Source organism: Mesorhizobium sp. USDA 4775 (assembly GCF_054062655.1).
Genome location: NZ_JBSSFM010000001.1, coordinates 3,234,221 through 3,287,052, shown reverse-complemented (window position 1 = coordinate 3,287,052; position 52,832 = coordinate 3,234,221). Strand labels below are relative to the sequence as shown.

Genomic DNA, 52,832 nt, shown 5'->3' with positions numbered 1-52,832 from the left:
TCGACCGGCTTGGTCCTGACGAGCAGCGCGATCGGCGTCCCATCGGCGATATACTGGCGGGAGTCCGCAACCATACGCGGCACATCGCCGCCGGTCGCCAGGAGTATCGCGTCGGCAGCAAGGCTGATGCCGCTTGTCGTAGTGACGCCGGTGGCACGACCGTCGACGACCGTGACCGCGGCGCTTCCGGCATCGGTGACCAGTCGCCCGCCACGCTCCACGAACTCCGCAATCAATATCTCGATCAGCGACGGCAGGTCGACCCAGCCCTCGCCGGGATTGAAGATCGCGCCTTGAGGTGTGACGGCGCTTGCTGCGACACCTGGCGTGACCGAGGCTATGGCGTCCGCGGACAGATGTTGCGCGTCATAGCCGAGGTCTTTTTCGTGGGCGAAGACATCGTCGATCTCGTTCGAGGCGTCATCCGCGTCCCATGTCAGGCCACCGTCGAAACGCAGCCAGGCGGCATCAGGGTATCTCGCCGACAGCGTCCGGTAGCGATCGATACCGATCATGCGCAGGCGATGATATTCAGCCGATCGCTTGCGCGCGGAATTGAGCCAAGCGAGCGAACGGCCGGAGGCTCCCTTGGCGAGCGGTCCATCATTGACCAGGACGGTTTGGATGCCGAGCCTTGCAAGATGAACGGCCGAGGAGACGCCGAAAATGCCGCCCCCGACAACAACGACCTTTGAGACCGAACGTGGTGTAGCCATGGGATATTCTTTCACTGGTGAGGTTGGATTGGAGCCGTCTCGGGGCTCATGCGCGATCAAAGCACTTCGGCAAGGAAGTGCTTCAGACGCGTACTTTTCGGCGTGTCAAAGATCGCGGCAGGCGTGCCGACCTCGATGACGCGGCCTTCATCCATGAAGGCGACCTGATCGGCGACTTTGCGGGCAAAGCCCATTTCATGCGTCACCACGACCATTGTCATGCCGCGCCGGCCGAGGTCCGCCATCAGGTTGAGAACGCCCTTCACCAGTTCGGGATCGAGAGCGCTCGTCACCTCGTCAAACAGGATGACCTCCGGGTCCATTGCCAGCGCACGGGCGATTGCCACACGCTGCTGCTGTCCGCCGGAAAGACCGCCGGGACGATGGTGTTTGCGGGCGGCAAGGCCAACATCAGCCAGGCGCGCCTCGGCGATGCGCTCGGCCTCCTGCACCGGAATGCCCTTGATCTTGGTCAGCGACAGCATGACGTTTTCCAAGGCCGTGTGATCGGGAAACAGATTGAAATGCTGGAAAACCATGCCGACACGCCGGCGCAGTTTTTCAGGCTTCATTGCCAGTATGCTCGCGCCATCGAGCAGCACGTCCCCGCCTTTGGGTTCGACCAGGCGATTGAGGCAGCGCAGCAGGGTCGACTTGCCCGACCCTGAGGGGCCGATGACACAGGTGACCGTCCCCGGTTTGACCTTCAGGCTGACCCCCTTGAGGACATCGAGATTGCCATAGGCCATGTCGAGACCGGTGATGGTGAGACTGCCGCCCTTGAAGCGGGGAAGCGCAGTGTTGCCTTCAGGGCCGGCCTCGGAGCGCGGGCGGCTGATGGCGCTCTCCAGTTCGCTCACTTCGGCGAGGCCGCTGGTGACGAGGCCGGCCTTTTGCTTTCCGACGCGCAGCGAATTGTCGATGTAATTGACCACATGGGTCAGCGGCACGGTGATGACGAGATAGAAAACACCGGCCAGAAGCAATGGAGAGAGGTTTCCGGTGACCACCGCCTGGTCCTGACCGACGCGGAAAATCTCGCGCTCCGACGCGAGCAGACCGAGAAAGTAGACAAGGCTCGAATCCTTGACGTTGCCGATGAACTGGTTGACCAGGGCCGGCAAGACGCGGCGGATGCCTTGCGGTATCACAATCAGGCGCATGCCTTGGCCGTAGCTCATGCTGAGCGCCCGGCAGGCCTCCATCTGCCCGCGCTCGACGCTCTGGATGCCCGAGCGGAAGATTTCGCCGATATAGGCGCCGGCGATCAGGCTGAGGGCGAGAATGCCAAGCGGATAGGGCGAAGGGCCAAAGATTTCACGGCCGATGCGGGCAAAGCCCTGGCCTATCAGCAGAATCGTGACGATCGCCGGAAGGCCACGGAAAATATCCGTGTAGACCCGGGCGGGAATGCGCAGCCAACGCGATTGCGAGATGCCCATGACTGCCAGGATCATGCCAAGAATGACACCCAGCACCGTGGACGCGGCCGCAAGGATCAAGGTGTTCTTCAATCCGATGGTGATCATGCTGGGCAGCACGTCCGCCATGGCCTGCCAGTCGAGGAAACTGCGCCGCAAGTTTTCAAGCCAGTCCATTCGCCCGCCTTTCGGTTGCGCTGTCCGCATCGTCCGCCATCAAGCGCGGAAGCGTAAGGTCCGGCCGCCGACTTTTGTGCCGGCGGCCGGGTGCGGTTACTTCTTGGGGAGATACTGGTCAGGCATCGGCGAACCGGGGAACCACTTCTCGTAGAGCGTCTTCCAGGTTCCGTCCTGCATGGCCGCGTGAAGGGCGGTGTTCAAGGCGCCACGGAACTTGTCATTGCCCTTGCGCACCACGAAGCCGGCCGGGGCATCGAAGGACGGGATGTTGATTGCGATCTTCAGGCCGGGATAGCGCTCGCCATACTGCTTGGCGGCCTCATAATCGAGGAAATGCGCGTCGACGGTTCCATTGTTGAGTGCTGAAACGGCGGAGTTGTTGTCGGGGAATTTGACAAGATCGGTTCCGACAAAGTTCTTCGCCGCGTAGATTTCCTGGAGCGTCCCCTGCACGACGCCGAGGCGCTTGCCCTTGAGCCCGTCGGCCGACGTGATCGCCTTGTCCGAGGTAAGCACAGAAAGATAGCCCGCAAGATACCCGTCTGAAAAATCGACGGTCTTCTTGCGCGCTTCCGTCGTGCCGATCGCCGCGACCGCGACGTCGAAGCGTCCGTTCGCAACCGAAGGCATCAGCGCCGAGAATTCCTGACCGGTGAAGATCACCTGGTCCGGCTTGAATCCAAGGCGGCTGGCGACGTTGCGGAACAATTCGATGTCGAAGCCGGTGAACGTGCCATCCGCCTGGGTGAAAGCGTAGGGTTTGGCATCGCCCATCGTCCCAACGGAAATGACTTTCGCATCAATAAGACCATAGGGATTGTCATCTGCGGCGGCTCCCGAAGCCAATCCGGCGCCGATGCCCATGGCCAAAAGAGCCACCACACCAATCCGGATCGGTGACATCAACGACTTGAGAATTCCTGTCCTGCTCATGTCTTCTCTCCACTCTGAAGGTCTGTTCTTGTTGGTATTTATGTCGAGCCCGCGCTTGACATCGCCCGCCACCGCGACCGCTGCATGTGCAAGACGTCCCGTTACGCGTACCGGCTCGCAATTTTCTTCAAAGAGACCGGTCTCTTATTGATTGAGACCGGTCTCTTTGATAATCGTTATCGCCAGATTGACCTTCCGTCAACAACTCTTGTAGTCGTTCATCCGATGAAAAGAACCGCGCCCAAGACCCCGTCGATAACGGTGAGCGATGTCGCCCGGGCGGCAAACGTATCAAAAGCGACAGCCGCGCGCGTGCTCGGCGGATACGGCGTCGTCAGCGATACGATCCGCGCGGACGTCATGGCCGCGGCCAAGGCGCTGGACTACCGTCCGAACGAGTTGGCTCGCAGCATGACGACCGGCCGGTCCGGCATCATCGGGGTGGTTGTCGGCGACATCGAGAACCCGTTCTTCAGCCTCGCGGTGCGCGGCATCAGCGATGCGGCAAGGGCAGCCGGGTTCAACGTCATTCTGGCCAATTCCGGCGAGAGAATCGACGTTGAGAAGGCAGCCGTGCGGCTGTTGATCGGCAAGCGCGTCGACGGGCTGATCGTCACGCCATCGGAATCGCGTGACATCTCGCACTTGCGCGACATCCATCGTTCAGGCCGGCCGCTTGCCTTGCTTGACAGGGCGCTGCCCGATCTGGACGTCGATACAGTCACGGTCGACGATCGCGGCATCGCCATGCGGGCGACCCGCATTCTTGTGGATGCCGGACACCGCAACATCGCCTATGTGACCGCGGTCGACGCCGAAGGGCATGAGTACCGCGATCTCGGACAGATCTACACCTCGTCGGTTCGCGAGCGCATCGACGGGTTCCTCACAGTGTGCCGGGATGCCGGGATCGATCGGCCAGAACGCTATGTTCGGCTTGGTGCAACAAGCCCCGCCGAAACGCGCAGGGTGGCCGACGCGGTGCTGACCGGGCCAGATCGGCCGACGGCAATCCTTGCATCCGACAGCGTCATAGCGCTGGAGATATTCAAGGTGATCCGCCAACGCGGCTTGCGGGTTCCCGAGGACATTTCGCTGATCACCTTCCATGATGCGGACTGGACGAGCGTGACAACGCCACCCATTACCGTCATCGACCAGCCCGTCTACGCGCTTGGCAAGAGTGTCGCGGAATTGCTCATCCGGCGGTTGAAGGGAGATCCGCGCCCTGCGGAAAGGCTCATTCTGCCAACATCGATCTTCGAGCGCGGGTCGGTTGGCCCGCCCTCGAACGCCATCGTCAAGCGCGCGTAGCTGCGGCTCAGGCTTGGCCGAGTGCCGCCAGACAGTCGCGCAATGGGCCTGCGTCCTGCGCCGTCTTGGCCATTGACATGGCGCCGGAATAGCTGGCGACGGCAAGTGCCGCAAAATGCTGGGGATCGATGCCTTGCTCCCTGCCCTCCTGCTGGTCGGCTTTGATCTTGTCGGCGATCGCCTGGCGCCAGGCCGCGAAGATGCCGGCAAGGGCAGCGCGGAAATCCGGATCGGCGAGCGACAGTTCATGCGCCAGATTGTTGAGCGGGCAGCCGCGCACGAAACCCTGCTGCTCGAGTTCCGCCGCGACAGCCTCGAACACGGCCCGCACCCCTTCGCGCGCCGAAGCCGCCGTCTTTACCGGCGCGATCCATGTCGCCTCGACCGCTGCCGCCACGCGCTCTTCGATCACCGCCATCGCCAGCGCCTTCTTGGTCGGGAAGTGATGATGCAGCGCGCCGCCGCTGACCTTAGCCGCCGCCATCAGGTCGCCGAGGCTGGACGCGTGATAGCCGCGCGCCTGAAACGCGGCCTCGGCCACATCGAGCACTTTCCGGCGCATACCTTCGGGGTCGTTGACGCGGTTTCTTGGCCTTGGGCCTGGTCGATTGGTCATCTCTGCTGACATTGCGCGACAATAGCAAGTTGACAAAACAGGACAACCGGTTTGTTTATAAACAGGATGATCACCCTGTTTTTGGAGACTGCCGATGAACCTGCCCCGGAACGCCGCTCCGCAGGCCGCAATGCTTGCCTCACCCGTCGTCGAGTTGAGGCAGTACACCTTGAACCCAGGGCAGCGCGAAACGCTGATTGCCCTCTTTGACCGGGAATTCATCGAGAGCCAGGAGGCGACTGGAATGACTGTCATCGGCCAGTTCAGCGATCTGGACCGTCCGGACATGTTCGTCTGGCTGCGCGGCTTCGACAGCATGGATGTCCGCAAGGAGGCGCTGGCCGCCTTCTACGACGGCCGGGTCTGGACAGCGCACCGCGACGCGGCCAATGCGACGATGATCGATTCCGACGATGTGCTGTTGCTGAAGCCGGCATGGCCGGGCGCAGGCTTCGACCTGTCAAGGCTTCAGCGGCCGGCTTCTGCCGAGCAGGAAAACTCCAGCAATGAGAACCGTTTGGGCGGTATTGTTGTCATCCGGATTCATCATTTGCGATCGGAAGCAGAGACCGAATTCGCCAGTCGCTTCGCGGTGGAGGCGGCACCCATGATGAAGGCGCACGGCGTACGCCTGCTCGCCGCCTTTGTCACGGAACATGCTCAAAACAGTTTTCCGCGGCTGCCGGTGCGGGCCAGCGAAAACGTCTTCCTTTCCATCGCCCGGTTCGACGGCACCGAGGCGCATGCAAGCCAGGAAGCCGCCCTCGCCGCCGCGCCGGCATGGCAGGCCTTCTGGCAAACCGCTCATCTTGATCTGGCCAAACCAATCGAGACCTTGCGGCTGTCGCCCACGTCGCGATCCCTGGTCGGGCGTTAGAGCAATTCCAGGAAACGTGTGAACGGTTTTCCGTCCGGAATTGCGTCAAAACGAAGATTTAGAGCAGTCCGCCGTTTCCGCGAAACGGTGAACTGCTCTAGGCTTCGAATGCCTCGATGATGGCCCGAGCGACAAAGGCCGGGTTCTCCCAATGCGGGTTGTGGCCACATGCCTCGGCACGCAAGAGGCGTGCCCCCGCCAAGCAACGCCACAGCGCCTGCTGGTGCGCCTCACCGAACAGCGGGTCGCACCCGCCGGCGATTATCAGCGTTGGGGTTCGCACTCCCTGAGCCGCACTGGTCAGGTCGGCGCGGCAAATCTCCTCCAGGATGGCGCGCCAGCGCGCCGCGGGCATGGCCGATGCGTCATTCGCCAGGCCGGCGAGAAACGCCTGGGGCACGCCGGGCCGGCAGGCATGCCACCAGTCATAGAACGGGTCGGTCGGCGATATCGGGTCGCGCAGGGCCTGCACACCCGCGACCAGTGGATGATCCGATGCGAAATCGGGCTTCAACGTGCCGGCCATGACCACCAGTCCGCCGATGAGTTCCTTGTACCGCGCAGCCAAGGCGATGGCCACCATGGCGCCCAACGAATGGCCGACGACAACAGGCTGATCGAGTTGCAAATGCCGGATCAGGGCCGCAATGTCATCGGCGAAGTCGGCGATGCCGAAGCCCTTGCCCGGCGACGACGCGCCATGGCCGCGTAGATCGAGCATGATCAGCCGGCGGCCGGCCAGATGCGGCGCCAGGAGCGAAAAGCTGCGGCTGGTGTCGGTGAAGCCGTGCACCAGAACCAGCGCCGGCTCGGCGCCCGAGATCTCGACATAGGCGATCTCCAGGCCGGCTGGATTGATGAATTGCTTGCGATCGGCCCAGGCGTCCTGCTCCGCCCAGGCATCCGGGGCCGCTTCCAGCGTGACCGATGTCACAGGCCGAGCTTCTCCTTGACCGCGGCAAGGCCGGGCTTGCCGTCGAAGGTGGTGACGCCGGCGAGCCAGGCGTCGAGGCGGCCCTTGTTCGCCGTGATCGCCTTCAGCGCCCCGTCCTCCGGCTTCATGCCGTCATTGATGAGGTAACCCATGCCGACATTCTCGAAATCGATGTCGAAGGCGAGGTTTTTGAGGAACTGCGCGACATTGGGGCACTGCTGCAGATAGCCCTTGCGCACCTGCGTCGTCACCGTCGCGGCGCCGAAATTCGGGCCGAAGAACTTGTCGCCGCCGGTCAGATATTTGAAATCATACATGGTGTTCATCGGATGCGGGGCCCAGCCCTGGAAGACGATGAACTGCTTTTCCTTGATCTCATAGCCGACCTCGGAAAGCATGCCGGCCTCGCTCGACTCGACCACGTGCCAGCCATCGAGACCGAGCGATGGATCGGCGATGGCGTCCATCATCAACTGGTTGGAACCGGGCTCGATGCCGTACATCTTCTTGCCGAACTTGTCGGCGAATTTGTGCAGGTCGGCGAAGTCCTTGACACCGGCATCCCAGACATAGGTCGGAACGGCGAAGGTGTATTTTGCGCCCTCGAGATTGACGCGGACATTCTCGACCGAGCCATCCTTCTTGTAGGGCTCGTAATAGGTGACCATGGCCGGATCCCAGTAGCCGAGGAACAGGTCCAGATCGTTGTTCTTCATGCCTTCGTAGATGACGTTGATGCCGAGCACCGAGCTTTGCGGCTGGTAGCCGAGCGCATCGAGCAGGACGTTGGCGACGCCGGTGGTGAAGGCAAGATCGTTCCAGCCCGGTTCGGCCATGCGGACCGCCCTGCACTGCTCGGCCTCGGCTGCCTGAGCCGCATGAACACCCAGCGTCAGGGCTGCAATACAGACGCCATTTGCAAGCATGCGGACCATTTAGATTCTCCTCGTCATCAGTGATTTTGACCAATTGGTCTTTTTATTGTCCCGCCGGTCAATTCTTGATCTGCACGGACGAAAATGTCAACGTGGATTCGCAATGCCTGGATGGAAGCCGTGAAACTCAAGCGTCTCAGCGACATACGCCGCAAGGAGTTGCGGCAGGCCGCCTTCGCGGTGCTGGAGCGCGAAGGCATTGCGGGTGCTACCCTGGAAAAGGTGGCCGCCCATGCCGGCGCCTCCAAGGGCATCGTGCTGCACTATTTCCGCAACAAGCAGGAATTGTTCGAGCATGCGATGCGGGAGGCCAACGCCGTGCTACGCGACGCCGTGGTCGCCCGGCTTCGCCAGGCGCGCACGCCGATGGAGCGGCTCGATGCGGTGATCGACGGCAATTTCGAGGAACATCTGTTCCTGCCGCCTCTTTGCCATGCCTGGCTTTCGCTGTGCGCCGAGGTGCCGCGCGACGAGAAGCTGGCGCGTATCCAGAAGGTGCTGCACGCGCGTATGCGTTCGAACTTGTTGTCCGGCCTGCACGGCCTTGCCTTGCCCGGCGAAGCCGACGAAATCGCGCTTGGCGTCACCGCGCTGATCGACGGGCTTTGGCTGCGGCTCGGCCTGGAACCAGGCAGCGTCTCGCGCGAACAGGCGATCCGCCAGGTCAAGGATTTCGTCGCCGCGCGCCTGGCCATGCACCAGCCTGCGACCGTCGGCGCGTAGACCTGCCCTGGCTGCCAGCTGGCCGTACTTGTCCCATCCGAGCATCGGCAGCCGGAGAACGCAGCTAATCCGCTGGGCCGCATCGGCCGCCCGGACGACCTCGCCGGCATGGCGGTTTATCTCGCCAGCGACGAGGCGGCCTGGACGAGCGGTGGCATTTTCGCGATCGACGGCGGGTACACGGCGGGGTGAGCTACCCGGCCGCTAGGCGCCGACAATTTCAGTGGCGACGCTTTCCAGAAATCCAAGAGCCTCTATCGCCTCCAGGATCTGGTTGCGAACCCAGCGATGAGGCGGCTCGTCGTCGTGGCGCGCGTGCCAGTACATCCTGACTTCAGGAACAGCAATGGGAAGTGGCGGTTCAAAGATGACGAGGGGCAAAGTCTTCGCGGCCCAAACCGCGAACTGCCTAGGAACCGCGGCGAGGTAGTTTCCGTTTGCCACTGCCAATGCGACAGCCTGAAAGTGCGGCAGCGCCAGGCTTACACGACGCGTTCGCCCGATCTTGCGAAGCGCCTCGTCGGTGGAGCCCGACATCGAGCCATCGATAGAGCGAAGGACGTGCGGCAACTCGCAGAAAAGCTGGATCGGCAGAGGCTCGCCTTCCGCGATCCCCGCCTGCCTGATCGCAGCGTTGTCGTCCGCGGCGATGACAGCGAATGGTGAATGGAACAGGGGCGTGCTTGAGACCCAGTCGGAGACCTCCAGCGGACGCTCGAGCGCTGCGTCGATTTCATCGTCCTGAAGCAGCCGCGAAACGTCGCCACGAGCACTGTCCAGAAAGCGGAACGACACGCGAGGCGCTATCACAGCGATGCGTGCCGCCAGAAACGGCATCAGCAGCATGGAGAAGAAGTCTGCCCCCATGAGCGTGAAGGTTCGGTCGAGTTCCGCCGGTTCGAAGTTTCTTGACGACTGGAAGACACGTTCGATTTCGCGAAGTGCCGCGCGCAACGGCTCCGCAAGGCTCTCGGCGCGCGGCGTCGGCATCATTTCATTGCCGCGTCGCACGAACAACTGGTCGTTGAGGATATACCGCAAGCGATTGAGCGCAGCGCTGACGGCTGGCTGGCTGAGGCCGATCTGCTCGCCGGCACGCGTGACGCTTCTTTCCCGCAGGAGTGCGTCGAATACCTTGATGAGATTGAGGTCGAGCGCGTTCAAATTCATCAGATCAATTCGCCCCATACGATCATTCGATTTCCGTTGCCGGCATGTCTTTGGTTAGGTCGTCGTCGGCACAGCCCAGTCGGCACAGGCAACAGAAGGATCAGACAGCCATGACAATGACCCCCGGGACCATCACAGGCAAGGAACTCCTCTGGTTCAACAACACGCTTGTCGCGATCCACGTCTCATCGACCGCTGGAGAAGACGGCATCTGCGTCGTCGAGCATCGCATGCCTTACGGCGACTCTCCGCCGCTGCATGTGCATCGTCGGGAAGACGAAGTGTTTCACATCCTGAACGGAAGATTGCGCTTTCAGATCGACGGCCGCGAACGCATCGCGGACGCCGGCGAAACCGTCATTGCACCGAAAGGCCTCCCGCACACCTACCGGGTTGAGTCGCGCGAAGGGGCGAACACCCTGACCATCACACGCGGTGCGGATTTCGAAACGCTTCTGCGTCAGGCGGGCCGCCCCGCCAAACAGCCGGAGTTGCCGCCGCAAATGGAACCGACGCCGGAACTCATCGCGGCACTGGTGCAGCTCTGCGCAAAGAATGGCATCGACGTTGTTGGTCCGCCGCTAGAGCAGGATGATTTCAGGTCGAATCGACCTGAAATCTGAATCTGCCTCTAACTCAAAGAGATAGAGGCGGATGTCATCCGAAAACCGCTTCACACTTTTCGGCATCATGCGCTGGCCCGATTGGTCGTTCAGGACATTGACCTCGGCAAGCCGACGCGCGCCTCCGCACTCTTTCCTTACGGGAGAAGGCGGAGGCGTTCCTTCAACCGATTTGCATCCGTCTCGCGCGCAATCTCCGCTTGAAGCCATTTGTGCAACGCGATACGCCGTTGCCGACTTCGACAAGGAGAGACCCGTGACCGCTGCAAAGACCAGAACCGAAACCGATACGTTCGGCCCCATCGAGGTTGCCGCCGACCGTTATTGGGGCGCCCAGGCGCAGCGTTCCCTGGGTAATTTCAAGATCGGCTGGGAAAAGCAGCCGGCTTCGATCGTGCGTGCGCTGGGAGTGGTCAAGCGCGCCGCGGCCGAAGTGAACATGGAGATGAAGCGGCTCGATCCGGTCGTCGGCAAGGCGATCGTCGACGCCGCCCAGGAAGTGATCGACGGCAAGCTCAATGATCATTTCCCGCTGGTGGTCTGGCAGACCGGCTCGGGCACGCAGTCCAACATGAACGCCAATGAGGTGATCTCCAACCGGGCGGTCGAGATGCTGGGCGGGGCGATGGGCTCGAAGAAGCCGGTGCACCCAAACGACCACGTCAATATGAGCCAGTCGTCGAACGACACCTATCCGACGGCCATGCATATCGCCTGCGCAGAGCAGGTCGTCCATCATCTCATCCCGGCGCTGCATCATCTGCACAAGGCGCTGGACGCCAAGGCCCGGGCCTTCAATCACATCATCAAGATCGGCCGCACCCATACGCAGGATGCCACGCCGCTGACGCTGGGCCAGGAATTTTCCGGCTATGCGGCGCAGGTCGCCTCCTCGATCAAGCGCATCGAAATGACGCTGCCCGGCCTGCAGGAACTGGCGCAAGGCGGCACCGCCGTCGGCACCGGCCTTAACGCGCCAGTCGGTTTTGCCGAAAAGGTGGCCGATCGCATCGCCGCCATCACCGGCATCGCTTTCGTCACCGCGCCGAACAAGTTCGAGGCGCTCGCGGCACATGATTCCATGGTGTTCTCGCACGGCGCCATCAACGCGGCGGCGGCAGCACTCTTCAAGATCGCCAACGACATCCGCTTCCTCGGTTCAGGCCCGCGCTCGGGCCTCGGCGAATTGTCGCTGCCGGAAAACGAACCCGGCTCCTCGATCATGCCGGGCAAGGTCAATCCGACCCAGTGCGAGGCGATGACGCAGGTCTGCGTACAGGTGTTCGGCAACAATGCGGCGCTGACCTTCGCCGGCAGCCAGGGCCATTTCGAGCTCAATGTCTACAATCCGCTGATGGCCTACAATTTCCTGCAGTCGGTGCAGTTGCTTGCCGATGCATCGGTCTCCTTCACCGACAATTGCGTCGTCGGCATCGTCGCGCGGGAGGACAATATACGTGAATCACTGAACCGCTCGCTGATGCTGGTGACGGCGCTGGCGCCTACCATCGGCTACGACAACGCCGCCAAGATCGCCAAGACGGCGCATAAGAACGGCACCACGCTGCGCGAGGAAGCGCTGGCCACGGGGCTGGTCAGCGAGGCCGATTATGACCGGCTGGTGCGCCCGGAGGACATGACGCATCCGGGGTAAGGTGCTTTTCGGCGGGAGAATTTACTCCCGCCCCCGCATCACCCGATACGAATTTCGCGCTTTTTCGCCGTTCACGGAAACGGATAACCTGTGAACAATGTGTCGCCGCATCAGCGGCTTTGGTGAACAGTCGGCATCGTCTATCTCAGGGTCATTCAACCCATTCGGAGAGACACCATGTCCATCAACACTTCCGCCGCAGGCGCCGGCACCGCGTCCAACAGCTCTGTCACCATCCTGCTTGGCCGCATCCTGCTCGCGGTCATTTTCCTGCTTTCCGGTTTCGGCAAGCTCACCGCCATTTCCGGCACCGCTGCCTACTTTGGCGGCCTCGGCCTGCCCGCTCCGACCGCAACGGCTGTGGTCGTTGGCCTGATTGAACTGCTCGGCGGCCTCGCCATCCTCGTCGGTTTCCAGACCCGTGTCGCTGCCTGGGTGCTCGCGATCTTCACCGTCGCCACCGGGCTGGTCGCCCATACCGGCTGGGCCGACCAGATGCAGATGATCCAGTTCCTCAAGAACCTCGCCATCACCGGCGGCTTCCTGCTGCTGGCCTCATCGGGCGCGGGCGCCTATTCGATCGACGCCAAGCGCGGCTGAACCTTCCCTCCCAAGCCTCGACAAAGCGGCGCGGAATTTTCCGCGCCGCTTTTTCGTTGTCTGGAATAGCCGGTCCGGTTTCGGCGGAGGCCTCACAGGCGTAGACTTCGGGCAGCCGGCTCGAGCCCAGAGGGCGCCGGCAAGGGAGGTGGCCATGACCCGCGATGCATTGCTTCTGGTTTCGCGACTGCTGTTTGCCGTGCTGTTCGTACCATCCGGCTTCCAGGCGCTCGCCAACATTGCCGGCACATCCGATTATTTTGCCGGCCTCGGCCTGCCGCTGCCGACGCTCGCCGCCTGGGGCACGGGCCTGTTCGAGCTGATCGCCGGCTTGCTGATCCTCATCGGGTTTCAGACCCGGATCGTGGCGCTGCTTTTGGCGGCCTTCTGCGTCGTTGCCGGCTTCATCGGCCATCACGGCCAAGGGGCCGGCGATGCGATGCTCGCCTTCCTGCACCAGCAGATGCTGATGAAGGACATTGCGATATCAGGCGGCTTCCTGGCGCTGGCCATGGCCGGCGCCGGCGCCTGGTCGGCGGACGGGCGCGGTTTCGCTATCGGTGCTGACGTAACCTGAGCCTCAGTCAGCAAGAACGCCCTATTTGACCGACACGCTCGGTCCACCCTCCACCGCCAGCACGAGCCTGCGGTTGGTGATCCGAGCCAACTGCGCCAGGCGGCCGGCCGGCCGCTCGCCATAGAGATCGGAGAGCGATGCCGGCAACACCAGCGCCAGCACGCCGTTGGCGCGCTGCTCCCATTTCAGCCTAGGCATGATGCCGGGCATCGAGGCCGTCAGCAGGTAGACCACCCGCATCATCGCCGCCAGCACGCGAGCCCGCTCGAGATAGCGCGGCGTAGCCAGCGCCTTGATTTCAGGTGCGATGGATTCGTTGAAGATGCCGTCGTGACGATAGGCGTTGGCCAAAGCCAGGAAGGCGCGGCCGGGATGGTCGACGCCGAAGAAAGAGGCGTGCGCTATGATGTTGAGCGATTGCCTGCCGCGATATTCCGGGTGCGCGCGCCAGCCGATGTCGGCCAGCAATGCGGCAGCGTGGCGGTAGCGCGCCTCGTCCTCGGTCTCGTCGATGCCGAAGGCCGCGAAGGATTTGGCCGTCCAGTCGACCAATTCATGCGCATGGGTGAACGAGCGCGAGCGCAAACGGGCGAGTTCCTCGGACGCCGAGATCAACGGATCGGCCTTCTGCTCGGCCTCGTCGAGCAGCGAATAGAGGAAGCCTTCGCGCACGCCGAGCGCCGAGACGATGATCTTCGACGGCTGCATCGCCGCCATGATCTCCTGCAGCACGATGGCGCCATAGGGCAGCAGCGAGCGGCGGTTCTTCGAGACGCCCTCGATCCCCTTGACCTTCTCGATCTCGGCCTTGGCCACCTGCTTGAGAAAATTCGTCGCGCTGTCGGCCGACATCTCGTAGTGGTGCATGACGCCAAGCGGGTAGTTGGTCATCTCCATGTGCAGGCGGGCGAGGTTTCGCCAGGTGCCGCCGACGGCGTAGAAGGGCCGGCCCTGCCCGCCTTTCAACAGCTTCGCGCGCGCCAGTTCGTCGCGCGCGATCTTCTGTGCCTGGGCAAGCGAGTTCTTCGCCATGTCCTGCAGGCGCAGGCCGCCGAGCGGCAGCGTTATGCCGTCGCCGATCGCCTCGCCATTGACGTCGACCAGTTCGAGACTGCCGCCGCCCAGATCGCCGGCGATGCCATTGGCCGGGTGGAAGCCGGAGATGACGCCGAGCGCCGAATAGTAGGCTTCCTGGCGGCCGCTGATCACGCGGATCTCGGTCTTGAGGACCTCTTCGGCGCGATGGATGAAATCGGGACCGTTGATCGCCTCGCGCGCGGCTGCCGTGGCCAAGACATACATATGCTCGGCGCCCGCCTGATCGGACAGCGCGCGAAAGCGGCGGAACTCTTCCATCGAGCGGGTCACCGCCTCGGGGTCGAGTTTTCCGGTCGAAACGATGCCACGGCCAAGACCGGCGAGCATCTTTTCGTTGAACAGCATGGTCGGCGAGCGCGCCAGCCCCTCATAGACGACGAGGCGGATCGAATTCGACCCGATGTCGATGATGGATAGCGGTCGGCGGTCCTGCAGCCGGCCCTGGGAATCAGACAGCATCAGGTGGACGCTGCAGCGTTCTTCTTGCGGCGCTTGAACTGCGCAATGCGCTTGGGCGCGTGCGACTTCAGCGCGTCACCCCGTCCCGACAGGCTCGGATTGGTCATGAAATATTCCTGCGCGTTGAACGGTTCCTCGCCCTCCTCAAGCACCACGCGCCGGGAGGTTCCATCAGCCAATACGTCGAAACTTTGCTGATTGTCCATGATATTGCCCAGCATGATCTGGCCCAAAACCTGTTCATGCACAGTTGGATTGGTGATCGGCACCATGGTCTCGACGCGACGGTCGAGATTGCGCGGCATCAGGTCGGCGGAGGAGATATAGACGATCGCCTCGTCCGAGGGCAGGCCATAGCCATTGCCAAAACAATAGATGCGGCTGTGTTCGAGGAAGCGGCCGACGATCGACTTGACCCTGATGTTTTCCGACAGGCCCGGCACCTGCGGCCGCAGGCAGCATATGCCGCGCACGACGAGGTCGATCTCGACCCCGGCGCGGCTGGCATCATAGAGCGCGTCGATGATGATCGGGTCGACCAGCGCGTTCATCTTCATCCAGATGCGCGCCGGCTTTCCCTCCAGCGCATGGGCGACTTCGTCGGAAATGTGGTGCAGGATGCGGTTGCGCAGCGTGAATGGCGAGATAGCCAGCCGCATTTCGGCGGTCGGCTCGGCATAGCCGGTGATGAAATTGAACAGCTGGGCAACGTCGCGGGCGATCGTCGGATCGGTGGTGAAGAAGGACAGGTCGGTGTAGATACGCGCGGTGACCGGATGGTAGTTGCCGGTGCCCAGATGCACGTAGTTGCGCAGCTTGCCGTCCTCGCGCCGCACCACCAGCGACATTTTCGCGTGGGTCTTCAATTCGAGGAATCCGAACACGACCTGCACCCCTGCGCGCTCGAGGTCGCGCGCCCAGCGGATGTTGGCTTCCTCGTCGAAGCGCGCCTTTAGCTCGACCAACGCGGTCACCGACTTGCCGGCTTCGGCCGCGTCGACCAGCGCGCGCACGATGGGGCTGTCGTTGGAGGTGCGGTAGAGCGTCTGCTTGATCGCCACCACTTCCGGATCGGCCATGGCCTGGCGCAGGAACTGCACGACGACGTCGAAGGATTCGTAGGGATGGTGGACGATGATGTCCTTCTCGCGGATGGCGGCAAAACAGTCACCGCCATGCTCGCGGATGCGTTCGGGAAAGCGGGGATTGTAGGGCGTGAATTTCAGGTCGTCGCGGGGAACAGCGACGATCTCGGAGATCTGGCTGAGCGCCAGCGGACCGGTCAAGACGCTGATGCGGCTCGACGAGACGCCGAGCTCGCCGGCCACGAAATCGCGCAATTCCCCAGGCATCAGCCTGTCGAACTCGATGCGGATCACCGAGCCACGGCGCCGCCGCTTAAGCGCCGTCTCGAACAGGCGCACCAGATCTTCCGACTCTTCCTCGACCTCGATATCGCTGTCGCGGATGATACGGAATGTGCCGGAGCCCTTGACCTCGTAGCCGGGGAACAGCTTACCGATATAGAGACCGACCGCCTCCTCCAGCGGGATGAAGCGAACATGGTGCTTGCGATCGGGAAGCCGGATGAAGCGCTTCAGCGCCACCGGCAGGCGCAGAAGCGCGCTCATCTCCTCGCCATTCTTGCGGTGGCGCAGCTGCAGCGCCATCGAGAAGCCGAGATTGGGAATGAACGGGAACGGATGCGCCGGGTCGATCGACAGCGGGGTCAGCACCGGAAACACCTGGTCCTGGAAATGCTCTTCCAGCCAGACCTTCTCGTCCTTGGTCAGCGCATCGCGCGTAATGCTCTCGATGCCTTCCTTGTTGAGCAGCACCGTCAGAGCCGAAAGGCTCTTCTGCTGATCTTCCTGCAGCCGCTCGACCTCGCGCAGCAGCTGTTCGAGCTGCTGTTCGGGGGTGCGGCCGTCGGGGCTTTTCAGCGTGATTCCTTCGCGCACCTGGCCGGCGAGGCCGGCAACGCGCACCATGAAGAATTCGTCGAGATTGGCCGCCGAGATCGACAGGAAGCGAACGCGCTCCAGCAGCGGATGGTGGGTGTTCAGCGATTCCTCGAGAACGCGACGATTGAATTGCAGCCAGGAAAACTCACGGTTGACGAAGCGATCCGGGTTGCCGCCCTCTGAACTGGCCACCTCGACATTGACGAATTCGCTCTGCACCGGCTTCAGTTCGTTCATTGTCCCTGCCCACAACCGTTCCCTTGGAGCGCCGCCAGATGGCGATGAACGCTCTAACATGCCTTCGTAAAGCGTTATCAGTCGCGGAATCGCTTGGCATCCGCGGTCACACGCTTAACCGGCTCAACTTATCCTCTGACAGGCTTTTGCGACAGTTTCATTTCATCGATCTTGCAAAGAGACCTGTTATGATCCAGATGCATGCGAGACTGCGTTAAGGAGACGACGATGGCAGGCGGTTCCATTCCCCATTTCCAGAACGATGCCGGCCATCCGGCGATCGACATCGGGGTCAAGGAATTCATGTGCACGGGCGCCAATCCGCCTTTCGACCACCCGCATGTGTTTCTCGACATGGGCGACGACAATGAAAAAGTCTGCCCCTATTGCTCGACGCTCTATCGCTACTCGCCGAAGCTGAAGGCAACGGAAACGCTGCCGGCAGGCTGCCTCTACATCGACCAGGCCGCTTGATTCTTTCCCGACGGACCTGATGGACGACCAGCGCTCCCGGCAAATCGTCATCGCCGGAGCGGGCGTCGCCGGGCTGACCGCGGCACTTGCTTTTGCCAGACGCGGCTATCCCGTGCAGGTGTTCGAGCAAGCGCCGCGCCTGGAAGCCGTAGGCGCCGGCCTCCAGCTTTCTCCCAACGCGACACGCATCCTGCGTGACCTCGGCGTGCTCGACCGGCTGCTGCCGGCGGCGGTGCGGCCGGAGGCCGTGATGCTCAAGGATGCCAGGACGTTACGCCAATTGGCGCGTGTGCCGTTGGGACAATCGGGTGAAAGCCGCTGGGGCGCTCCCTATCTCGTCGCCCATCGCGCCGACCTGCAGAGTGCGCTGATGGCGTGTGCGGCAGAGATGCCTGATATCCATCTCACGCTCGGGGCGCGCGTCGAAAAAATTGCGACTGGCAGCCGTGGTGTGACGGCGACCGTCGAGATTGGCGGCAAGACGGCAGAGGAACAGGGCTCCTTGCTGGTCGGCGCCGATGGCGTCTGGTCGTCGGTGCGCGGGCTTGTCGATGCAAAAAGGATGGCATCGCCAAGAAGCCGTTTTTCGGGAGAGCTGGCCTGGCGCACCACCGTCGCGGCCGACAGCGGCGCCGGGCAAGCCTTTGCCGCGATCGGCGCGGCCGATTGCGTCACGACTTTCCTGCATCCGGGTTTCCATATGGTCGCCTATCCCGTCAGCAAGGGCGACGCCTTCAATCTCGTCGCGTTCACCAAAGGCGAGCGCATCGCCGAGGGGTGGTCCGGCCGTGCCGATCCCGGCATCCTCGCCGCCGCCATGCGCGGCACCGCGCCAGGACTCGTGAAGCTGGTGGAACAGGCCGGCCCGTGGCTGACCTGGCCGCTGCATACCGTGGAGCAGAAGCAGCCCTGGACAATGCCAGCCGGCATCGCGCTGATCGGCGATGCCGCGCATGCGATGACGCCGTTCGCTGCACAGGGCGCGGCAATGGCGATCGAGGATGCAGCGACGCTCGCCACTCTGGTCACCGACTTTCCCGCCGATCCGCGACAGAGCCTCACCATCTGGGAAAATCTGCGGCGGCCGCGCGTGGAGAGGGTCCTCAAGCGCGGTGCGCTCAACCGGCTTGCCTGGCACGCCCGAGGTCCGGTGGCACTGGCCCGCAATGTGGTGCTGGCGGCACGGCCGGCGGAGAAGCTCGCCGCCGACCTCGACTGGCTTTATGGCTGGGAGGAGCAGAGGGTCGTCAGGCGGTAGGACGTCGACTCTGATCTAGTCGCATGGTTCAAGGGGCGCGCGCCCGATGGTCGCGGTTATCAAAGCGCGATCAATAAGGCATTGCGCGAATATGTGATGAAGCAGGACCGTAAAGCCGATTAGCTAATTATACAGCCGCAACGACCATCCCAGCGACACCGGCAACGGGTTCCACCAGCCGGTCCGCAGGCCGGCGGTGCGCAACGCGGCGGCGGTCCAAGTGTTGCAGCCGACCAGTGCGTTGAAATGACCGTTCGCCTCGTAGAAGCGGTCGAAGCTGGAGTAGGCCGCAGTCTCGATGACGATCGGGCCGCCAGGCCCCTGCTGAAAACTGGCTGCGATAAAATCAAGCAAGGCCGTGAACTGATCATCACCAATGTCGAAGCCGGCGACATCGGGATGCGGTTCGACGATAGCGCCGGCGACATCGACATGCATGACCGAGGCGTCGAGGGTCAGCGCCTTCATCACCGGAACGGCCTTGAGCTCGGACCACGTCGGTGTTTCCAGATAGAAGGCGCGGCCGCCCCAGCCGAAGACGATGTAGCGCACCTCGGGCGCATCTGACGGCAGCCCGGCGTCCACCAGGAAGTGGAAGCGCTTGCGTACGGCGTCGTCCACTGGAATGGCGATATCGGTATGGATCGGGTTCTCCAGCACCAGTATATGCCGCGTGCCCTCGCCCGCCGACGCCGCCGGCCAGAGCGGGCGCGGCACCAGCGTGCCGAGGGTCGCCGCAAGCACGATCGCGGCCAGCACCATGGAGAGGAAACGCAGGACTTTTCTCATCGATGACGCCCCCGCCGCCAATCGCATCACCCGATCCACAAGCAAAGAGCCCGGCCGCGTTGCGGCCGGGCTCTTGCGCTCGGTTTGGACCCGCTCAGTGCAGGATCTGGCTGAGGAACAATTTCGTGCGCTCGTGGCGTGGGTGGTCGAAGAACTCGGCCGGCGTGTTCTGCTCGACGATCTGGCCCTGATCCATGAAGATCACCCGGTTGGCGACTTTTCGCGCAAAGCCCATTTCGTGGGTGACGCACAGCATGGTCATGCCTTCCTCGGCCAGACCAACCATGGTCTCCAGCACTTCCTTGATCATTTCCGGGTCGAGCGCCGAGGTCGGCTCATCGAACAGCATGATGCGAGGGTTCATGCACAGCGAACGCGCGATGGCCACGCGCTGCTGCTGGCCGCCAGATAGCTGGCCGGGATATTTGTTGGCCTGCTCGGGGATTTTCACGCGCTTGAGGAAATGCATGGCGATTTCCTCGGCCTGTTTCTTCGGTGTCTTGCGCACCCAGATCGGCGCAAGCGTGCAGTTCTCTAGGATGGTCAGATGCGGGAACAGGTTGAAGTGCTGGAACACCATGCCGACCTCGCGGCGCACCTCGTCGATCTTTTTCAGATCGTTGGTCAACTCCTTGCCATCGACGATGATCTTGCCCTTCTGATGCTCTTCCAGCCGGTTGATGCAGCGGATCATCGTCGATTTGCCGGAGCCCGACGGGCCGCAGATGACGATGCGTTCGCCGCGCATCACTTTGAGGTTGATGTCCTTCAGCACATGGAACTCGCCATACCATTTGTGCATGGCGATGATGTCGATGGCGACATCGGTGGTCGAGATGTGCATCTTGGCGGCGTTGACCTTGATCTCTTCCGCGCTGACGGCGTTTTCGGTGGCCATGACGGGTCCCCTTATTCTTTTGTTAGCGTTTGTGGCCGGTGTCGAGCCGGCGTTCGGTGTACATTGAATAGCGCGACATGCCGAAGCAGAACAGCCAAAAGACAAAGGCGGCGAAGACGAGACCGGATTTGGCGGTCTGAGCCGTTGCCCAGTTGGCGTCGGAAAAATTCTGCTTCACGATACCGAGCAGGTCGAACATCGAGATGATGAGGACCAGGCTGGTGTCCTTGAACATGCCGATGAAGGTGTTGACGATGCCGGGAATGACAAGCTTCAGCGCCTGCGGCAGCACGATCAGTCCCATCTTCTGCCAGTAACCGAGGCCGAGCGAATCGGCCCCCTCATACTGGCCTTTCGGAATAGCCTGCAGCCCGCCGCGCACCACTTCGGCCATGTAGGCGGCGGCAAACAGCGACACGCCAATCAGCGCCCGCAAATATTTGTCGAAGGTGACGCCGGCCGGCAGGAACAGCGGCAGCATGACGCTGACGAAGAACAGAACGGTAATCAGCGGGATGCCGCGCACGGCTTCGATGAAGACCACGCACAACATCTTGACGATGGGCATCTTGGAGCGCCGGCCGAGCGCCAGCACGGTTCCCAGCGGCAGCGACACCGCGATGCCGACGAAGGAAAGGCTCAGTGTGATCAGCAGCCCGCCCCAGCGCGAGGTTTCGACATGCGGCAGGCCGAATACGCCGCCGACCAGCAGGAAGAACGAGACGATCGGCAGTACCAGGAACAGCAGGATGGCGTTCAATCCCTTGCGCGGCACACGCGGGATCAGCATCGGCACCAGCAGCGCGGTGAACAGGATGGCGACCAGGATCGGCCGCCAGCGCTCCTCGACCGGATAGGTTCCGAACATGAACTGGCCGAACTTGGCATTGACGAAGGCCCAGCAGGCGCCGCTCCAGCCATCCGGCTGAATGCCGCCTTGCGCGACGGTCGCGCAGACGGTGCGGTCCGGCCCTGTCCACACGGCGTTGATGAACGCCCAGTTGATGATTTGCGGCAGAACCCAGGCGACGATGACGATGCCGAGGATCGTGAGGATGGTGTCGCCAACCGAACCGATCAGGTTCCTGCGCACCCAGGCGCCGGGGCCGCTGACGCTGGCCGGTGCAGGCTGCGCCAAGGCCATTTCGGTGCGCACCCAGGACATATCGTGTTCCTGCATGGCTCTACCTCTCCACCAGCGCCATTCTGGCGTTGACCACGTTCATGACTGCGGAGGTCACCAGGCTGAGTATGAGATAGGCGATCATCATGATCAGCACGCCTTCGACCGCCTGTCCGGTCTGGTTCAACACCGTGCCGGCGGTCGCCGTCAGGTCGGGATAGCCGATGGCGATCGCCAGCGAGGAGTTCTTGGTCAGGTTGAGATACTGGCTGGTCAGCGGCGGGATGACGATACGCATGGCCTGCGGCACCACAACCAGCCGCAAGATCGACCCGGACCGCAGCCCAAGTGCCGCGGCCGCCTCGGTCTGGCCCTTGCTGACGCCCCTGATGCCGGCGCGCACGATTTCGGCGATGAAGGCGGCCGTGTAGCAGGACAGCGCCAGATAGAGCGACAGGAACTCCGGCTTGACCTGAAAGCCGCCGGTCAGATTGAAGGTCGATTGTTTGGGAAGATCAAAGCTGAGCGGAAAGCCGCTCAGCACATAGGCGAGCACCGGCAGGCCGACGATCAGCGCCACCGAGGTCCAGAACACCGGAAATTGCTGGCCGGTCGCCATCTGCCGCTGACGCGCCGTGCGGGCGACGAACCAGGCCATGGCGATGCCGACAAGGAGGGCGACGAAGATCAGCCAGGAACCCTCGCCCCAGACTGCGCGGGGAAAGTAGAAGCCGCGCTGGTTGAGGAAGGAGCCGAAGGGCAGATGATAGCTGTCACGCGGCGCCGGCAGCACGGCAAGCACGCCGGAATACCAGAAGAAGATGACCAGCAGCGGCGGGATGTTGCGGAAGATCTCGACATAGACCGTGCAGATCTTCTGGATCAGCCAGTTCTGCGACAGGCGGCCGATGCCGATGACGAAGCCGATGATTGTGGCGGTGATGATGCCGGCCACGGCGACGATGATGGTGTTGATCAGGCCGACGACGATGGCGCGGCCATAGGTCGAGTCCGACGTATAGGCGATCGGCGTATCCGAAATGTCGAACCCGGCTCTGCCCCTCAGAAAACCGAAGCCGGAAGCGATGTGCAGGCGCTGCAGATTGTCGATGACGTTCTGCACGATCCACCAGACGGAGCCGAACAGGACGATGACGACCAGCGTCTGGAAGAAGAGACTGCGTATCTTCGGGTCATTGATGAAGGAAGCCCTGCTGGACTCCTCGCGAAGAACTTCCTGCGATGCCATGTGCCCGTCCCCTGAAAAGAGAAACCGGAAGGCAGATATCTGCCTTCCGGATCACATTTCGGTCAGCGGATCGGCGGAGCGTATTGCAGGCCGCCCTTGGTCCACAGCGCATTGATGCCGCGCGCGATCTTGAGCGGGCTGCCCGAGCCGACATTGCGATCGAACATTTCGCCGTAATTGCCGACGGCCTTGACGATATTGACGACCCAGTCATTGGAGACGCCGAGATCGGTGCCGATCTTGGTGTCGGCTTCCTGGCCGAGAACGCGCTTGATCTCCGGGCTGGCCGAGTTCTTCATTTCATCGACATTGGCCTTTGTGATGCCGAGTTCCTCGGCGTCAAGCAGCGCGAAATACGTCCACTTGACGATGTGGTACCACTGGTCGTCGCCTTGGCGCACCGCCGGTCCGAGCGGCTCCTTGGAGATGATCTCGGGCAGCACGACGTGATCGGCCGGCGAGCCCAGCGTCAGGCGGATACCGTAAAGGCCCGACTGGTCCGTGGTGTAGACATCGCAGCGGCCGGCGTCATAGGCGGCGTTGACCTCTTCGAGCTTCTCGAAGACGACCGGATTGTACTCCATCTTGTTCGCCTTGAAGTAGTCGGCGAGGTTCAGCTCTGTGGTGGTGCCGCTCTGCACGCACACGGCCGCGCCCGAGAGCTGGAGCGCCGAATTGACGCCAGGCAGCTTCTTGGCGTTGATCATGAAGCCCTGGCCGTCATAGTAGGTCGTGCCGATAAAATTCAGGCCAAGCGCCGTGTCGCGATTGATGGTCCAGGTGGTGTTGCGCGACAGGATGTCGACCTCGCCGGACTGCAGCGCGGTGAAGCGCTCCTTGGCGCTGAGCGGGGTGAACTTGACCTTGGTGCCGTCACCGAAGACGGCGGCCGCGACAGCGCGGCAGAAATCCGCGTCGATGCCCTGCCAGTCACCCTTGTCGTCGGGCGCCGAGAAACCGGCCAGACCCGTCGAGACACCGCATTGGATGAAGCCCTTCGCCTTGACGGTGTCGAGCGTCGTCGCCGACGCGGCCGACCCCATAAACCCGAGCGTAGCGGCGCCAAGGATGCCGATAGCAATATGTTTCATGACCCACAGACCCTTTTCTGTTTTCAGGCAAAACCTGATCTTTTTTCCCGTGTGAACGCAGCTCCCATTCCAGCCCATTCCCGGAATCCCGCATCGTAAGCGACGCGCCGCCTCCCATTCACGAACAGCATCGAAGGCGATAATTCCTGTGAGGTCAAGGGAAATGACCGAATCCGAACGTCTTTGAAAATCGATTGCCTGAAATGCCCGAATTGCAGACAAACGCAGCCGCAATTTAGTCACGGCGCTAATAAAGTCGGCAAAGCGCATTCATCGCAAATGCGGGTCAGCGGCGAAATCCATAACTGGCACGAGCTTGGCGTCCCTGATCTGGATACCGGATGAATTGGCAAGTCCGAAGACTGTCATCGTTTCTGCGCCGTCAAAGTGCGCGAGACATCAACCACACGCCGGCGGCCACCATCAGCGCGCCCGAAATGCGCGAGATCAACGGCCCGCTCGTAGCCATCTTTTCCAGGAGAACGAGGATGGCGATACCGGCAATCCACAGGATGTTCATGACGCCGCCGACGAACAGCAGGGCCATCAGCGCCCAGCAGCAGCCCAGACAATAGAGGCCGTGGTCGACACCTAGCCGAATCGCGCCGACCGGCGCGGAACGGAACCCGCCATGGCTCATCAGGAACCCGATCGGCCCCTGACATTGGCGCAAGCAGACGCCCTTGATCGGCGTCCATTGATAGAGGCCGGCGGCGATCAGGACGAGGCCGCCGAGGATCGTGCTGTCGGTCGCCATCGAGGGGTCGAGCAGGGCCAGGCGGCCGAGCAGCCATTGCGCGACGGTCGCGGCGATGCTGAAGACGATCCAGACGGTGAGATAGCCGGTAAAAAACCATCCGGTCGAAGCGATGGGGCGGCCATCCGCCTGCGCCTTGCGGCCGATGCCGGCATAGAGCAGCAGCAGCGGCGCGACCGAAGGCGTCATCATGCCGACCATCATCACCGCCCACATGGTGAAGATGAAGGCGAAATCGGCGGGTGCCCAGGCCCGGAAACCGGGCGCCACGGCGGCGCCCATATCCATGCCACCCATGTCGATATTCGACATGTCCATTGCGGCCATATCGCCGCTCGCTCCAGCCGGCATCGGGGATGTGGGCATGGCCATGTCGATGGCGAGCCACAGCACATAGGCCCAGGCGAGCACCGCAATCACGACGATCGCGGTCATCACGACCGTGCGGTCGCGCCGCAGCACCGCCTCTAAGGCCGTGTCGCCCATTGGATCAGCTCAATGGACGACGCCGCTCTGCGTGAGATGCAGATTGGCAAAATGACTGTGCGTATCGGCCACCTCGAACTTGATCGGGCCTGTCGCCTTGGTCCAGCCGCGCCCGATCTCGGCCATTGCGTATTCGGAGCCGTGCGGCAGGTCGATGCGTGCCCGATGCTCGGCGCCGGTGACCGGATTCTTGATCGGCTCGCCATGACCGTCGGCTACGCCCTCGACATGCAGGCGTCCGGTTCGCGCGTCGACGTCGACCTCGAAGTCGATCGGGGCAAAGATCGGGTCATGGAATTTCTCCAGCGTGGTCGAGAAGACCTCGAATATAGTCGCGCCTGGTTCGGTGTCCTGTCCGCCGAGTATGCGAAGCAGCGCTTCACGTTGGGCCTCGCTCGCCCTCTCGTCGACAACCACCGCTGCTTCGCCGCCGCCCTGATGGATGGCGCCCGGCCAGCGGAAAATCCCGACGAGCCGCAATCCATCAAGTTTGGTGGCTCCGTGATGCCCGCTCTCGATTTCGATGCCGGTAACCGCCTGACAGAAGCCGTGTGTGGGCATGGCGTTGAACTGGCATGGGCAGCCATAGGCGCAATTGCAGTTGACGAATTCGCGCGCCTTCATTGTCCATTTGACTTTGGCCATGGCATTCCTCCCCTTGCCGCGCTCTGTGAACGCGATACCCGGACCGGGGGATCAGGAGGTAACCGGCCAAAAACCGTCCGGCAGCATCTGATCGAGGCAATCCGGCGATTAATATTAGAAATCTATTATATATGTTTCATAGCCGCCTACAATAGGTTGACCGGGGCACGATCGGCTCCGCCGACAATCATTGCCGCCCCTTGGCCGGCCCGTTTCAGGGCCTCGCCACAATGCCGTTCAGCCGGAGAATTGGCATATTCGAAGTCTATCCTTGGCGAAGGCTGGGCTGTTGCGCGGTCCACGACGCCGCACTATGGCTAGCGCCTTGTCAAACAAGGCGAAGACGAAGAATGGCTAAGGACGGCAACGAGCAGGGTTCCGGCAAAATGGGCATCAACACGCGGTTGGCCCATTCGGGCAACAACCCGCACGACTATTTCGGCTTCGTCAATCCGCCTGTCGTGCACGCCTCGACCGTGCTGTTCCGCAACGCCGCCGCAATGGCTGGCCGCAGCCAGAAATACACCTACGGCACGCGCGGCACGCCGACGACGGACGCCCTTGCCCAGGCCATCGACGCGCTGGAGGGATCCGCCGGCACGATCGTGGTGCCGTCGGGCCTTGCGGCGGTGACCATTCCGCTGCTCGCCTTCGTATCGGCCGGCGATCACCTGCTGATTGTCGACAGCGTCTACCATCCGACCCGTAATTTCGCCGACACGATGCTGAAGCGGCTCGGCGTCGAGGTGGAGTATTATGATCCTCGTATCGGCGCTGGCATCGCCGCCTTGATCAAGCCCAACACCAAGGTGGTGTTCACGGAATCGCCAGCCTCCAACACGTTCGAGGTGCAGGACATCCCGGCGATCGCCAAGGCGGCGCACGCGGCCGGCGCTATCGTGATGATGGACAACACCTGGGCGACGCCGCTCTATTTCCGGCCGCTCGACCACGGCGTCGACATCTCTATCCACGCGGCGACGAAGTATCCGGCCGGCCATTCCGACGTGCTGCTGGGCACGGTCTCGGCCAATGAGAGCCACTGGGAGCGGATCTACGAGAGCTTCTGCACGCTCGGCTGCTGCGCGGGACCCGACGATGTCTACCAGGTGCTGCGCGGTCTGCGCACCATGGGCGTGCGCCTTGAGCATCACCAGCGCAGCGCGCTGGCCATCGCGTCGTGGCTCGAAGGCCAGAAGGGCGTGGCGCGCGTGCTCCACCCTGCCCTTCCCAGCCACCGGGACCACGATCTGTGGAAGCGCGACTTTTGCGGTTCGAGCGGCATCTTTTCCATCGTGCTCGCCGGCGGCGGCCAGAGGGAGCAGCACGCTTTCCTCGACGCGCTCAGGATATTCGGCCTCGGCTATTCCTGGGGCGGCTATGAGAGCCTTGCGGTGCCGGTCTGGCTTGGCGACCGCGTCGTTGCAAAAGGCCCTTATGAAGGCCCGTTGATCCGCCTGCAGATCGGTCTCGAGGATGTAGACGACCTGAAAGACGACATTTTGCGCGGTCTGGCCGCAGCGACGGCCTAACCGGCGCGCACGGACTGACTGCCGGGCAGAATCAGCAGACAGCCGCAAGGCCTTGGCGCTGATGACAAAGCGCGAGCCGCTCGCGGCATCCCATTGCTGCGCGTCGCGCAATACTATTCTCCCGGGCCGCTGCTTTCGGGATTTGTTTGACTTTCAAATCCGCGGGTTCTGCCGCATTGCGTGCTGCACTGGTACCCTCGTCCAATCCCATTTGGTCACAACCCTGCCATGGCCTTTCGTCTTTTTGTCCCCATCCTTGCCGGCGCGACGCTGCGAGAGCGGCTGCTGGTCTGTATCGGTGCCACGATCGGCATCGCGCTGACCGGCGTGATCAGCGGGCTGGCAATGGGCGGCGGCCCGCATGTGGCCCTGCTGGTGGCGCCGATGGGCGCCTCGGCCGTACTTCTCTTCGCCGTGCCCGCGAGCCCGTTGGCGCAGCCCTGGTCGATCATCGGCGGCAATTCCATATCGGCGCTGGTGGGCGTGACGGTGGCGCATTTCATCCATGATCCGGTCATGGCCTCGGGCCTTGCCGTGGCGCTCGCCATCGCGGCCATGTCGTTCACGCGCTGCCTGCATCCGCCGGGCGGCGCGGCGGCGCTGACGGCGGTGCTCGGCGGGCCGGCCGTAGTCAGCGCCGGCTTCCTGTTTCCGTTCGTGCCGGTGGCCCTGAATTCGATCATCCTGGTCACGCTCGGCCTGCTTTTCCACAGGCTGGCGCGGCGCAACTACCCGCATGTCGCCGCCCCCGCAGCCAACAGCCACGGGACGGCCGATCCGCCGGCGCAGCAGCGCGTCGGCTTCCAGCCCGAGGATATCGACGCGGCGCTGACCACGCTCGACGAAACCTTCGACATCGACCGCAACGACCTCGAACGGCTCCTGAGGCAAGTCGAGCTGCAGGCCATGGTGCGCTCACACCGGACGCTGCTTTGCCAGGACATCATGTCGCGCGACGTGGTTTCGGTGCCCGAGCAGGCCACCGCCGACGAGGCGCGCCAGCAACTGCTCGATCACAACATCCGCACCTTGCCGGTGGTCGGCGCGGATGCAAGGCTGGTTGGGGCCGTCGGCCTGCGGGAGCTGACGAAGGCGACCGATACGGTGAAGGGCGTGATGTCGAAGGCCGGCACGGCTTCGCCCGAGACACCGGCGATGAGCCTGCTTCCCTTATTGACCGACGGCCGCAGCCACGCCGTGGTCATCGTCGACGGTGAGCGGCGCATTCTCGGCCTGATCACCCAGACCGACCTTCTGGCGGCGGCAGCGCGCGTGCAGGCCGCAGACAAAGGACTGGCGGCGGCTTAAAATAGCGGAGCCAGGTTGCCGAAATTCGGGAACCTTTTTTCGGCGGGCGCGTCCAACGTGCAGTCAAGCGTCTGCTCGGGGAGATCCGGTCGCGATGAGCAAGCTCGCAATACCCGTCAAAATGCCCGGGGTGGCCGAGGCTCTTTCCGGCGACTTGATGCTTGTACAGCGAGCCCTGGCGCGCGACGCGGGCGCCTTCCGCACGATCATCAAGACATACAACCAGCGGCTCTACCGCATCGCGCGCGGAATACTGCGCAACGACGCCGAAGCCGAGGACGTCGTCCAGGAGGCCTATGTCCGCGCCTTCGCCAATCTGGCGACATTTCGCGGCGACTCTTCGCTCGCCACCTGGCTGTCGCGCATCGTCATCAACGAAGCGCTCGGCCGCCTGCGCAAGAGGCGCCGCACCGTGGCGATGCCCGAAAATCCGGAAGCGCAAATCATCCGCTTTCCCCTCAACCCCAGCGACGACCCGGAGCGGACGATGGCGCAGCGGCAGATTCTCGCACTTGTCGAACGGGCGACCGACAGCCTTCCCGACATCTACCGCATGGTCTTCGTGGCCCGCGTCATCGAGGGCCTGAGCATGGAGGAAACCGCCGATCTGCTCGGCGTGCGGCCGGAGACCGTCAAGACAAGGCTACACCGGGGGCGTAGCCTGTTGCGCAAGGCGCTGGACGACGAGATCGGCCCGGTCCTGCTCGACGCCTTCCCCTTCGCCGGCCGCCGCTGCGAGCGGTTGACCAAGGCCGTGATGGGGCGGCTGGGCCTGGAATGATCCCGTCGCGATTTTGCGGGAACGTTTTTCCCGGCCGTGCATCCAATCGGCGTCAACTGGAAATGTAAGCCCGGCGCTTCCTCGCGGCCGGGCGAAGGAGGATGCCATGTTCACCCGATATACCGCCGCCCTTGCCGCCCTGCTTTTCGTCAGCGCTGCTCCGTTCGCGCAGGCCGCGGACAAGCCGACCGACCCGCAGATCGCCCATATCGCCTACACAGCCGGCGTCCTCGACATCGAGGCGGCCAAGCAGGCGATCAAGACATCGAAGAACACGGAGGTCGTCGCCTTCGCCAAGGACATGGAGCGCGACCATGAGGCGGTGAACAAGCAGGCGCTCGATCTGGTCAAAAAGCTCAAGGTGAAGCCCGAGGACAACGCCACCAGCCAGGCGCTGACCAAGGCGGCGGAAGAAGAACACGCCAAACTCGCCAAGCTGAAGGGCGCGGCTTTCGACAAGGCCTATATCGAGAATGAAGTCGCCTATCACAAGCAGGTCAATGGCGCGCTCGAAACGCTGCTCATCCCTTCGGCCAGCAATGCCGAATTGAAGAGCCTGCTCGAGACCGGCCTTAAGATCTTCCAGGGGCATGAGCAGCACGCCGAACATGTCGCCGGCATGCTGAAATGAAAGCGGGCGCCTTGATCCATCTGCCATGGGTGGCCGCTCTGACGCTTATGGCGGCGCCGGCGGCGGCCGCAACCATAGAGGTCACCATCGACAAGCTCGTCTTTTCGCCGGCGACCGTCGAGGCGAAGGTCGGCGACACGATCGAGTGGGTCAACATGGACGTGTTTGCCCATACGGCCACCGTCAAGGGCGGCTGGGAGGTGATGATCCCGCCGAAGAAATCGGCGAGCCTGACACTGAAGGCGGCGGGAGCGGTCGACTATTTCTGCCGCTTCCACCCCAACATGAAGGGTCATGTGAACGTGGCGCCGTGATGCCATCGAGGGCTGGCGGCGCAGAGCCGCCAGCTTCACGGCGTCGGTCCAATTTTTGCAGAAGCCGTCGCTGCTAATCGTGATGCGCCTTGACGCGGTGACGATGCGCGGCCTGCTTTGCCCGGTTGCCGCACTGCGCCATGCTGCACCAGCGGCGCCGATGGCCGCGGGTGTGGTCGACGAACAGCAGCGTGCAGGCCGGACCCTCGCAGGCTTTCACATGTGAGAAATCCTCGCTGCAGACGAACCGCGCCAGCGCTTCGCCGATCGGCAGCAGAAGCGCCTCGGGCGAGCGCCATTTGCGGGCCATCTGAAGCCGAAAAGGAATCTCGCTACCCGCAGGCATGTCCTTATCGGCTAGGACGACGATCCGGGTAAAGCTCTCGTCGCGCTCGAGCAGGCGGTTGAGCGGATCCAATTGCGCAAGATCCTGCGCGGCCAGCGGACGCCCCTTGTGTTCGCGCACGAACCCGCGAAACCATTCCCTGAGGCGGCGTGCCTGGTCGGCGACCTTGTCGAGTTCGCCCGGGAGAGCTTGCTTGCGCATGTCCCCAAGCGCTTCGGACGGCGCCAGCCGCGCCTGTTCTACCCAATCCAGCAACCCCTCGCCATCCTTGATCCAGTCGACAGGGGTATCGAGCGGCGTCGCGATCGAATTGAGGAAATCCAGGCCGAGCGCGTCACCGACAAAGATCGCAGGGGTCATCGTAACTCCAATCGCGCATCGGTCCCGCCGAGCGCCTTGAACACAAATCAGTGATAACCCCTTCAAGGCCAATTGACAAGTTACGCTCATATCCCGTAACCGTTCTATATGCGTTTATCAGGTTACTCATCAACTCGACTTATAAAGAGCCAGCGCGTGCCGGCGAGATGCGAACCTGAGCCCCATAATGGGGCTTGCCCACCCTCAATCGCGATAACCTTCCCAATGCCGATTTTTCGGTTACAGCAATGGAGAGAAGCATGACCGCCTACCGCAATGCCGATGTCGACGGCTTCAACATCTTCTATCGCGAAGCCGGCACACCAGGCGCACCGAAACTGTTGCTGCTGCATGGCTTCCCGAGCTCGAGCCACATGTTCCGCGACCTCATTCCGCTGCTTGCCGACCGCTTCCATATCGTAGCGCCCGACCTGCCGGGATTCGGCCGCTCCGACATGCCGGCGCGCAGAACATTTGCTTATACGTTCGACCACATTGCCGAAATCATCGACCGCTTCACCGAAGTGGTCGGCTTCGACCGTTATGCGCTCTACGTGTTCGACTATGGCGCGCCGACGGGCTTCCGGCTGGCGGTGAAGCACCCCGAGCGCATCGCCGCGATCATCTCGCAGAACGGCAACGCCTATGAGGAAGGCCTGAGCGATGGCTGGAACCCCATCCGCGCCTATTGGCACGACCCGTCGCCGGCCAACCGCGAGGCGTTGCGCCCTACCTTCAAGCCGGACGCGATCGCCTGGCAGTACACGCATGGCGCGCCGGCGGATCTGATCTCGCCCGACGGTCATTCGCTCGACAGCTTCTATTTCGGCCGGCCGGACGCCGAGGAAGTGCAGCTCGACCTGTTCGGCGACTACAAGAGCAATGTCGCCCTTTACCCCGCCTTCCAGGCCTATTTCCGCACCCACAAGCCACCGTTCCTGGCGGTGTGGGGCAAGAACGATCCATTCTTCCTGCCGCCCGGCGCCGAAGCGTTCAAGCGCGACATGCCGGACGCGGTGGTGCGTTTGCTCGACACCGGCCATTTCGCACTGGAAACGCATGCCAGCGAGATCGCCAAAGCGATCCTCGATTTCCTGCATTGACCTGAAAAGAGGAGACTTGCCATGTCGAATTCCGTCGCCATCGTCACCGGTGCCAGCCAGGGCATCGGCCAGGCCATCGCCATCCGGCTGGCGCGGGATTTCTCAGGCCTTGTGTTGGTCGCTCGCAGCCGCTCAAAGCTCGAAGAAACCGCCGAGGCCGTTAGGGTAGCGGGCGCGAAAACGCTGGTCATCGATGCCGATCTTGCCCAGGCCGAAGCCGCCAAGGCGCTGGTCGATCAGGCGCTCGCCGCCTTCGGCCGCATCGATGCGCTGCTCAACATCGCCGGTGCCGTGCCGCAGATTGACCTGTTCGACATGTGCGACGAGCAGTGGGATGCCGGCCTGGCGCTGAAACTGCACGGCGCCCGCCGGCTTACCGTCGCGGCGTGGCCGGCGCTGAAAGCCGCCAAGGGCGCCGTGGTGCTGATGTCGGGCAATTCGGCACTGTTTCCCAAGGCGCCCTATGCCGCCGTCGGCACGATCAATGCGGCCATCGTCGCGCTGGCCAAGGCCTTCTCCGACCGCGGCATCGCCGACGGCGTGCAGGTCAACAGTGTGTTGCCCGGTCCGGTGATGACCGGCCGCCGGCGCTCCTATCTCGAACACTGGGCGCAGCTGCACAAGGTGAGCGTCGAGGAGGCGACGGCCAACTTCCCGAGAGAAGCCGGCATTGCCCGCTACGGCGAGCCGGAAGAGATCGCCGAGCTGATGGCCTTCCTGGTGTCACCCGCCGCGCGCTGGATGACCGGCTCGACGCTGCGCATGGATGGCGGCGAAGTGAAATCGATCTGAGGAGGATGGCATGATTGCCTGGAACAGCGTGACCCGCGCCCATGTCATGCGGGCGATGGAAGAGTATGACCGGCTGGGGCCTGAGCGCTTCTTCGCCGAGCATGGCTTTGCCCCGACCACGACCTACGAGCTGGTGGCAGACAACCGCCTCTATCCACCTAAGGCGATCCTCGGCACTGCCTACGAATTCGCCACCGGCAAGAGGCTGGCATCGGGTGACTTCGAGGGCGGCAAGAGCGGCGCGGTGAAAGTGCTGGGGCAGTTGGGGTTCATCGTCAGGGCGAAGTGACGGCCGTCAGGCAGCGACGCTGCACCTCGACATGACGCCTCATCTCGACGCTTTGGCCTGCCCCGCAACCTGGTCGAGCTGCAGCGAGGCGCGCCTTGCCTCGTCCGGCCTTGTGATATGCGTCCAGGAGCCGTCGTAGCTGGGCCTGCGCCGCTCGATCCAGGCGGCAAGGCCTTCCCTGAGATCGGCGGTCGGGGCCATGCGGGCGAATTGCTCGGCCTCGACCAACAGCCCTTCGGCGATGCTGAGGTTGATGCCGCGGGCCACCGCAGTGAGAATGCCGGCGAGCGCTGCCGGCGAATGCGTGACGATGCGGCGGGCAAGATCTTGCGCTGCCGGCATCAGCTCGGCATGCGGCACAATCTTGTTGACGAGGCCGAGTTCGGCCGATCGTTCAGCCGAAAAGGTTGCGCCCGTCAAAAGCAGTTCCAGAGCGCGCTTGCGCCCGGCGAGCCGCGGCAGGCGCTGCGTGCCGCCGAAGGTCGGCGGCATTGCGAGGTTGATCTCCGGCTTGGCGAACAGGGCGCGGTCGCTGGCGATGGCCAGCGGCACAGCCTCGGTGATCTCGCAGCCTCCGCCGAAGGCAATCCCGTTGACAGCGGCGATGATGGGTTTGCGGAAGGCTTCGAGCCTTGCCGTCAGTCGCTGGCCGCGCAGGACGAAGTCGCGCAACGCCACATCCGTGCCTGCGGCGACACTCGATGAGAATTCGTTGATATCGCCGCCGGCGGAGAAGGCACGTTCCCCTGCCCCGGTCAGGATGACAGCGCGGACCGCATTGTCGGTCTCTATCGTGTCGAGAACCGCGAGCAGGCGATCGATCAGAGCATAATTCAGCGCGTTGAGCTTTTCCGGGCGGTTGAGGGTGAGAACGCTCACCCCGTCGCGGGTCTCGTTCAGGATAAGATCGGCCATTGTTCTTCCTTTCCAGATACCACGGAAAGGGATCATGCTTTCGATTGCGTGTATATTCACTAGTCGGTATACATGCCTGATGCCTGAAGCCATCATCCCGACCCGCAAACGCATCGTCGATGCCGCCACAAAACTGTTCTATGCCGAAGGAATCGGTCGCGTCAGCGTCGACGCCGTCGCCGAAAAGGCAGGCCTCACCAAGCGGACGCTCTACTACCACTTCAAGAGCAAGGACGACCTGATCGCCGCCTATCTCGACGGGCGCGACCAGCCCAATCTGCGGCAGATGGCCGGCTGGTTCGATGTCGCGGAAGGCGGCGCGGACCGCAAGGTCGAGGCGATCTTCAGCAATCTGGCGCGGGTTGCGCGCCACCCGAAATGGAAGGGATGCGGCTTTCTGCGCACGGCCGCGGAACTCGCTTCGATGCCCGGCCATCCGGCGGTCAAGGTGGGGTCGCGCCACAAGTCGAATTTCGAGGCATGGCTGGCCGGCGCATTGTCCGACCACGGCGTCGAGGAGCCGCAGGCCGTGGCACGCGAGATCGTGCTTTTGATAGACGGCTCGTTCTCGATCATGCTGGTCCACCGCAATCCCGATTACATCGCGGCAGCCGGCCACGCCGCGGCGACGCTTGTTCGGGCGAGATCGCAGAACAAGGACTGACCAACCGTGGCTTGGAACGCAGCCGGCAAGCATGGTATCGCAATGCCAGGGAGGCGGTAATGCGTATCATCTTTCGATGTGATCCAATGTTGATCGAGCATTTGCCGCGCCCGATCCCGGCGCGCGGCGCTCTGCCGGAATGGCTGCGCGCCATGCCCGCCACCGCCTATTCGGCGATCCACGGCCGCGACATTCGCACGCTCAAGCAATGCCCACCCGTTGTCGATGCGATGACCTATGGCTTCATGGTCCTGCTGCCGTGCGACGTCGTCGTCGACAAGGGCACCTTTTCTTGGGACTGGCAAATTCCAGAACCGGTCACGCAGAACCACCCCAGAGCTCCATTGAGCTTCCACACGCCGGGGCAGCTCGCTGGCAGCCCGTTTGCTACGCCCGGCCAAGCCGCCCTCAAATTCAACAGCTTCTGGACCATCGAGGTCGAGGACGGCTGGTCGCTGTTCGCGACGCATCCAGTCAATCGCGAGGATCTTCCTTTCAGGCTGGTGACCGGCTTGGTGGATTCCGACCGGTTCAGCGATGGCGGTATCAATTTCCCGGCGGTCTGGACGGAACCTGGGTTCTCCGGTGTGCTCGCGAAAGGAACCCCGGTCGCACAGTGCTTTGCGGTTCCGCGGGCGGCGCCGCAGCTGGAATACGAGGTGTTCGACGAAGAACGGCAGGCGTCTTATGCGCGCACGGTCGCTAGTGTCCTGTCAACGCCTGGTGTCTACCGTAAGCGGTTCCGCGCCCGGCGGGGGCGCTCCACCGGCGAGTGAGCGACGCAGTGCTTCCTCATCAAGCCACAGCCGACCACTCGGTGCCGATGTAAGCGCCATGGCGATGACGCCGAACGTGGATGGGCGCAGACGATAGGCCGTTGAATACGCCAGCATCGCCCCATCGAGATCGCCAGTTTCCTGCAAGACGACGCCCAGATTGAAGGCAGCCTCCGGGGTATCGGGGCTCATTTCCAGCACGCGTCGATAGGCCTGGGCGGCGGCGCCGAACTTGCGCATGTCCTGACGCACCAACCCGAGATCAAACCAGGCAGAAGGATGCCCGCCGCCGGCGACGGCGCGTTCGAGGAAGCCTTCCGCCTCGACAGACGCACCGCGTTGCCAGGCAAGGCGTCCGAGGCGCGCCGTAGCCTCCTCGGATTTCGGATCCCGTTGCAAGACAAGTGTCCACCATTCGCCCGCGGCCAAAGCACTGCCTGCCTGATCGAGGGTGCGTGCCCGCTCGATCAGTATTTCCGCCTGTGATGACAGCTTTGCCGCGCGATCCAGCTGTTGCAACGCTGCTTCGAACCGGCCGTCGGCCCGGGCAATCCTGCATGCGAGAATCAAGGCGGGCACATTATCCGCATGAGCAGCCAGACTCGTCTCGATGCGCGTGCGAGCCCCCGACAAATCCGCCCTGGCGAACAGGACCGCCGCCAGAAGATGGCAAAGCGCCGGATCGTTCGGGTGTTGCTTCAGGCCTAACTCGCACAGCCGCATTGCCTGGCCGTGATTGCCGGAATTGAAAGCGGCCACCGCACGTCGGATCAGATCGCCGCTTTCGGCTTGATTCGTATTCGTCACCGCTTTGCCACTCCCGCTAGAACCCCAGCGCCAGCCATGCCGTGCCGGCGACGAGCGTGACCAGCGTCAGCGGCAGGCCGACCTTGAAGAAGGCACCGAAGGACAAGGGGGTGCCGGCAGCCTTGGACTGCTCGGCGACGATCAGGTTGGCGACCGAGCCGAGCAGCGTGAAATTGCCGGCGAGCGTTGAACTCATCGCCACCACCAGCCATGCCCGCTCGGGGTTTTCCAGCCCAGGTATGAACGGTCGCAGCGCCAGCACCGCCGGAACATTGCTCATGATGTTGGAGAGCACCGCGGTGAAGCCTGACAGGCGCCAGACATCGTCGAGGCCGAGATTCTTGGCCGAGGCGATGAGATCCGGCGTCAGCAACGTCCTTTCGGCGCCGGCGACCACCACGAACAGACCGGCGAACATGAACAGCAGCGGGCCATCGATCTCACGGTAGATGCGGTCGGGCTTGATGGCGCGGGTGAGCAGGAGAATGGCGCCGCCGATCAATGCCGCCTTGGCAACGGGGACGCCGGCGAAGAAGGCGATGGCCAGCCCGATGCAGACGATCACGGCCTTCAGCACCTGCCCGCGATGCATGCGGCCGCGCGAGATATGCGGCGCCAATTCGGCGGTGCGGGTGAATTCGGCGCGATAGACAATGCGCACGATGACGATGACCGCGATGAGGCCGAACAGGGCGACCGGCGCCAGCGCCGCCGAAAAAGCGGGATAGGAAATGCCCGACAGCGCGCCGATAACCATGTTCTGCGGATTGCCGGTGATGGTGGCGACGCTGCCGCAGTTCGACGCGGTGGCGGTGGCGATCAGATAGGGGATCGGGTTGCGATTGATGACGCGAGTGACGTGCACGACGATCGGCGCCATGACCAGGCAGATGGCGTCGTTGACCAGGAAGGCCGACAGCACGCCGGTCAGCAGCGTCACCATCACCAGGAGCATGAAGGGCGCGTGCGCGTGTTCGATGGCGATGGCGCCCAGGCCACGAAAGGCGCCGGAGACCTTCAGATGCGCCACCACGATCATCATGCCGAGCAGAAGCGTGATCGTGTCGAAATTGATGGCGCGGTAGGCGTCCTCCATGCTGATCGCGCCAATGGCGATCATCGCGGCGCCGCCAAGCAGCGCGATGCCCGCCCGGTCGAGACGCAAGCCGGGGATGCGGCCGATGGCGACGCCGGCATAGGTCAGGACCAGGATCAGCAGTGCCGCCGCGCCCATCAATGTCATTGGTAAGAAGCCCCGCTCGATCTGGTGGCGCCGATGCGGTCCGCCCGGTGATTCTTTTGCATGCCAACTCTGGCGATGTCGAGATTGATGACAAACGGAGTGGCTAGCTGTCGCCGCGGGCGGTACCGCTAACGCCGATAGAAATCCAGCCGCTGTTGCAACGCCTGCGGCGAAAACAGTCGCTCGACGGTCTGCCGCGCCTTGTGGCCCACGTCAGTCCGCAGCGCCGGATCGGCCTTGAGCTCGGCCAGGATTTGCGCCGCCTGCTGCGTCGTCTCGAAGCGAAAACCGTTTTCACCATGGTTGATATGGTCGGCATAGCCGCCATGCGAATGGCAGACCACGGGCAAACCGCAGGCCATCGCCTCGAACACCACGCGGCCGAATGTCTCCACATGCGAGCCGGTGCGATAGTAGAAGACGTCGAGCGTCGGCAAAAATTGTTCGGCGGCAAACTGGCCCTGCGGCAGGAGTTCGAGTTGCGGATGCGGCGCGAGCCTGCCCTTGAGCGGCATGCCGCCCTGGATCCGCAACGCAACGCCGTCGGCCAGCAATGCCTCGTAGAGCGCCACATCGTCGGCATGATGCTTGTCGGCCGTGTCGCGGCTTAGCCGTCCCACCGTGAACGGACCGTCCGGTCTTGCCGGTCGTGGTGAAAAACGCTCGATATCGATCGGCGACGGATGCACGACGCCTTCGACCTGCAGCATGCGCTTCTGGAATTCCGAGATCAGCACCAATTCGGCGCCGGGCCAGCCCAGCAGGCGCGGCATGCCGGTCGTCAGCCCGATGATCTTCGGGTGAAAGGTGTTGAAGACATAGATCAGCCGGCGTGGCCGTCGGATCAGGTAAGGCCACACCTTGTTACGCCAATGCGCACCGAGGAAGACATAGGTGCCGCCGTCCGGCACCTCGCGCCTTGCCGGCGAGACGCGACGAATCGGAAATTGCCGCATCAGTTCACCGGACACGCGCGAAGAGGTTGCCCAAAGACGCACCTGCTGGTCGGCACTCAACAGCCGATATAGGTCCAGGGTTTCGCGCTCGCTGCCGCCAAACGGGTTCTGAAAGCCGTTGAACAAGTGGATCATGATCGCCGCGCTTGCCTGGCCCGGGCCGTCCCGTCACTCGTTGCCGGCACCGAAACAGGTCGTGACTGCGCCGGCGGCCCGGAAGACCGAGGAGATCAAGAAAGCAGAAATGTCTCTGGCGATGCCCAATACATCACCTTAGCCGGAGGAAGCACACCGGCAAGACGGCGTCAAGGAAGCGGCGACCCCAGCCTTCACGCGCAGCAAGGCTGCGGTCAATGCACCGTGGCGACGCTGGACTGAGACACCAGGGTGGCTTCCGCCGGGTCGAAACTCACCTGATCGCGGCCATTCGACTTGGCGGCATAGAGCCGTCTGTCAGCGGCGGAAAATATGGCCTCGTAAGTCGTCGGCCCGCTGAAGCTGGTGCCGCCGATGCTGACGGAAAGCGGACAGGCGCGGCCGCCGGGCGAAAAGTCCATTTCACGAATCCGCCGGCGGATGCCTTCGGCAACCAGCCAGGATTGCGAGGGGTCGACACCGGGAAGAAACACGCCAAACTCCTCGCCGCCGATGCGGCCGACGATATCGCTGCCGCGCAACTGTCCCTTGATCGCCTGCGCGATCAACTTGAGCGCCTGGTCGCCACAGTCATGACCGAGGCGGTCGTTGATAGACTTGAAGTGGTCGGCGTCGATGATCAGCAGCGCGCCGGAACGGGTCTGTTCCTGCTTGCGGGTCTCCTCGAGATAGGCCTCGACCAGCATCGAGAAGGCGCCGCGATTCAGCACCGCCGTCAGGCTATCGGTGGCGGCGATGACGCTGAGGTCGCGCTGAGCTATCGCCAGCTGGCGGATCTTCCACATGAGAAAAAACAGAAACGACCCGCCCAGTACCAGGGGCAGCATAAGGTCCGTCATTTGGGCGCGCCAGACGGCCTCGGGCGAGAGATAGGGGAAATTGAAAGAATCGACGAAAAACGCCACGGCGATGAAGAATGCCGTGCCGGCGGCGGTGACAGCGATCACCCTGCCCCAGCTGGTCGGCGACAGGTCGAGCTTCATCCCATTCTACTCCGTTAGCCGTCGCTACTATGACGCACCAACGCAAACAAATTGATAAGACTTTCCCTTCAATTCGAGATCAGGGAGCCGGAGCATGCTCGCCCAATGAACAGCCGTGCTCCGGCGGTGAACGCAAGCCCGCTAACTAAATTTCGCGCGATGCGGGGAATTTATAACGTCAACGATTCGGCGCCGGTCCACTTGCTTCGACAACGAAGGATGCCGCGATCAGGTCGTCGGCATCCAGCTGTAGCGACCCGTCGCCCGGCCCCATGATGGCAGCGACCTTATGGAAGGTCTTCATCTCATGCTCGGAAATTTCGGCATCCTGCATTCTGGCTCTGAGTTGAGCGATACGCCGTCCCAAGGCAGGGGACGTTCCAATTTCACGTTTCGACATGGCCTTGTTTTCTCCTCCCCCAACCCGCGCTTGTTTTGCCCCGCCCGTTCGCCGGCCCACACATTGCGTTTTATGAGGCCCCGCGAATACAAGGCCCCGAACGCCTGATATGGGCTAAGGTTCCAGCCTCGGCGGATCACGAAATAATTCCGGGTCGCCCCACGCAGCTTTGCTCTATTGTCCGGCCGTCAGCACCATGGTTACGGTGGAGCTGCGCGCCTCAACCCGCTCCAGACAACGACCCGGAATGTTCGGCCACCTCGCGGCGGCGCATTCCTTGTCGGTGACGGCAACGGGTTCGCTGCGCTGTACGTCGGCGGCTTGGGTCGCCGTCGATGCGAAAAGAACAGTCTGCGTTATCAGAGCCGAGAAAACGGCAACCTGGAACAGCACGGCGGCGAAGGCGATCTTCTTGAGCATGCGACGAAACGCGCTGGCAAGCGTCAGGTTCCCGCCGGTCATTTCTTACGGCGAGCCTGCACCGTGCCGGCGCGGCAGAAAGCGAACCGACATACCTTTGACAGGAAGGAAATAACCTCGCAAAATCATCGATTTATTGGCGATCCCGACAGGATTCGAACCTGTGACCATCGGCTTAGAAGGCCCAAAGCCAACCGCGCAGTTCTGCGGTTTCTGGCCTCTCCGGCTGTAAACCGGACCCGTCGAAACATTAAGAAATCCCGGCCTACTGTAAACGGTCATGATCACCCGCGCCGCCCTCCTCGCCACTGCCGCAGCTTTGATTCCGTTGTCGGCGGCCGCTGCGCCGCTGGTCGGCATTCCCTCCGTCATTGACGGAGACACAATCGAAATTCACGGGCAGCGAATTCGCCTCAACGGCATCGACGCACCTGAGAGTGCACAGCTCTGCCTTGACGCCGCCGGCAAGAAATATCGTTGCGGGCAGAAGGCCTCTTTCGCCCTGGCCGACTTCCTCGAGGCGCATCGCCCGACGTCCTGCATCGAGGTCGACCGCGACCAGTTCAGGCGCATGGTGGCTGTCTGCACCGCAGGAGGCGTCGATATCGGGGAATGGATGGTCAGGAAGGGCTATGCGGTCGACTGGCCGAGATACAGCGCTGGCTTCTATGCCAAGGCTGAGACTGACGCCAGGACAGCCATGCGCGGCCTATGGGCTGGATCGTTCGACCGGCCATGGGAATGGCGCAAACAGATGACGGTTCAATAAGCTGTTCGCGCCGATTGTGCGTGCGGTCGATCACCCCCTGGTGCGCGTAGAGAGATAGGCTGTCCTGTCATCTTTTGCCCATTTGCCTAGGCTAGGCTGTTTTCACGGCGGGCTTTGGAGGAGGTCGATCTGATGACGACAAGCCTTGCCGGCACCCTGAAAAACCGCGGCAAACAGATGGCCAAACGCCTGCTTGGCTATGATTCCCGAAACTGGCTGCGTATCCGCCAGATCGAGGCGTTCACCGTCTTTCTGGAAGCCGGCAACCGCAAGGCCGCCGACGTCATCGAGATCTCGCCGGGCTGGAACCGCTATTGGCGGGCGATGTGCCCCAACTATCGCTCGGTCGATTTCCCGGCCTTCGACATCTGCAAGGACCGCACCGAGGAACAATATTCGATCGTCATTGCCGACCAGGTGCTGGAACATGTCCAGCGCCCGCACGCAGCGGTGCAAAACATCCACGCCATGACCCGGCCTGGCGGCTGGGCGATGGTGGCGACACCCTTCCTGTTCCGGGTCCATGCCCGGCCGCACGATTACAACAGGTGGACGCCCGCCGGCCTGAAGCAGCTGATGGTCGAGGGCGGCTTCCCCGAAGCCAACGTGAAGGTCCATGGCTGGGGCAACAAGGCGTGCGCCCGGGCTCACATCGGTGGCCCGGTACGCGCCTACGGCCTTTGGCGAGACCTCAGCAACGACGAGGAATACCCGCTAATGGTCTGGGCCTTCGCAAAGAAGGAGCCAGCGGCCTCTCAATAATTGCCGTTGTAGTACCGGTCGTCGCAAGGTGCCGTGTAGATGCGGCCGTAGCGGTCCTGGTATCGGCACATTTCTTCGCCGCGGCGCTGCGGCGTAGTGGCGGAACCGACGACGGCGCCAAGCAGCGCGCCGCTGGCCGCGCCGATGACCGTGCTCTTGGTGTTGCCACCGATCGCCTGGCCGACGAGTGCGCCACCGGCGCCGCCGATGAGCGCGCCGGTGGTAGCCCGCTGCTGGCCTTCGGTCTGCGACTGGCAGCCGGCAAGTGCGGCGGTCAGCAGCAATGCGGCTATGGCTTTGTGAAAGGTCATGTGAAGTCTCCCTTAAACGTCTGAAATCCCTATCGATCGTCCCGTGAGGCCGCATTGCGGCGGAACGGGGGCGCACACTCTCACGAAGTGAGTCAGGGTTTCCCATGAGTTGAAAGCCATGGTTTCCAAAGCGCAAAGGAAACGGGCATACCCGCTGATCTCAACGGCCGTTATAGTTGCGCACGGATATATTTATATCTGGATGCGGCCGACGGCTCGCATTCGAAGCAAACTCGACATGTTTTCCTAACCAAATCGCAGGCGGTACAGGCCCCTATTATCAGGTCTGAGTACCATGGCCCGCGCGATGGACAAAGCAACCACACCCCCCGAGTTTGAAAGGCGAAGGGCTCGCGCTGCTCAATACCTGCGCATGTCGACGGAGAGGCAGATCTACTCCATCGACAATCAAAGGGACGCGATCCGTAACTATGCAGAGGTGATGGGTTACGACATCGTTGCCTCGTATGAAGATCCAGGCCGAAGCGGGCTCAGCATCTTGGGGCGCCCGGGCTTGAAGCGGCTTATCGAAGATATCGAAAGCCGGCGGGCCGATTTCGAAACTGTCGTGGTCTATGACGTCAGCCGATGGGGACGCTTTCAGAATACTGATGAAAGCGCCTCTTATGAATACCGATGCCAAAGAGCCGGAGTGCGGATCGAATTCTGCGCTGAGCTATTCGTCAACGATGGGAGCATTGGGTCCGATGTTCTGAAGGCCATCAAGCGCAGCATGGCTGCGGAATACAGCCGAATGCTGTCGAATAGGGTCTTTGCCGGTCAAAGCCGAATAGTCAAACTGGGTTTCAGCGGAGGCGGCCCTGCAGGCTATGGGTTGAGGCGCCTTCTCGTCGACGGCTCTGGAAATCCCAAGGCAATCCTCCACCGTGATGAGCGAAAAGGCCTGGCCAGCGACCGCGTCGTTCTCGTCCCCGGGCCTGAAAATGAGGTGTCAACCGTCCGATGGATATTCAACCAGTTCGTGAAGAAAGGAAAAACGGCAGTCGAAATTGCATCTGCTCTAAACGCGCGCGGCCTGGTCACCGAGTTTGGCCGGCCTTGGACCGGAGCGTGCGTAGGCACGATACTGGCCAGCGAGAAATATGTCGGCAACATTGTATGGAACCGAATATCTCACAGGCTTCTGCAAAACCGGCTGAGAAATCCGCCAAGCGCATTGGTTCGCGCCGACAACGTCATCGAACCGCTCGTACCCCGGGCGCTGTTCGATCGTGCGCAAGCTATCAGGCGGGCGCGCACTTACCTCAGACCCGATGAAGAGTTGCTGGCCGATCTGACCAAGCTTTTGAAAGAACGGGGAAGGCTGTCGAGCCCAATCATTGATGCCGCTCCAGGCTGTCATTCAGCCAGCATTTACGCGCATCGCTTTGGAAGCATGAACGCCGCCTACCAGTTGATCGGATACGACGGGTCGGCGAACTATCGGAAACTCGACATCAGAAGGCGGCTCATTCAGATTCGGCAGCAAACAATCGAGAACTTGATGTCGGACATCGACGGGGTCGGTGGCTCAGCGCGGTACGATCCCCAAACAAAGATTATGCGTGTCAATGATGAATTCTCCGTGGCGATTTGGACTGCGCAATATCGGATGAACGTCACCGGTTTTCCACGCTGGCCGTTCTGGAAGCGGGGTCTCATCGGGCCAGAGGTAACGATTTTGATCAGGATGGAGTCCGATAATCAGACCGTTCGTGACTTCCTGATCGCACCCGCTCATGAAGCGCAGTCTGCCCTTCACATGCTTAAGGCCGACAATGGCGTGCGCCTTGATGCCTTCCTCTTCGCTTCGCTTGATCCTGTGGTTGAGATGGCGAGACGAGAACCAATGCCGGCAAATATATGAGAACTACGAAAGCCGGGCTTCGCGACTTCGTCACAAACAATCGGCATGCCATTCGGCTGACGGTAGATTCGCGGGCGCCGATGAACCCGCTGCGTGTCTCCGGTTTGTTGAAGACCTACAGGCGCCAAGTCGACAATATGCAGGAATTCATCAGGGAAGCCGACGCGGTGAAACACCACATGGAAAGCGTCGTCGATGCCTTTCGTCATGTCCTGCGCATCGCTGCATTTCGAGGATTGCTTCAATCGAATGGCTTCGCAACGCCTCCTTCGATCTTGATGCAAAATTCGCCAGAGGCCGGGGTGAAACCAGGTATCGGCGAAGACCGGCAGATTTCCTTGCCGCGCGTCGACGAGCCGCTTGTCGAAGGCATCTGCCTCGAAGCTCTCGACATGCTGAACGATTTCGGCGCCCCCTTGAAGATTTTCGGCTTGTTACGAGAGGTCGTGCCGGGCCGGCAGGTTGAAATTGTCCGGCTGATGCTCGCGATGAACCGCGTGGAATTTCGAGTAGCGAGGCTCTTGATCGAGCTCACCCCACGATCACAGCTCACCAATCCCTTGGCTCGCAGAAAAAGATACGAGGGTATTTCCCCTGCGCAAATGGCCGCCATGGAAGCCGACATTGCCGAGGTCAGCCATGACTATCTGAGCGCTGCCAGCACCCACGGCTCAGAAATGCTAAACCTGATCGCCGCTACGAGCTATTTCGACCGACTGCTGAACAACCCCAAGCTGGTTCGATATCTAGCGCGCAATTTCGCGAGGCAACTGGAGGTGTTTCAGAACTTGCTCGACTTCCGCGAGGCTCGATACAAGAAACACCCGCCGCAGGCCGGGTCGTGAGCGGTCGGTCATCACCCTTAGTTTCGCGGCATGCTGTGTATCTCCATCCGAACCGGTCCTCCCTTTTTGCAACTCGTGCAGAAAAGAGCGCGCTCCACCGAGCTGAACAGAGCTTCCTTGCCGTAGCGCCGGATCAGACCTTCGGGCTTCACCTCGGCATGGTGCGAGCAAGTAGTGCACCACGCACGCAGCGTGTGCCAGCTGCGCAAGTCGCCCAGCGCGACGTCTAGTCCGGCGTGAATACTGCCGTCGATGATCGTCTGCGGCGGAACCTTCACCTCGCCCGGGGTAACGATCTTCTCCATAACGTGGCGGCTGTTGTAGTGGATCAGCAGCATGCCTGGCCGGCGCCGGATGGCGGCGTGCCAGGCCGCTTGGCTCACCACCGCGTCCGGCGTTCGACAGATGGTTTCGAGATGCGTCTTTTCCTCCCGATCCCAAACCTCGATCCGGAAATTGTCTTCGGCGGTGTCCACCATCTAGGGGCGCGCCTTGTGCCAGCCGCGAGAAAAGCCATTCGAGACCGCCGCGCGTGACAAAGCGAGTTCCCGTTCAAGTTCGGCGTTCCTAGCCAGAGCGGTCAGCAAGGCGGCCACAGCGTCGCCACCGGCTGCAGCAATGGCTTGCTGGGCCGCCAACTCCAATTCGGACATAGCTTCGCCGATCGGCGCATTTTGGCGCTTTCCCATGGCCCTTTTCCTGCTCAGATAGATCAGGAATAAGGAACATATTCCTGCCCGGTCAAGAGGCGCTTGACTATTTTGTTCTCATTTCGTTCACTGTCGGCAGGATAACCACACCGAAGGATCGGGAAGCCTGTCGATCGAGGAAATGTCATGTGCGGCCGCTACACCCGATATCTGACGTGGTCGGAAATCCACCGACTCTACCGGCTCACGGCGCCGGCGGAAATCGGCCGCAATGACGAGCCGCGATACAACATCGCGCCGACGCAGGATGTTCCTTTCGTCACCGCCGGCGAGAACGGGAACCACCGCCTGCGGGAGGGGCGATGGTGGCTCGTTCCGTTCTGGGCAAAGGAAATGCCCAAGGCGGCCATGTTCAACGCCAGGATTGAAGGCATCGACACCGCGCCGGCCTTCCGGGATGCGTTCAAGTGGAAACGATGCTTGATCCCGGCTGACGGCTTCTTTGAGTGGACGATCTCGCCGGCCGACGGCAAGAAGGACCCTTGGCACATCTACCTCCCCGGCCACGCTCCTTTTTCGTTTGCCGGGCTTTGGGCCTACAACTCAAATCTCGACATCACGAGTTGCACCATCATCACCGAGCCGGCCGGCGAGCCGATGAAGAACCTGCACGACCGTCAGCCGGTCATTCTCGACCAGGCCTATTACGACGCCTGGCTCGACCCGGCGACGCCGAAGGAGTACCTGAAAGACATCCTCAGTCACGACATCGACGGCCAGTTGCAGTTCAACCGTGTCGGACGCGACGTAAATTCGACCGTCGTCAACAAGCAACCGAATGACCACCCTACCCTAGTCGGGCCGATCAATCCGCTATGAGCGACGAACCCATCAAGCTTGCCGAAGGAATGACGGCGGCGCCGCGGCAAGGCGGGCGGATCGAAAATCACGTCTGCGAGTTTGAACGATGCGGGAAGCGCGCGCCGTTCGGATTTGCCAAGCCGAGACAACCATCGCACTGGCTCTGTTTCGAACATCGCGAACACGGCGACAGCTATTTGGCGGGAGTGAGATGATCAGTCGACCAAGAGAAGCGAACGATTATCCAGACCGAGTCATCGACTGCCAGGAGGCGATGGAGCCCGGGTTTCAGGCCATCATCGATTGCATGCTGGAAGCCGGCTGGTCGCGCGGTGAAACTCTGCGATCACTTAGGCGGCTGATCGCGGCGGACAACATGACCCAGAAGGAGAACGCCAGGACGGAAACGCAGCTTGCCATCGCTCGGGCCATGATGCGCGCAGGCAAGCCGCTTTAGGAAGCCTCACGTTCGTTCTGAGTCGCCAAAGAATTGTTGGAAGCGTACAATCTCTGCGTCGCTCGCCCTTTCAAGGCACTCGGGCGCTTGGAAGCCAAATCAGGTGCTTTCGCCTCTGGGACGAAAGCCATGGCTGACGCGAAAAAGACAGATCCCGAACCGGATGGCGTCGAAGTAGTCGAGAATATGGGCGAGTGGTTCGTACGCGTCGTCATCAACGGGAAAGCGCAGGTCAGCACGTTTGAGGAAGAAGCTTACGCCCGGTCCTTCGCGGACGGACAACGCATGCGCATCGGCTTGAACAAGCTTTGCAAGCACATCTAGGCGGTAGCCACCCGTGGAGATCTGGTATTGATCCTTTGCAGTGCGGCCCTATGTCTTCCGAATAGCTTCAGCCCTTAAACCGTGGGTAGCAAGACTAAGGTCTTGCGTACCGCCAGCGAAAGTCTGACGTTTCCGCTTTGGTTCCGGTAACATTCGTTGGACGTTCCGTATTTTAGCCAAAACTGAAGTATAGAGGTGCCCGGCCCCGGGTTGGTCTTCGCCCGACCAAAAGGCACCCGGTGGTCAGCGCAGCCCCTGCATGATGAATTTGTAGATCGTGCCGATTTCCTCGTCGATCTCTTGGGCGGAAATGCCTTGTGCTTCAGCCGCCCGTTTCGCATCCACAGCCATTTCGATGATCAGCAGCACATGGTCAGTGATCGGATCGTCGGATAGATGGTCCGAAATCCAAAGATAGAGAAAATCGCTCCCTCGCTTGCTCATTCCTCACGAAAATCCTGCAATGAAGCGTGTCGCAGATCCTCTTCGCCACGCAAGTGCTTCACGCGCCCGATGATGCCAGGCTTAACCCACTGCGTCGCCGGCCGCTTCATCCCCTGGGGCGCAGGCCCGGCATGCTCCTGGACACGCTTCCACAGCCGCTCGCGGATAGCCTGGCTGGAGTTGATGAAGGCCGAACCGACATAGCGGCCGGTTTTGCGATCGGCCATCAGGGCAAAGGCCGGCTTGCCGGCTTCACGCTCGACGCCAATCAGTTCGTATTCGTCGACCGAGTAGCATTTCGCCTTCAACCAGCTCGTCGACGGACCGCTGCGGTATTTGCTATCCTTGCGCTTCGAAACCATGCCCTCAAGCCCAGCCTGGTCGAGCAGATGGAAGATGGCCTTCGCTTCGCCCGGCAATGGCTCGCTGAACTGAATACGCCCGCCGGGCTCGATCATGCTGGCCAGGATCTCGCGGCGCTCCTCCAGCGCCATTTCGCGAAGGTCGTGGCCGTTGAGGTGCAGAAGGTCGAAGGCCACGAAATACAGGTCGTGTTGCCGCCTGGTGATCGCCTTTCGCAGCTCGCCGAAGTCGGACAGGCCGGCCTCGTTCAAAACGATGATCTCACCGTCGATGATGGCATTCTCGGCGCCGAGGTTCGCCGCCTCTTTCACCAGGTCGCGATATTTGGCCGTCCAGTCGTGACCGTTACGCGTGTAGATCCTGGTGCCGTCCTCATCGATGATCAGTTGCGAGCGGTAGCCGTCGAACTTCACCTCGTGAATCCAGCCGTCGCCTTCTGGAGGCTGCTCGACAAGGGCCGGCATCAAGGGAGCGACGAACCTCAAACGCATGCACTGTACTCTAACAGACCGCCACTAAATAAGATTAAGCTAAAATAGTTCCGGAACTTTGGCGGGCAATCGAGCCGTGAGGAACCTCTACTGGTCGATGAAGTTGGTGTTAGAACACGGCGGTGAAGCCATGACGACCAAGTACCATATCGACGAAATGCAGGGCGATGAGTTGCTGGCCCTACACATCGCCCACGGAACCAGTGCCTTGGAGGCCATGAACAAGGTCACGGCCGGGCCGTTCGTGATCCGCACCGTGCAGGCTCATTGGTTCCGCGTGGTGGATCAGGGCCGGAGGGAAGTTTTCAAGTTCGCGGTCGAACGATATTAATTTAGCTTCCGCTAATCCTTGACGCCGTCGTGTGCCGCGCCAGAATCAGTGCATGGGAATAAAGGTCGGCGACGAAGTAGCGATAATGGCGACGGTGCTGAAGCGCGTCACGGAAGACCGCGTCAGCGTCTCGATCCCGAGTTACAATTTCCCCCATTCAATAATCGATCCGGCCACCAAGCTGGTGAAGGGTCAGCAGATCGAGCTAACCGGCCACGTTACGCGAATTGACGGTGACAAGGTCACGGTCACGTTGGGGACGATGGTTACGGTCGATCTGGACAAGCTGCGTCTGGTCCAGAGCTACGTCCCGCCCAAGCGGAAAAAAGCGCTGATCGATGAACCGGGTTGACGCGCTATGACCAAGTTGTCAGACCTTGGCCCGCCTATTCACGGCAAGCGACATGGCGCCGGGCCAGCACGAGAAGAAGACCATTTCTATTCCTGTCCCTACTGCGGACAGTTGGTCGATCAGCGCGATCTACGCCAGGTCCTCTACCATGAAGAACCTGGGCATAAACCGCTGGATCCCGAAGACGGCGCGACAATCATTATGTTCCCGGGCGTCCGAAGATAGCGCCCTGGTGGGGGCCGGAAAACAGATCGGCCACAAGCCCCAAACCGACGGCAACCGAAAACCAGAACGGGCGACGAGCAGTGGCACGCACGCATTTGCGTTCCGCTGTGAGGCTAAGGTCCAGCGAGCCCCCCGACTGAAGTCCTGCCCCCGCAACCGAAGCATTGTAATCACGTTACGACCGCACCCCGAGCACCTCGCTCGTGGAGGGCGCTGGATCAGAGTTAGAGGTGACGTCTTGAGATTCTTAGAAGCGAGGGAGACGGTGACCGTTGTCGAGAGCCCGACAGTCCACGACGTCGCAAATCAAGCAGCCAATGATAACAATACCCCTGCGCCCGATATCTCGTCAGCGCTCGACCTCATCCTTTCAGCGGACGACGACAACATTGAGGACCGTGTCAGACGAACGGAGAGACTTGGCATCGTCGTCGTCGTTATCATGGCAATCGGCCTTGCCTTCGCGCCGGCTCTGTTTGTTGCATTAACCCTCGGAATATAGCGCAGACTAGAACCGAAGGATTACTCTTCCCCGCCGCGCAGCAAGTGCCAGATATCGCCCCAATAAGCCGTAGCGAGCAACGCCAGAGTCGCCGCCGCCATACAGGTGACACCGAGGGCGCCAAGCCCCATCAGCTTCCACCGTGTCACCTCAGCGGCCACTTACTCGATGCTCGTCATATCGGCGGAGGACGCGACGGCCTTCAAACGCGTCGCGAATAACCCCGTATGTCCTTTGATTTTGCAAAGCACATAGATTTCTGGTCAATTCCGACGAAATTTACCAGAACAACGGTCATCCCTTGCGCAAATAATAACTTTAGGAGATGCTGATCTTACGCCTTGGGAGGGCTGGGGATATGAACAGAAATATGCTGATGGCACTAGTTGCCATTGCGCCGCTGTGTGGGTGCCAAACAAGCAATCAAGCTGACTACATGCAAATAGGCTATGGGCCTAGTTTCGACGTTGCCCATGCTCAGTGCGAAATGCAAAAAGGATCGGTTGACCAAGGCTATATTGCTATCGGATCGCCTGGCTTCGTTGCCGGGGCAGGAATTGGCAATGCACTTGGTAACCTGGCCGCCGAAGATCAATATATGAAGAACTGTCTCATCCTAAGTGGATGGAAGCGCGCGCCGCACGGACAAGGCGCCGCGGCTGCGTCAGCCGTTGCCGCGGGTGCGCCGCCGACACCCTACGGGATTCAGCGCGCACCGGGCAGTTGGATCAACACGGCGCTGCTTGACTGGTCGGACGCGAACAACAAATGCGTCGCTGGCGACAAGGCCGCATGTGGCACCCGCGCAAAGCTCGGCGCGCGGCTTAGAGCGGCTGGCGTCAACCCGGCGCCGGTCTGATGGTTCGAGTGGCCCGTCTGGAAGCGGTGCTTTATCTAGGAGCCATGCTCACTGTCGCGGGGTGCGGCGCGGACTACCTTAACCACTACGACTCCGTGACGCTCGCCGCCGGCGACGCCAACCGCGCCAACAGCCTCGCCCAGACCGTCGATCCGTTCAATCCGAATAGCCAGAACACTCACATTGAGGGCGACGGCGCCCGCGCTGTCGCCGTTGTCAACAGCTACCGACGCGTGACCTCTCGCAGTGGAGGCGATCTGGACTGCGCTGGCGGCAAGGGGAACAATCCGGTTGTTGTCGGCCCCGTAAGGATCACCGGCCCCGATACAAACAGACTGGACGGCGACCACGATGGGATAGGATGTGAGAAGTAATCGCCCGCATCAATTGCGAGTGATACCCGCCGAACTTGACTTCGTGAATCCAGTCGTCCCCTTATCCGGGCAACCATTCCCGTCGGGCAAAAAGGGGACCTATGAATGCCAAATCCACATATTTTCCAGCGCCTAACAGGCCTGCAAATCATCCTCAACGGCATCCATCAAAGCAGTGTCGGTCTTTCGGCTGCTACTATAGGCCAAGAACGCGCAGCTTTTATCGACGAGTTCTTGGCAAAAGTGCTTCCGCCAATTTACCGATTTGGCACGGGAGATGTAACCAATTCAGCTGGTGCAAAAAGCGGCCAACTTGATGTTGTGCTGGAGCATCCGTTTGGACCATCTCTTCCAGTAGTGGGCTCTGGGCAGACCAGACTATATCTCGCAGAGAGTGTGGCGGCAGTCATTGAGGTCAAGTCCAACCTGGCCGGTCAATGGCAAGCGGCTAACGCGACCGCTGACGCTCTAGCTTCGACACCGAGGACGTTGGGCGCAACGCTCAGCTTTGGAAATCCTCCAAGCCCACAAATCCCGTTATTTGCTGTGGGGTATAGGGGCTGGGCATCAATCGATGCTCTGACCACACAAGTCACAGCGTCCCCAAATGTCACTGGCGCGCTGGTGATCGATCCTGGTCTATATGCATCGAAAACTGGCTTTTCTGCCACTGGCCCGCTTGCCCTATGGGGCCTTATCTGCGACCTCCATTACGCCACAGTTCCGCTGCTAAGCGCTGTGATTAACCCGGTCGAATATGCCACCTAGGCCGTGAACCGATCGTGCTGGCCGACAAGGCTTACGATGCTGACCGCATCCGCGAGTTGATCCTGTCTGTGGCTACGGGTTTATGAGTCTACGACCTCGCTAGGTCGTCTCGTTTGGGCCAGACCGGCTGACGCGCAGGCGCGGTTTGTTGCCGTCCCGCCTAATCCAATAATTCAGAATGAGATGCTTACCTTCCTTGCTGACGACCGGCTTATACTGCAAGTGGCAATTCAGGTTGCAACTCAGCCCATGCTTCCGCTCGAAGCTGTCGAAAGCGCTTATCGGTATCGCCTGGTCGATAACAACCATCTCGTCGCCAGGTGCAACGTCGGCTACCCGATGAAGCTGCATATCAAACGTTACAGGAACAGTTTTTGCTTGGCTCATATCTTCCGGCGGATCGCCAAGAACCGTTTCGCTCAATCGTATACTATGCCCGACATTCATAGCCGGAGTTTGCCCGCCATTTCGGATCACCAGTTTAATGGTGACGCCGGTAATTTCACCGTTTTGGGGATTGAAGATAAAGTCAGCGAGGACTGTCTTTACAAGCAGATAAGCCCGCAGCTGCGCTTCATTGGCGTCTCGGGCGATTTGGTTAGCTTCTCTGGCCTGTTCAACCGCAGCGGTGTTGGCATTGAGAGTGCGCCAAACAAAGATTATACCGATCACGGTGAATAAGACGCCAGCCCACGAAGCC

At 61.8% G+C, this 52,832-nt stretch carries 65 protein-coding genes and 1 pseudogene (2 of these 66 running past the window's edge); 35 read left to right on the top strand and 31 right to left on the bottom strand.

From position 1 onward, the window contains the following. From ACVILI_RS15915 to ACVILI_RS15905, 3 genes are all read right to left on the bottom strand, one after another. Window positions 1-716, bottom strand: partial view of an NAD(P)/FAD-dependent oxidoreductase gene (locus tag ACVILI_RS15915; RefSeq protein WP_038646008.1) — the 5' portion only. It extends 406 nt beyond the left edge of the window; the window shows 716 of its 1,122 coding nt (coding positions 1-716); the start codon lies at window positions 714-716; the stop codon falls past the left edge of the window. A 56-nt stretch (window positions 717-772) separates the two neighbouring features. Further along, window positions 773-2,314 carry an amino acid ABC transporter permease/ATP-binding protein gene (locus tag ACVILI_RS15910; RefSeq protein WP_038646006.1) on the bottom strand — a complete coding sequence of 514 codons (1,542 nt, stop codon included), beginning with the start codon at window positions 2,312-2,314 and terminating at the stop codon, window positions 773-775. 96 nt (window positions 2,315-2,410) lie between these two features. Next, complete coding sequence (locus tag ACVILI_RS15905; RefSeq protein WP_027046697.1) at window positions 2,411-3,250, bottom strand: ABC transporter substrate-binding protein; 840 nt, start codon at window positions 3,248-3,250, stop codon at window positions 2,411-2,413. Window positions 3,251-3,475: 225 nt separating this feature from the next. On the opposite strand from ACVILI_RS15905, the gene ACVILI_RS15900 reads away from it, so the two are divergent. Further along, window positions 3,476-4,564 (top strand): LacI family DNA-binding transcriptional regulator, encoded by a 1,089-nt coding sequence (locus ACVILI_RS15900; RefSeq protein WP_019857412.1) that lies wholly within the window; start codon window positions 3,476-3,478, stop codon window positions 4,562-4,564. Between the two features lie 7 nt (window positions 4,565-4,571). Here the strand turns inward: ACVILI_RS15900 and ACVILI_RS15895 are convergent, their stop codons facing one another. Continuing rightward, a complete protein-coding gene (locus tag ACVILI_RS15895; protein WP_240564734.1) occupies window positions 4,572-5,126 on the bottom strand; it encodes a TetR/AcrR family transcriptional regulator in 555 nt (184 codons plus the stop codon). Window positions 5,127-5,274: 148 nt separating this feature from the next. On the opposite strand from ACVILI_RS15895, the gene ACVILI_RS15890 reads away from it, so the two are divergent. After that, a complete protein-coding gene (locus tag ACVILI_RS15890) occupies window positions 5,275-6,057 on the top strand; it encodes an NIPSNAP family protein (protein WP_019857410.1) in 783 nt (260 codons plus the stop codon). Between the two features lie 97 nt (window positions 6,058-6,154). On the opposite strand, the gene ACVILI_RS15885 is transcribed toward ACVILI_RS15890, so the two are convergent. After that, window positions 6,155-6,991: an alpha/beta fold hydrolase gene (locus ACVILI_RS15885; protein WP_051726772.1), complete on the bottom strand. Its 837-nt coding sequence runs from the start codon at window positions 6,989-6,991 to the stop codon at window positions 6,155-6,157. After that, on the bottom strand, window positions 6,988-7,926 hold the full coding sequence (gene choX / locus ACVILI_RS15880) for a choline ABC transporter substrate-binding protein (RefSeq protein WP_019857408.1): 939 nt from the start codon (window positions 7,924-7,926) through the stop codon (window positions 6,988-6,990). The genes ACVILI_RS15885 and choX overlap by 4 nt, the downstream gene beginning before the upstream one ends. Before the next feature lie 84 nt (window positions 7,927-8,010). On the opposite strand from choX, the gene betI reads away from it, so the two are divergent. Beyond that, a complete protein-coding gene (gene betI, locus ACVILI_RS15875) occupies window positions 8,011-8,649 on the top strand; it encodes a choline-binding transcriptional repressor BetI (RefSeq protein WP_020628828.1) in 639 nt (212 codons plus the stop codon). Window positions 8,650-8,757: 108 nt separating this feature from the next. Next, window positions 8,758-8,841, top strand: a complete 84-nt coding sequence (locus ACVILI_RS15870; RefSeq protein WP_245307261.1) for a hypothetical protein — start codon at window positions 8,758-8,760, stop codon at window positions 8,839-8,841. Window positions 8,842-8,853: 12 nt separating this feature from the next. Here the strand turns inward: ACVILI_RS15870 and ACVILI_RS15865 are convergent, their stop codons facing one another. Next, window positions 8,854-9,819 (bottom strand): LysR family transcriptional regulator, encoded by a 966-nt coding sequence (locus ACVILI_RS15865; RefSeq protein WP_019857406.1) that lies wholly within the window; start codon window positions 9,817-9,819, stop codon window positions 8,854-8,856. Between the two features lie 110 nt (window positions 9,820-9,929). On the opposite strand from ACVILI_RS15865, the gene ACVILI_RS15860 reads away from it, so the two are divergent. The 4 genes from ACVILI_RS15860 (at window position 9,930) to ACVILI_RS15845 (ending at window position 13,273) form a co-directional block, all read left to right on the top strand. Further along, window positions 9,930-10,442, top strand: a complete 513-nt coding sequence (locus ACVILI_RS15860; RefSeq protein ID WP_051112825.1) for a cupin domain-containing protein — start codon at window positions 9,930-9,932, stop codon at window positions 10,440-10,442. A gap of 256 nt (window positions 10,443-10,698) precedes the next feature. Then, on the top strand, window positions 10,699-12,096 hold the full coding sequence (gene fumC, locus ACVILI_RS15855; protein ID WP_038646004.1) for a class II fumarate hydratase: 1,398 nt from the start codon (window positions 10,699-10,701) through the stop codon (window positions 12,094-12,096). A 177-nt stretch (window positions 12,097-12,273) separates the two neighbouring features. After that, complete coding sequence (locus ACVILI_RS15850) at window positions 12,274-12,696, top strand: DoxX family protein (protein WP_019857403.1); 423 nt, start codon at window positions 12,274-12,276, stop codon at window positions 12,694-12,696. Between the two features lie 154 nt (window positions 12,697-12,850). Next, window positions 12,851-13,273 carry a DoxX family protein gene (locus ACVILI_RS15845; protein ID WP_038646000.1) on the top strand — a complete coding sequence of 141 codons (423 nt, stop codon included), beginning with the start codon at window positions 12,851-12,853 and terminating at the stop codon, window positions 13,271-13,273. Window positions 13,274-13,294: 21 nt separating this feature from the next. Here the strand turns inward: ACVILI_RS15845 and ppx are convergent, their stop codons facing one another. Further along, a complete protein-coding gene (gene ppx / locus ACVILI_RS15840; protein WP_038645997.1) occupies window positions 13,295-14,830 on the bottom strand; it encodes an exopolyphosphatase in 1,536 nt (511 codons plus the stop codon). Further along, complete coding sequence (locus tag ACVILI_RS15835) at window positions 14,830-17,031, bottom strand: RNA degradosome polyphosphate kinase (protein WP_027046695.1); 2,202 nt, start codon at window positions 17,029-17,031, stop codon at window positions 14,830-14,832. Before ACVILI_RS15835 ends, ppx begins: the two co-directional genes overlap by 1 nt. 228 nt (window positions 17,032-17,259) lie before the next feature. On the opposite strand from ACVILI_RS15835, the gene ACVILI_RS15830 reads away from it, so the two are divergent. The 3 genes and pseudogenes from ACVILI_RS15830 to ACVILI_RS15820 form a co-directional block, all read left to right on the top strand. Further along, window positions 17,260-17,505 (top strand): zinc-finger domain-containing protein, encoded by a 246-nt coding sequence (locus tag ACVILI_RS15830; protein WP_015318409.1) that lies wholly within the window; start codon window positions 17,260-17,262, stop codon window positions 17,503-17,505. A 19-nt stretch (window positions 17,506-17,524) separates the two neighbouring features. Further along, window positions 17,525-18,763 carry an FAD-dependent monooxygenase gene (locus ACVILI_RS15825; protein ID WP_038645993.1) on the top strand — a complete coding sequence of 413 codons (1,239 nt, stop codon included), beginning with the start codon at window positions 17,525-17,527 and terminating at the stop codon, window positions 18,761-18,763. 15 nt (window positions 18,764-18,778) lie between these two features. Next, window positions 18,779-18,886: pseudogene (locus ACVILI_RS15820) on the top strand (hypothetical protein); the annotation flags it as partial. Here ACVILI_RS15820 and ACVILI_RS15815 read toward each other — a convergent pair. The 7 genes from ACVILI_RS15815 to ACVILI_RS15785 all read right to left on the bottom strand — a co-directional run bounded on the left by ACVILI_RS15815 (window position 18,887) and on the right by ACVILI_RS15785 (window position 25,801). Further along, entirely contained in the window at window positions 18,887-19,552 is a 666-nt protein-coding gene (locus tag ACVILI_RS15815) for a TIGR02117 family protein (RefSeq protein ID WP_038645991.1), read from the bottom strand. It abuts the pseudogene before it with no gap. Between the two features lie 94 nt (window positions 19,553-19,646). After that, window positions 19,647-20,396 (bottom strand): amino acid ABC transporter ATP-binding protein, encoded by a 750-nt coding sequence (locus ACVILI_RS15810; RefSeq protein ID WP_031240865.1) that lies wholly within the window; start codon window positions 20,394-20,396, stop codon window positions 19,647-19,649. A gap of 76 nt (window positions 20,397-20,472) precedes the next feature. Then, window positions 20,473-21,630, bottom strand: a complete 1,158-nt coding sequence (locus ACVILI_RS15805; protein ID WP_019857397.1) for an amino acid ABC transporter permease — start codon at window positions 21,628-21,630, stop codon at window positions 20,473-20,475. Window positions 21,631-21,634: 4 nt separating this feature from the next. Continuing rightward, the gene (locus tag ACVILI_RS15800) at window positions 21,635-22,822 is read right to left on the bottom strand and encodes an amino acid ABC transporter permease (RefSeq protein WP_038645989.1); all 1,188 of its coding nucleotides are present in this window, start codon (window positions 22,820-22,822) and stop codon (window positions 21,635-21,637) included. Window positions 22,823-22,884: 62 nt separating this feature from the next. Further along, window positions 22,885-23,913 carry an amino acid ABC transporter substrate-binding protein gene (locus ACVILI_RS15795; protein ID WP_019857395.1) on the bottom strand — a complete coding sequence of 343 codons (1,029 nt, stop codon included), beginning with the start codon at window positions 23,911-23,913 and terminating at the stop codon, window positions 22,885-22,887. Window positions 23,914-24,295: 382 nt separating this feature from the next. After that, window positions 24,296-25,156, bottom strand: coding sequence for a DUF2182 domain-containing protein (locus tag ACVILI_RS15790; protein ID WP_038645987.1), 861 nt, complete (start codon window positions 25,154-25,156; stop codon window positions 24,296-24,298). A gap of 9 nt (window positions 25,157-25,165) precedes the next feature. Further along, the gene (locus ACVILI_RS15785) at window positions 25,166-25,801 is read right to left on the bottom strand and encodes a DUF1326 domain-containing protein (RefSeq protein ID WP_019857393.1); all 636 of its coding nucleotides are present in this window, start codon (window positions 25,799-25,801) and stop codon (window positions 25,166-25,168) included. A gap of 350 nt (window positions 25,802-26,151) precedes the next feature. On the opposite strand from ACVILI_RS15785, the gene ACVILI_RS15780 reads away from it, so the two are divergent. From ACVILI_RS15780 to ACVILI_RS15760, 5 genes are all read left to right on the top strand, one after another. After that, the gene (locus ACVILI_RS15780) at window positions 26,152-27,333 is read left to right on the top strand and encodes a cystathionine beta-lyase (protein ID WP_019857392.1); all 1,182 of its coding nucleotides are present in this window, start codon (window positions 26,152-26,154) and stop codon (window positions 27,331-27,333) included. 228 nt (window positions 27,334-27,561) lie between these two features. Further along, window positions 27,562-28,641 (top strand): HPP family protein, encoded by a 1,080-nt coding sequence (locus ACVILI_RS15775; RefSeq protein WP_038645985.1) that lies wholly within the window; start codon window positions 27,562-27,564, stop codon window positions 28,639-28,641. Between the two features lie 94 nt (window positions 28,642-28,735). Then, on the top strand, window positions 28,736-29,422 hold the full coding sequence (locus tag ACVILI_RS15770; RefSeq protein ID WP_019857390.1) for an RNA polymerase sigma factor: 687 nt from the start codon (window positions 28,736-28,738) through the stop codon (window positions 29,420-29,422). A 106-nt stretch (window positions 29,423-29,528) separates the two neighbouring features. After that, window positions 29,529-30,053, top strand: a complete 525-nt coding sequence (locus ACVILI_RS15765; RefSeq protein WP_038645982.1) for a DUF4142 domain-containing protein — start codon at window positions 29,529-29,531, stop codon at window positions 30,051-30,053. Next, on the top strand, window positions 30,050-30,367 hold the full coding sequence (locus tag ACVILI_RS15760; protein WP_038645980.1) for a cupredoxin domain-containing protein: 318 nt from the start codon (window positions 30,050-30,052) through the stop codon (window positions 30,365-30,367). Before ACVILI_RS15765 ends, ACVILI_RS15760 begins: the two co-directional genes overlap by 4 nt. A 73-nt stretch (window positions 30,368-30,440) precedes the next feature. Here ACVILI_RS15760 and ACVILI_RS15755 read toward each other — a convergent pair whose 3' ends face one another. Next, window positions 30,441-31,073: a CGNR zinc finger domain-containing protein gene (locus ACVILI_RS15755; protein ID WP_038645978.1), complete on the bottom strand. Its 633-nt coding sequence runs from the start codon at window positions 31,071-31,073 to the stop codon at window positions 30,441-30,443. A gap of 260 nt (window positions 31,074-31,333) precedes the next feature. Between ACVILI_RS15755 and ACVILI_RS15750 the strand changes: the two genes are divergently transcribed. Genes ACVILI_RS15750 through ACVILI_RS15740 form a run of 3 tightly spaced genes read left to right on the top strand, consistent with a single transcriptional unit; the run spans window position 31,334 to window position 33,257 of the window. Next, window positions 31,334-32,176: an alpha/beta fold hydrolase gene (locus ACVILI_RS15750; RefSeq protein ID WP_019857386.1), complete on the top strand. Its 843-nt coding sequence runs from the start codon at window positions 31,334-31,336 to the stop codon at window positions 32,174-32,176. 21 nt (window positions 32,177-32,197) lie between these two features. Then, entirely contained in the window at window positions 32,198-32,968 is a 771-nt protein-coding gene (locus ACVILI_RS15745) for an SDR family oxidoreductase (protein ID WP_038645976.1), read from the top strand. Window positions 32,969-32,978: 10 nt separating this feature from the next. After that, the gene (locus ACVILI_RS15740) at window positions 32,979-33,257 is read left to right on the top strand and encodes a hypothetical protein (RefSeq protein WP_038645974.1); all 279 of its coding nucleotides are present in this window, start codon (window positions 32,979-32,981) and stop codon (window positions 33,255-33,257) included. Between the two features lie 39 nt (window positions 33,258-33,296). Here ACVILI_RS15740 and ACVILI_RS15735 read toward each other — a convergent pair whose 3' ends face one another. Beyond that, the gene (locus ACVILI_RS15735) at window positions 33,297-34,172 is read right to left on the bottom strand and encodes a crotonase/enoyl-CoA hydratase family protein (protein ID WP_038645972.1); all 876 of its coding nucleotides are present in this window, start codon (window positions 34,170-34,172) and stop codon (window positions 33,297-33,299) included. A 79-nt stretch (window positions 34,173-34,251) separates the two neighbouring features. On the opposite strand from ACVILI_RS15735, the gene ACVILI_RS15730 reads away from it, so the two are divergent. After that, a complete protein-coding gene (locus tag ACVILI_RS15730; protein WP_038645970.1) occupies window positions 34,252-34,836 on the top strand; it encodes a TetR/AcrR family transcriptional regulator in 585 nt (194 codons plus the stop codon). 59 nt (window positions 34,837-34,895) lie between these two features. Then, entirely contained in the window at window positions 34,896-35,612 is a 717-nt protein-coding gene (locus ACVILI_RS15725) for a hypothetical protein (RefSeq protein ID WP_027046692.1), read from the top strand. Here ACVILI_RS15725 and ACVILI_RS15720 read toward each other — a convergent pair. The 6 genes from ACVILI_RS15720 to ACVILI_RS15695 all read right to left on the bottom strand — a co-directional run bounded on the left by ACVILI_RS15720 (window position 35,550) and on the right by ACVILI_RS15695 (window position 40,619). Continuing rightward, window positions 35,550-36,419 (bottom strand): tetratricopeptide repeat protein, encoded by an 870-nt coding sequence (locus ACVILI_RS15720; protein ID WP_038645968.1) that lies wholly within the window; start codon window positions 36,417-36,419, stop codon window positions 35,550-35,552. The genes ACVILI_RS15725 and ACVILI_RS15720 overlap by 63 nt on opposite strands. Before the next feature lie 16 nt (window positions 36,420-36,435). Then, complete coding sequence (locus ACVILI_RS15715; RefSeq protein ID WP_020628826.1) at window positions 36,436-37,662, bottom strand: anion transporter; 1,227 nt, start codon at window positions 37,660-37,662, stop codon at window positions 36,436-36,438. 128 nt (window positions 37,663-37,790) lie between these two features. Next, window positions 37,791-38,753, bottom strand: coding sequence for a glycosyltransferase family 4 protein (locus ACVILI_RS15710; protein ID WP_038645965.1), 963 nt, complete (start codon window positions 38,751-38,753; stop codon window positions 37,791-37,793). Window positions 38,754-38,968: 215 nt separating this feature from the next. Further along, complete coding sequence (locus tag ACVILI_RS15705) at window positions 38,969-39,757, bottom strand: GGDEF domain-containing protein (protein WP_019857376.1); 789 nt, start codon at window positions 39,755-39,757, stop codon at window positions 38,969-38,971. A 178-nt stretch (window positions 39,758-39,935) separates the two neighbouring features. Further along, window positions 39,936-40,157 (bottom strand): hypothetical protein, encoded by a 222-nt coding sequence (locus ACVILI_RS15700; protein ID WP_027046691.1) that lies wholly within the window; start codon window positions 40,155-40,157, stop codon window positions 39,936-39,938. 174 nt (window positions 40,158-40,331) lie between these two features. Then, on the bottom strand, window positions 40,332-40,619 hold the full coding sequence (locus tag ACVILI_RS15695; protein ID WP_038645963.1) for a hypothetical protein: 288 nt from the start codon (window positions 40,617-40,619) through the stop codon (window positions 40,332-40,334). 238 nt (window positions 40,620-40,857) lie between these two features. Between ACVILI_RS15695 and ACVILI_RS15690 the strand changes: the two genes are divergently transcribed. Then, window positions 40,858-41,346 (top strand): thermonuclease family protein, encoded by a 489-nt coding sequence (locus tag ACVILI_RS15690; protein WP_457102539.1) that lies wholly within the window; start codon window positions 40,858-40,860, stop codon window positions 41,344-41,346. A gap of 132 nt (window positions 41,347-41,478) precedes the next feature. Further along, window positions 41,479-42,108, top strand: a complete 630-nt coding sequence (locus ACVILI_RS15685; RefSeq protein WP_457102538.1) for a class I SAM-dependent methyltransferase — start codon at window positions 41,479-41,481, stop codon at window positions 42,106-42,108. Here ACVILI_RS15685 and ACVILI_RS15680 read toward each other — a convergent pair. Next, window positions 42,102-42,419: a YMGG-like glycine zipper-containing protein gene (locus ACVILI_RS15680; protein ID WP_019863671.1), complete on the bottom strand. Its 318-nt coding sequence runs from the start codon at window positions 42,417-42,419 to the stop codon at window positions 42,102-42,104. The genes ACVILI_RS15685 and ACVILI_RS15680 overlap by 7 nt on opposite strands. Window positions 42,420-42,726: 307 nt before the next feature. On the opposite strand from ACVILI_RS15680, the gene ACVILI_RS15675 reads away from it, so the two are divergent. Both ACVILI_RS15675 and ACVILI_RS15670 read left to right on the top strand, forming a co-directional pair. Further along, window positions 42,727-44,286: a recombinase family protein gene (locus tag ACVILI_RS15675; RefSeq protein WP_457102537.1), complete on the top strand. Its 1,560-nt coding sequence runs from the start codon at window positions 42,727-42,729 to the stop codon at window positions 44,284-44,286. A gap of 80 nt (window positions 44,287-44,366) precedes the next feature. After that, a complete protein-coding gene (locus ACVILI_RS15670) occupies window positions 44,367-45,131 on the top strand; it encodes a plasmid partitioning protein RepB C-terminal domain-containing protein (protein ID WP_457102536.1) in 765 nt (254 codons plus the stop codon). Window positions 45,132-45,148: 17 nt separating this feature from the next. Here the strand turns inward: ACVILI_RS15670 and ACVILI_RS15665 are convergent, their stop codons facing one another. Beyond that, a complete protein-coding gene (locus ACVILI_RS15665) occupies window positions 45,149-45,610 on the bottom strand; it encodes a hypothetical protein (protein WP_010915373.1) in 462 nt (153 codons plus the stop codon). Then, window positions 45,611-45,820, bottom strand: coding sequence for a hypothetical protein (locus ACVILI_RS15660; RefSeq protein ID WP_457102535.1), 210 nt, complete (start codon window positions 45,818-45,820; stop codon window positions 45,611-45,613). A gap of 147 nt (window positions 45,821-45,967) precedes the next feature. On the opposite strand from ACVILI_RS15660, the gene ACVILI_RS15655 reads away from it, so the two are divergent. From ACVILI_RS15655 to ACVILI_RS15640, 4 genes are all read left to right on the top strand, one after another. Next, on the top strand, window positions 45,968-46,660 hold the full coding sequence (locus tag ACVILI_RS15655) for an SOS response-associated peptidase (protein WP_457102534.1): 693 nt from the start codon (window positions 45,968-45,970) through the stop codon (window positions 46,658-46,660). Continuing rightward, the gene (locus ACVILI_RS15650) at window positions 46,657-46,857 is read left to right on the top strand and encodes a hypothetical protein (protein WP_441937782.1); all 201 of its coding nucleotides are present in this window, start codon (window positions 46,657-46,659) and stop codon (window positions 46,855-46,857) included. The genes ACVILI_RS15655 and ACVILI_RS15650 overlap by 4 nt, the downstream gene beginning before the upstream one ends. Next, entirely contained in the window at window positions 46,854-47,099 is a 246-nt protein-coding gene (locus ACVILI_RS15645) for a hypothetical protein (RefSeq protein WP_457102533.1), read from the top strand. Before ACVILI_RS15650 ends, ACVILI_RS15645 begins: the two co-directional genes overlap by 4 nt. A gap of 129 nt (window positions 47,100-47,228) precedes the next feature. Next, entirely contained in the window at window positions 47,229-47,423 is a 195-nt protein-coding gene (locus tag ACVILI_RS15640) for a hypothetical protein (protein ID WP_441937780.1), read from the top strand. 243 nt (window positions 47,424-47,666) lie between these two features. Here ACVILI_RS15640 and ACVILI_RS15635 read toward each other — a convergent pair whose 3' ends face one another. Both ACVILI_RS15635 and ACVILI_RS15630 read right to left on the bottom strand, forming a co-directional pair. Beyond that, complete coding sequence (locus ACVILI_RS15635) at window positions 47,667-47,867, bottom strand: DUF768 domain-containing protein (protein ID WP_038645947.1); 201 nt, start codon at window positions 47,865-47,867, stop codon at window positions 47,667-47,669. Continuing rightward, a complete protein-coding gene (locus ACVILI_RS15630; RefSeq protein ID WP_457102532.1) occupies window positions 47,864-48,721 on the bottom strand; it encodes an ATP-dependent DNA ligase in 858 nt (285 codons plus the stop codon). The genes ACVILI_RS15635 and ACVILI_RS15630 overlap by 4 nt, the downstream gene beginning before the upstream one ends. A gap of 130 nt (window positions 48,722-48,851) precedes the next feature. Between ACVILI_RS15630 and ACVILI_RS15625 the strand changes: the two genes are divergently transcribed. From ACVILI_RS15625 to ACVILI_RS15615, 3 genes are all read left to right on the top strand, one after another. After that, window positions 48,852-49,052 carry a hypothetical protein gene (locus ACVILI_RS15625; protein ID WP_019863657.1) on the top strand — a complete coding sequence of 67 codons (201 nt, stop codon included), beginning with the start codon at window positions 48,852-48,854 and terminating at the stop codon, window positions 49,050-49,052. A 52-nt stretch (window positions 49,053-49,104) separates the two neighbouring features. Next, window positions 49,105-49,404 carry a hypothetical protein gene (locus ACVILI_RS15620; protein WP_457102531.1) on the top strand — a complete coding sequence of 100 codons (300 nt, stop codon included), beginning with the start codon at window positions 49,105-49,107 and terminating at the stop codon, window positions 49,402-49,404. A gap of 490 nt (window positions 49,405-49,894) precedes the next feature. After that, complete coding sequence (locus ACVILI_RS15615; protein WP_202362421.1) at window positions 49,895-50,131, top strand: hypothetical protein; 237 nt, start codon at window positions 49,895-49,897, stop codon at window positions 50,129-50,131. Window positions 50,132-50,151: 20 nt separating this feature from the next. On the opposite strand, the gene ACVILI_RS15610 is transcribed toward ACVILI_RS15615, so the two are convergent. Further along, on the bottom strand, window positions 50,152-50,280 hold the full coding sequence (locus ACVILI_RS15610; protein ID WP_457102530.1) for a hypothetical protein: 129 nt from the start codon (window positions 50,278-50,280) through the stop codon (window positions 50,152-50,154). A 209-nt stretch (window positions 50,281-50,489) separates the two neighbouring features. Here ACVILI_RS15610 and ACVILI_RS15605 point away from each other — a divergent pair, with 209 nt between their 5' ends. From ACVILI_RS15605 to ACVILI_RS15595, 3 genes are all read left to right on the top strand, one after another. Further along, complete coding sequence (locus tag ACVILI_RS15605; protein WP_457102529.1) at window positions 50,490-50,990, top strand: hypothetical protein; 501 nt, start codon at window positions 50,490-50,492, stop codon at window positions 50,988-50,990. A 44-nt stretch (window positions 50,991-51,034) separates the two neighbouring features. Then, window positions 51,035-51,364 (top strand): calcium-binding protein, encoded by a 330-nt coding sequence (locus ACVILI_RS15600; protein WP_457102528.1) that lies wholly within the window; start codon window positions 51,035-51,037, stop codon window positions 51,362-51,364. A 105-nt stretch (window positions 51,365-51,469) separates the two neighbouring features. Beyond that, a complete protein-coding gene (locus ACVILI_RS15595) occupies window positions 51,470-52,132 on the top strand; it encodes a DUF6602 domain-containing protein (RefSeq protein WP_457102527.1) in 663 nt (220 codons plus the stop codon). 99 nt (window positions 52,133-52,231) lie between these two features. Here the strand turns inward: ACVILI_RS15595 and ACVILI_RS15590 are convergent, their stop codons facing one another. After that, window positions 52,232-52,832, bottom strand: partial view of a hypothetical protein gene (locus ACVILI_RS15590; protein WP_457102526.1) — the 3' portion only. It continues 293 nt past the right edge of the window; the window shows 601 of its 894 coding nt (coding positions 294-894); its start codon lies off the right edge, out of view; its stop codon occupies window positions 52,232-52,234.

Excerpts from the sequence above, each read along its gene's own strand:
- ACVILI_RS15900 (WP_019857412.1), top strand. The coding sequence starts at position 3,476 with ATGAAAAGAACCGCGCCCAAGACCCCGTCGATAACGGTGAGCGATGTC.
- ACVILI_RS15770 (WP_019857390.1), top strand. The coding sequence starts at position 28,736 with ATGAGCAAGCTCGCAATACCCGTCAAAATGCCCGGGGTGGCCGAGGCT.
- ACVILI_RS15640 (WP_441937780.1), top strand. The coding sequence starts at position 47,229 with ATGGCTGACGCGAAAAAGACAGATCCCGAACCGGATGGCGTCGAAGTA.
- ACVILI_RS15705 (WP_019857376.1), bottom strand. The coding sequence starts at position 39,757 with ATGAAGCTCGACCTGTCGCCGACCAGCTGGGGCAGGGTGATCGCTGTC.
- ACVILI_RS15600 (WP_457102528.1), top strand. The coding sequence starts at position 51,035 with ATGCTCACTGTCGCGGGGTGCGGCGCGGACTACCTTAACCACTACGAC.
- ACVILI_RS15645 (WP_457102533.1), top strand. The coding sequence starts at position 46,854 with ATGATCAGTCGACCAAGAGAAGCGAACGATTATCCAGACCGAGTCATC.
- ACVILI_RS15805 (WP_019857397.1), bottom strand. The coding sequence starts at position 21,630 with ATGCAGGAACACGATATGTCCTGGGTGCGCACCGAAATGGCCTTGGCG.
- ACVILI_RS15795 (WP_019857395.1), bottom strand. The coding sequence starts at position 23,913 with ATGAAACATATTGCTATCGGCATCCTTGGCGCCGCTACGCTCGGGTTT.
- ACVILI_RS15630 (WP_457102532.1), bottom strand. The coding sequence starts at position 48,721 with ATGCGTTTGAGGTTCGTCGCTCCCTTGATGCCGGCCCTTGTCGAGCAG.
- ACVILI_RS15810 (WP_031240865.1), bottom strand. The coding sequence starts at position 20,396 with ATGCACATCTCGACCACCGATGTCGCCATCGACATCATCGCCATGCAC.
- ACVILI_RS15870 (WP_245307261.1), top strand. The coding sequence starts at position 8,758 with ATGGCGGTTTATCTCGCCAGCGACGAGGCGGCCTGGACGAGCGGTGGC.
- ACVILI_RS15735 (WP_038645972.1), bottom strand. The coding sequence starts at position 34,172 with ATGGCCGATCTTATCCTGAACGAGACCCGCGACGGGGTGAGCGTTCTC.
- ACVILI_RS15665 (WP_010915373.1), bottom strand. The coding sequence starts at position 45,610 with ATGGTGGACACCGCCGAAGACAATTTCCGGATCGAGGTTTGGGATCGG.
- ACVILI_RS15800 (WP_038645989.1), bottom strand. The coding sequence starts at position 22,822 with ATGGCATCGCAGGAAGTTCTTCGCGAGGAGTCCAGCAGGGCTTCCTTC.
- ACVILI_RS15740 (WP_038645974.1), top strand. The coding sequence starts at position 32,979 with ATGATTGCCTGGAACAGCGTGACCCGCGCCCATGTCATGCGGGCGATG.
- ACVILI_RS15860 (WP_051112825.1), top strand. The coding sequence starts at position 9,930 with ATGACAATGACCCCCGGGACCATCACAGGCAAGGAACTCCTCTGGTTC.
- ACVILI_RS15825 (WP_038645993.1), top strand. The coding sequence starts at position 17,525 with ATGGACGACCAGCGCTCCCGGCAAATCGTCATCGCCGGAGCGGGCGTC.
- ACVILI_RS15660 (WP_457102535.1), bottom strand. The coding sequence starts at position 45,820 with ATGGGAAAGCGCCAAAATGCGCCGATCGGCGAAGCTATGTCCGAATTG.
- ACVILI_RS15715 (WP_020628826.1), bottom strand. The coding sequence starts at position 37,662 with ATGACATTGATGGGCGCGGCGGCACTGCTGATCCTGGTCCTGACCTAT.
- ACVILI_RS15595 (WP_457102527.1), top strand. The coding sequence starts at position 51,470 with ATGCCAAATCCACATATTTTCCAGCGCCTAACAGGCCTGCAAATCATC.
- ACVILI_RS15845 (WP_038646000.1), top strand. The coding sequence starts at position 12,851 with ATGACCCGCGATGCATTGCTTCTGGTTTCGCGACTGCTGTTTGCCGTG.
- ACVILI_RS15895 (WP_240564734.1), bottom strand. The coding sequence starts at position 5,126 with ATGCGCCGGAAAGTGCTCGATGTGGCCGAGGCCGCGTTTCAGGCGCGC.
- ACVILI_RS15760 (WP_038645980.1), top strand. The coding sequence starts at position 30,050 with ATGAAAGCGGGCGCCTTGATCCATCTGCCATGGGTGGCCGCTCTGACG.
- ACVILI_RS15685 (WP_457102538.1), top strand. The coding sequence starts at position 41,479 with ATGACGACAAGCCTTGCCGGCACCCTGAAAAACCGCGGCAAACAGATG.
- ACVILI_RS15745 (WP_038645976.1), top strand. The coding sequence starts at position 32,198 with ATGTCGAATTCCGTCGCCATCGTCACCGGTGCCAGCCAGGGCATCGGC.
- ACVILI_RS15910 (WP_038646006.1), bottom strand. The coding sequence starts at position 2,314 with ATGGACTGGCTTGAAAACTTGCGGCGCAGTTTCCTCGACTGGCAGGCC.
- ACVILI_RS15790 (WP_038645987.1), bottom strand. The coding sequence starts at position 25,156 with ATGGGCGACACGGCCTTAGAGGCGGTGCTGCGGCGCGACCGCACGGTC.
- ACVILI_RS15830 (WP_015318409.1), top strand. The coding sequence starts at position 17,260 with ATGGCAGGCGGTTCCATTCCCCATTTCCAGAACGATGCCGGCCATCCG.
- ACVILI_RS15680 (WP_019863671.1), bottom strand. The coding sequence starts at position 42,419 with ATGACCTTTCACAAAGCCATAGCCGCATTGCTGCTGACCGCCGCACTT.
- ACVILI_RS15655 (WP_457102534.1), top strand. The coding sequence starts at position 45,968 with ATGTGCGGCCGCTACACCCGATATCTGACGTGGTCGGAAATCCACCGA.
- ACVILI_RS15765 (WP_038645982.1), top strand. The coding sequence starts at position 29,529 with ATGTTCACCCGATATACCGCCGCCCTTGCCGCCCTGCTTTTCGTCAGC.
- ACVILI_RS15725 (WP_027046692.1), top strand. The coding sequence starts at position 34,896 with ATGCGTATCATCTTTCGATGTGATCCAATGTTGATCGAGCATTTGCCG.
- ACVILI_RS15635 (WP_038645947.1), bottom strand. The coding sequence starts at position 47,867 with ATGAGCAAGCGAGGGAGCGATTTTCTCTATCTTTGGATTTCGGACCAT.
- ACVILI_RS15710 (WP_038645965.1), bottom strand. The coding sequence starts at position 38,753 with ATGATCCACTTGTTCAACGGCTTTCAGAACCCGTTTGGCGGCAGCGAG.
- ACVILI_RS15835 (WP_027046695.1), bottom strand. The coding sequence starts at position 17,031 with ATGAACGAACTGAAGCCGGTGCAGAGCGAATTCGTCAATGTCGAGGTG.
- ACVILI_RS15750 (WP_019857386.1), top strand. The coding sequence starts at position 31,334 with ATGACCGCCTACCGCAATGCCGATGTCGACGGCTTCAACATCTTCTAT.
- ACVILI_RS15850 (WP_019857403.1), top strand. The coding sequence starts at position 12,274 with ATGTCCATCAACACTTCCGCCGCAGGCGCCGGCACCGCGTCCAACAGC.
- ACVILI_RS15690 (WP_457102539.1), top strand. The coding sequence starts at position 40,858 with ATGATCACCCGCGCCGCCCTCCTCGCCACTGCCGCAGCTTTGATTCCG.
- ACVILI_RS15775 (WP_038645985.1), top strand. The coding sequence starts at position 27,562 with ATGGCCTTTCGTCTTTTTGTCCCCATCCTTGCCGGCGCGACGCTGCGA.
- betI (WP_020628828.1), top strand. The coding sequence starts at position 8,011 with ATGTCAACGTGGATTCGCAATGCCTGGATGGAAGCCGTGAAACTCAAG.
- choX (WP_019857408.1), bottom strand. The coding sequence starts at position 7,926 with ATGGTCCGCATGCTTGCAAATGGCGTCTGTATTGCAGCCCTGACGCTG.
- ACVILI_RS15905 (WP_027046697.1), bottom strand. The coding sequence starts at position 3,250 with ATGAGCAGGACAGGAATTCTCAAGTCGTTGATGTCACCGATCCGGATT.
- ppx (WP_038645997.1), bottom strand. The coding sequence starts at position 14,830 with ATGCTGTCTGATTCCCAGGGCCGGCTGCAGGACCGCCGACCGCTATCC.
- ACVILI_RS15625 (WP_019863657.1), top strand. The coding sequence starts at position 48,852 with ATGACGACCAAGTACCATATCGACGAAATGCAGGGCGATGAGTTGCTG.
- ACVILI_RS15730 (WP_038645970.1), top strand. The coding sequence starts at position 34,252 with ATGCCTGAAGCCATCATCCCGACCCGCAAACGCATCGTCGATGCCGCC.
- ACVILI_RS15605 (WP_457102529.1), top strand. The coding sequence starts at position 50,490 with ATGAACAGAAATATGCTGATGGCACTAGTTGCCATTGCGCCGCTGTGT.
- ACVILI_RS15815 (WP_038645991.1), bottom strand. The coding sequence starts at position 19,552 with ATGAGAAAAGTCCTGCGTTTCCTCTCCATGGTGCTGGCCGCGATCGTG.
- ACVILI_RS15670 (WP_457102536.1), top strand. The coding sequence starts at position 44,367 with ATGAACCCGCTGCGTGTCTCCGGTTTGTTGAAGACCTACAGGCGCCAA.
- ACVILI_RS15780 (WP_019857392.1), top strand. The coding sequence starts at position 26,152 with ATGGCTAAGGACGGCAACGAGCAGGGTTCCGGCAAAATGGGCATCAAC.
- ACVILI_RS15755 (WP_038645978.1), bottom strand. The coding sequence starts at position 31,073 with ATGACCCCTGCGATCTTTGTCGGTGACGCGCTCGGCCTGGATTTCCTC.
- ACVILI_RS15695 (WP_038645963.1), bottom strand. The coding sequence starts at position 40,619 with ATGACCGGCGGGAACCTGACGCTTGCCAGCGCGTTTCGTCGCATGCTC.
- ACVILI_RS15785 (WP_019857393.1), bottom strand. The coding sequence starts at position 25,801 with ATGGCCAAAGTCAAATGGACAATGAAGGCGCGCGAATTCGTCAACTGC.
- ACVILI_RS15890 (WP_019857410.1), top strand. The coding sequence starts at position 5,275 with ATGAACCTGCCCCGGAACGCCGCTCCGCAGGCCGCAATGCTTGCCTCA.
- ACVILI_RS15650 (WP_441937782.1), top strand. The coding sequence starts at position 46,657 with ATGAGCGACGAACCCATCAAGCTTGCCGAAGGAATGACGGCGGCGCCG.
- ACVILI_RS15675 (WP_457102537.1), top strand. The coding sequence starts at position 42,727 with ATGGACAAAGCAACCACACCCCCCGAGTTTGAAAGGCGAAGGGCTCGC.
- ACVILI_RS15865 (WP_019857406.1), bottom strand. The coding sequence starts at position 9,819 with ATGAATTTGAACGCGCTCGACCTCAATCTCATCAAGGTATTCGACGCA.
- ACVILI_RS15700 (WP_027046691.1), bottom strand. The coding sequence starts at position 40,157 with ATGTCGAAACGTGAAATTGGAACGTCCCCTGCCTTGGGACGGCGTATC.
- ACVILI_RS15620 (WP_457102531.1), top strand. The coding sequence starts at position 49,105 with ATGGGAATAAAGGTCGGCGACGAAGTAGCGATAATGGCGACGGTGCTG.